Here is a 57,671-nt window from a genome sequence, read left to right on the forward strand (position 1 = left end):
GTGCTGATAATAGCCACCTCTTGGATGTGGGGATAACCCTTGAGGTGGGTAAGGGCGGACTCGATTTTCGCTTCCGGGATACTCAATTTTTCACGAATTTCCACAGGGGCTGTCTTGTGACTCAAGCCCACTACAGCAATATTCATTTATGTTCTCCTACAAATGTTGCTCAGGCTACAAAAATTATTGATAAAGATCAGTGCGTTATGTCTCTAATTGTTGCAATTTAGTCCCAATCGGGATGCAAATAAAAGATGTTTGAAAAAAAACTTTATATATTTTTACCAATGAGGGCGAGGTGAGCCATACCCACCCCACCGGGTCAGAGAATTATCTCAGTTGAATGTATTTGGGTTGGTCGAACAGGTGAACGGTATCGACAAAGCGAGCGGTTTTCGATTGGGTGGAGATAACCAAGCTTTGGGTACGAGCGCCACCGTGGAAGAAGCGTACCCCTTCCATCAGGGTGCCGGGGGTGATCCCACAGGCGGCAAAGAGGACGGTTTCGCCACTGGCTAATTCTTCGCAACCGTAAACGCGATCGGGATTGGTGATCCCCATTTCTTGCAGACGAGCGATATTACCCTCGCGACTTTCACCGATTAAACCGGTTTTGACCACTTCGGGATCATAGATTAATTGTCCCTGGAAGTGACCCCCCAGACAACGCATAGCCGCCGCCGAGATTACCCCTTCCGGAGCGGCACCGATACCCATGAGAGCATGAATATTAGTTCCCGAAAAAGCGCAGGAAATAGCGGCCGATACGTCACCATCGCTGATCAGACGAACTCTCGCCCCAGCGTTGCGGATTTCTTGGATTAATTCCTTGTGACGGGGACGATCCATAACTACTACCACCAGTTCTTCGATCGAACGATTGAGACAATCGGAAAGAACTTTCAGGTTTTCCGTCGCCGATTTATTAATATCCACATGACCTTTAGCTGCTGGGGGAGCCGCTAATTTTTTCATATAAAAGTCAGGGGCAGCGAATAATCCGCCTTTTTCGGAGATCGCTAACACGGCCATAGAACCATTTTGACCGTAGGCAACCAAGTTAGTGCCTTCGCAGGGATCGACGGCGATATCGATTTCGACTAATTCGTCGGGATTACAATATTGTTTGGCATCAACTTGGGTACAGATACCCACTTCTTCGCCAATATAGAGCATGGGAGCCTCGTCTCTTTCCCCTTCTCCGATAACGATGCGACCGCGCATATGGATTTTATTCATCCGTTCGCGCATCGCTTCCACAGCGACGTGATCGGCGGTATTTTTTTCGCCTTTACCCATCCACTTCGAGGAGGCAATGGCAGCCTGTTCGACCACTTCGATAATTTCTAACCCTAGCGTACTTTCCACTCGATGATCCTCCCTACAGCTGATCTATGATTTATCTAGTGAGTTTGTTTCCTTAACAGTCAAAAGTCTATCACCAGACGGGGATCATTCTTAAGTTTTTATGCAGATCAGCTGGAGGAGACTGGTATAGCTAGGGAGTTTTTGCTGGCACTGTCGCCTCCATCTCAGTTATGGAGAGCTTGAGTGCTGATTTCGGCGTTAAACTACGGATAAATTCCAGGGGTAAACCGTCTGTGTCGGCAATAAAGGTGACTTCATAGACAAGATCGCCGATCATCTGTTGTTGGGGTGGCAAAAGAATGTTTAAAGGTTGATATAGATCGGCATCCTCTTGATGAGCTTGCTGAAAGTTATTTGTTAATTTTTCTAACCATTCTGGTAAATTGCTGACATTTTCTGTTAGGTCAAAAGACAAGTGATAATAACCGACATAATGCTGATCACCAAAGGCATCGGGTGCAGGTTTCGGTTGGGGAATTTGGATTAATTCGATGCGTCCGTTTAACCCGGTTAGCCAACAGGCCAAAGTATAACCCGTGGTGAATCTTTCCTCGATGGTAAAACCGAGAAGTTGATAAAAAGCGATCGCCCGATGGATATTAGCCGTCCGAATAGAAGCATGGTGCATTTTCAGTAATCAGTAATCAGTGATCAGTAATCAGTGAGAATTCGGGGTTGACAAGCAATCCTTCATCGATCTGCCTCCCGATTCAGTTTTGAGGTTGTCAGTTTATGTTTCTTCGTTACTTGGTATGATTTGATCGGGTGGTATAAATCGACTAAATCCTTATCTGGCAAGAGACTTAATTGATTACCAAAAACCGCAGCAATGTCTTTCTCTATAATGGTTTCATCCCTTATCACCTCCTCCATTGCATAACAATTCCCGAAGAGCCGAGTTTATTAAGTGAGATTATTCACTGATAACTGATAACTGATAAGTACCTAGGCAAAATTATTTACACATGACGATCATTGCCCCGTAAGGGTTTTAGCTCGATCGGGCAGGTAATTAATTTTGCATGACTACTTAACTGATAACTGATAACTGATAACTGATCACTGATAACTGATAACTGATAACTGATAACTGATAACTGATCACTGATCACTGATAACTGATAACTGATAACTGATAACTGATAACTGATCACTGATAACTGATCACTGATAACTGATAACTGATAACTGATAACTGATAACTGATAACTGATAACTGATCACTGATAACTGATCACTGATAACTGAACTGATAACTGATAACTGATAACTGATAACTGATAACTGATTAATCAAAAAGACGAAAATAGGGATAACGTTTGGGAACCCCCGGTTCTTTTTCCAGATCAAAGTTAATTACATCCCAACAGGGTTGATCGGGGGCATCGGGGCTAAATTCTACTGGTAAACCGTAGAGACGGGGAATAGTGGCTTCACCCAGTTCATTACCGCGCCAAGTGGTGTTACGTTCTAGGTAGGAACTAACTAAATCGCGATAACGGTTGGCAATAATTACTTTAGTCGCTTTAAATCCTTGAGTATAGAGACGATCGAGTGCTTCGTGAATCTCAAAACGAATACCATCCGGGTGAGTGTGTTGACGATACCACTCACCATTCCAGAGTCGCCAATGCCGTCCTGACTGCAAGTGAACCAACTCACCCGTTTTGGGATCGGCTTCAAAAGCTCCATGGCGCGGACACAAATAGGTATCCGTCAAAGTGAGGGCGGGGATTAGCTGCCGACAGTGAGGACAATGGATATCGGGTCCAAAAACAGGGTATTGTAAACTTGCATTGATCATGGGAGAACCTAAACTAAAAATTGTTATCTTTGTACCAATAATCCTACCCATATTATACCCAACCAAATTGGACGGGTATTCTCTTTCGACTTTAGTGCAGATCCTCCCATGTCTTTAGATAACTTAAGATCAACTTCTAATTTCTGGCCGATTGTCGATGTCAGTCAAGCGGCTTTTATCGCCCCTAATGCCACGGTAATGGGCGATATTTCCCTAGCTGTGGGGGTGAGTGTTTGGTATGGGGCGGTATTGCGTGCCGACGTGGAACGCATCGAAATTGGGTCCTATACTAATATCCAAGATGGGGCAATCCTACACGGAGATCCGGGCAAAATTACTATCCTTGAAGATTACGTTACCATCGGGCATCGGGCGGTAATTCACGCAGCCCATATTGAACGCGGTTGTTTAATCGGCATTGGGGCAGTGATTCTCGATGGTGTGCGCGTCGGGGCGGGTAGTATTGTCGGGGCGGGTAGTATTGTGACAAAAGATATACCACCGCGATCTTTAGTGGTGGGTATTCCCGCTAAACGCGTCCGGGAAGTGTCGCCACAGGAGGCTCAAGAGTTGATCGAACACGCCGAGCGCTATGCTAAACTTGCCCTCGTTCATGGGGGAAAAGGTACTGATACCGGATTCCCAAAACGGGCGGATTAGGGTATAAATATAAAATGAGAATCAAGTAACAATCTTTTAAGCACCGCTCGAGGAGAAGGAAATCTATGGACTGGAGAGTGTTAATCGTTTTAACCCCTTTGTTTATTGCTGGTGGCTGGGCTGTCTTCAATATCGGCGCTGCCGCTATTAGACAAGCTCAACAGTTTCTCAGCAAACAAAGTTAATAAAAGTTTATAATTCTTAGTAAAACCGATCACCTAGGGGATCGGTTTTTAATTTTTCCTTATCTGGCGATCGCTGATTGGGGTGTGGGGTGTAGAGTGTGGGGTGTGGGGTGTGGGGTGTAGGGTGTGGGGTGACCACTTCGTGCGCGTTGCGGGGGGAAGTGAGGGAATTATGAATTAAGTAGGTGGGTGGAATTAAATATAAGATGAACGTAGGTTGGGTTGAAGCATGAAACCCAACGCCCGCATGGGTTACGCTACCGCTAACCCATCCTACAAATAATTGTGCCTCCCTACTTATGAATTATGAATTATGAATTGGGGTATGGGGAGAACAAATAAAAATAATCTCCTGTCTCCTGTCTCCTGAATCCTGAATCCTGAATCCTGAATCCTGTCTCCTGAATCCTGTCTCCTGTCTCCTAACCCCACCAATATACCTTTTCAGCAAACCCTACCTAACCATGAAATCTAACTATCAAAATCTCATCCAAGAATTGGCTCATCTAGAAATTATCACCGATCCGGGGCAAGTGGCGAAACTTTCCTTAGATTATTATCATTTTAGTCCCATTTTAGAGGCACAACTGCAAGATAAACGGGCTGATTTAGTCATTCGTCCCCAGAATAGCCAAGAGGTTATTGACATCGCTAAAACCTGCGTTAAATACCAAATTCCTTTAACAGTTAGAGGTGCGGGTACAGGTAATTATGGTCAATGTGTTCCCTTGCGGGGGGGAGTAATTTTAGACACAACGAAACTAACAAAAATTATCTCGATCAAACCGGGTACAGCCCGGGTAGAAGCGGGAGTAAAAATGGCATTTTTTGATAAACAAGCTCGCGCAATCGGTTGGGAATTAAGAATGGCTCCCTCTACCTATCGGACGGCGACAATTGGCGGTTTTATCGGGGGTGGCAGTGTGGGCATGGGTTCAATTAATTATGGACAATTGAAGGATAGAGGCAATCTGCAAGCAGTGCAGTTAGTCACCCTAGAAGCGGAACCAAAAATTATCGAACTACGGGGGGATGAGGTAGAAAAAGTCAATCATGCCTACGGAACAAATGGCATTATTACCGAGTTAGAAATAGCCCTCGCTCCCTGTTATCCTTGGGCAGAATTTATCGTTACTTTTGCCGATTTTATCACCGCCGCTAAATTCGGTCAAGCTCTCAGTGATAGTGATGGCATTGTCAAGAAAATGGTTAGTGTTCACTCTTGGCCAATTCCTGCTTATTTTATCGCTCTTAAGGATTATTTACCCACAGGAAAAGCGGCAGTTTTGTTAATAGTATCGGACAGCGATCGAGTCGCATTAGAATCTTTAATTAAAGAATATAATGGTGAACTTACCTACTATAAAACGCCAGAAGAAACCCAAAAAGGCAACAGTATCTTAGAATTTACTTGGAATCATACCACTCTCCATGCGCGTAGTTTTAACCCCAAAATAACTTATCTACAGGCTTTTTATTTTAATCTAGCCACGGTGGAGAAACTCTATAATTATTTTGGTGAGGAAATAATGATGCACCTAGAATTTTTGAAATTTCAGGGTAAAGTTATTCCCGCCGGTCTTCCCTTGCTAGAATTTACCACAGAAACTCGATTAAATGAGATTATTGCTATCTATGAACAACAGGGGGCAGCTATTGCCAATCCTCACACTTATATCATGGAAGATGGCGGCAGCAGACAGATTAATCCGCTACAACTAGAATTTAAAAAACTCGTCGATCCTTACGGATTGAACAATCCGGGTAAAATGCGAGCATGGGTTGAAGCAAGGGGTAGGGGTTCAATTCAAGCTAAATTAAACAAGATAAGTAGGTAGGCGTTAAAAACTATTAGATGCCCCCCTTATCAAGGGGGATTAAGGGGGATCGGCACCCCCTTATCAAGGGGGGATTAAGGGGGGATCGGCACCCCCCTTATCAAGGGGGGATTAAGGGGGGATCGGCACCCCCCTTATCAAGGGGGGCAGGGGGGATCGAACCTAAAACACTAACCGCTAAAAAGGGAGTGGGGAAAACAAAACTCCCCGCTGCCCCCTGCCTATTCCCGGACTTGCCCCGATCCGATACAATTAAACGGTTGTCTTGGAAGAATTAATAGTGATCGAGCGTTATACTCTCCCTGCGATGGGGAATTTGTGGACGGATAGATATAAATATCAAACATGGCTAGAGGTAGAGATAGCCGTCTGTGAAGCGCAGGCAGAATTAGGCTATATTCCGGGGGATGCAGTAGAAGAAATTAAGGCAAAAGCTAATTTTGATCCCGATCGCATTTTAGAAATAGAAGCAGAAGTGCGCCACGATGTCATCGCCTTTTTAACAAATGTTAACGAATATGTGGGCGAGCCGGGGCGTTATATTCATTTGGGTTTAACCAGTTCCGATGTACTAGATACCGCCCTGTCCTTACAATTAGTCGCCAGTTTAAACCTGATTTTAGAACAATTAGAAGATTTTATCCAAGCCCTGCGTTATCGCGCCCAAGAACACCGTTATACAGTCATGGTAGGACGTTCCCACGGCATTCACGCCGAACCGATCACCTTTGGCTTTAAACTAGCGGGATGGTTAGCGGAAGTGCTGCGAGGACGCGATCGTTTAATTCGCTTGCGCCAAGACATCGCCATCGGTAAAATATCTGGTGCAGTGGGAACCTATGCCAATATTGACCCGAAAATTGAGGCGTTAACCTGTCAGAAGCTAGGATTAGAACCGGATACCGCTTCCACTCAAGTGATCTCCCGCGATCGACACGCCGATTATGTGCAACAATTAGCTTTATTGGCGGCTTCGATCGAACGTTTTGCCGTGGAGATTCGCAACCTGCAAAGAACTGATGTCCTAGAAGTGGAAGAATACTTTTCCAAAGGACAAAAAGGCTCCTCCGCTATGCCCCATAAACGTAATCCCATCCGTTCAGAACGCTTAACGGGAATGGCGAGAATTATCCGTAGTCATAGCGTTTCCGCTTTAGAAAATATCGCCCTCTGGCACGAAAGAGATATTTCCCATAGTTCCGTAGAACGGGTAATGCTGCCAGATGTTTGCATTTTGACCCACTTTATGCTCAAGGAAATCACCGATTTAGTCAAAAATCTGCTGGTGTATCCCGAAAACATGAAGCGAAATATGAATGTTTACGGTGGTGTGATTTTCAGTCAAAGAGTTCTTTTAACTTTGGTGAGTAAGGGAATTAGCCGGGAATCTGCCTATAAAATCGTCCAAGAAAACGCCCATCGCGCTTGGAACACCGATAACGGCAATTTTAAAGCTTTTATCAGCCAAGATGAGCGAGTTACCGGTATTTTATCCCCCGACGAGATCGAAAGTTGCTTTGATCCCCAGCAGCACCTAAATCATCTTAATAGCATCTACCAAAGGTTAGATATTTAAGGAGCTTTCAGTGATCAGCTAACCACTAGCTTGTTGCTTTAGAAAGGTAATGACAGCGTTTTGGATTGTCGGTTGGCGATCGATCTTTTCTCAGAAAGCGATCGCTATTCGTTTCTCGATCAAGGTCGCGTTTGAAGATAAAACTAAAGAATCGGCGCAAGCGAGTACGAATCGGGTAAAATAAGGGTCTGTATTCGGAGTGTTCGTTTTTATGATGAAAATCAAACTCTTGAATTTAGGTAGTATTAAAGAGGCAGAAGTGGATCTTCGGCCTCTAACCGTTATTATTGGCCCGAATAATTCTAATAAAACTTATATCGCCTACTCGATTTATGGGTTATGGATTAATCATCGTGACGGCCTTTTTTTTTCTAGTGAAATTTTAGAAAAAATAGAATTTACAAATCAAGCCGATCATTGGTCTTTAAAAATAGACCGACGTTTTTATGATGTTATATCCGAAATTGTTCAAAAGTCCGCATCTGAATTTAGCGGGATAAAACTACAATCTTTTTTCCAAGATTCTAGCGGCAAGATTTTTGAAAAAACGAAATTCAGTATCGAAATTTCCGAAGATGATATTAAAACAGCTATAGAAAAAGTTTTAGCGCATATAATTGAGTATCGCCAGTCATTAGCTTCATTTGGAATCAAGAAAATCGAGCGAAGCGACAACAATAATGAGATTTTATTTTATCCAGAAAAAGAAGCTGAAATTTATGATTATAAAAACATGGTTCTTCTTGATTTTGTTGCTGGTGTTGTAACATTTTCATTTTCTGACATACTTCCTTTACCCGCCGAAAGAAACGCTTTTATAAATACCTATAAAATGCTGGCCAATAGAAGATATAAGCTACTTAAAGAGAATCAGAGAGAGCGATTGATACGAGGACGTATTAATCGAGAGCCATTGATACAAGGACTTATTAATCGAGATAAGCAGTTAGAGTTACTGAAAGAACAGGGAGATATTCGCTATCCTCAACCAGTAGAGGATTTTTTAGATTTTTTAACTGACATAGAACTAGAAAATAAGCCCGATCCCATTGCCAAAAACAAAAATGATTTTCAAAAATTAGCTGATCAAATTGAAAAGTATATTCAAAATAACAATAAAACAATCTTTAAAAAGACTAAATTCGGAGGCAGAGAAATTAAAGTTTCGGTAAAAAGAAGTTTAGAGATCGATCTTTATAATGCTTCCTCGTCTATTAAACAATTAGCCCCGCTTTTACTCTATTTGCGCTATCGAGCAAAATCGGGGGATTTTCTGGTGATCGATGAGCCTGAAATGAACTTACATCCAGAATCTCAGGTAAAATTGTTAGAATCTTTAGCGATTTTAGTAAATTTAGGAGTTAGAATTTTATTGACGACTCATAGCCCCTATTTGATGGCTCATCTTAACAATATCGTTAATGGTAATCACCAAAATCCAGAACTTTTAGCCGAACAAGCTAAATTGCTTTATCTGCAAGATAGCCGAGGTTTTCTTAAAATGGAACAGGTTAGTGCCTATGAAATAAAAATAATAAATTACTTTCTTTACACGACCCTGAATACGGTATTCGTTGGGATACTCTCAGCGATGTATCAGTTGATATTCAACAAAAGTTTTTTGCAATTTATGAAGCAGGACAACAAAACCAAGAAACCGAAGAAGGATGTTCCTCAGAAGAAGAATAAACTCGATTGGCAAAAATTTAACTTTTTAGAAAATTTGCTTATTTTCTGTACCGTACCCAATCGGATCGCTCCACCCGAAAGCGGTGTCAGCTTTCGGATTACCAAGCCAGAAAAAGATTCCGTTTGTATTTTATTTAAAACTGATCGTCAGAAGGATCCTCTCGTTAGAAATCAAAAGCAGAAAAGACCTGATTATTTATCTCTTTTTATTCAGAATGACTTACTTCTGCTGACAATTATCGAGATGAAGGGAACTAATAAAAATTCCACGAGTACAGGTATCGAACAAATTACAACTTTTAGAGATATTTTAAAACAAGAAATTGCCGATCATGTCACCAGTAAACTCAAATATAAATTACAAGCTATCCTATTAACTCCCTATAATGCCGATATTCCTGAAAAGGAGATCTACAAGGAAGCGGAGAAAGGATTTATTATTTTACCTATCCAGTATGATTCTAAAGCGGAGCTTTATCCTTATGTTTCCAAGACTTACAGGAAAGCGGATTTAAGCAAAATAGGCAAAATAAAGCATAGTCACGACGAGCAACATAAAGAATCCGATTGTTTGTTAATCGAAAACTTGTTGGCTAGACAAGCATCGGACAAACGTAAACAGGATAACTATTATTCATGTAAATTCACTCCCGCCAAAGATAGACAAGGCATCTATATAGATTATCAGGTGTCGAGCGATCAAGACTGGATCACCCTATTAACCGATCCGCAGGGAAAGAAAGTTCAATTGGCTTACTGTAGTGATGATTCTCAAAGTTCAATCGATCAAATTCAGGAAGAGATTAAAAATTTAAACCTATGTCGAATGGTAGAGATGGTAAGTCGCCTAATCAATAGTTAGTATAAAAAAGTGGTGTAGAGAAATCGGCGTTGCTGATTTGAGATATGAATCTTCTTTTCTGGTATTTTTAAAACCTAGAGCCAAACTAACTTTTGCACGGGAACCTGTACAGTTGCCATTCATGCCTTGATTCAGCAATGCCGTTTCTTGCTGCAAATCCGACTAAGCAACTAATCTACGACAGGGAACGCACCTTATGCCATTTTTCTTTATTCGTGGCAGACATTCTACTCCTTTCTCCCTTTTTGGGAGAAGGATTGAGGTTGAAGGCAATTAACCATCTCTGCCATTACTTTAGAAAAATGCTATTAGCAAGGTCCTATTCACGTTTGATCAGGATTATCCTCTATATTGTTGACTTTCGTTAATTGTGGAAAAATATCTCGTACTGCCTTTTCAAATTTTTTGTAGGAAGACAAGGATTCTAATTTCGACAATGGGATTTTTGTACCAAGCGGTGAATATAAATCGTCAATTTTTAGTTTATTTCGATACCGTTTAGTCATACCTTCTCTGGCTTTATTGATGGCATTTTTAATCGTTTCTTTCGGATTGCTAAAAGATTCGGGATCTTTATCGATTGCTAACTCACTATCACTTTTATTTGTACACAATTCTTTTTTTAGTAATTCTTTGTCTGCTAATATCCAAGCTTCAGTCATTTGTATTGGAACGATAGCAACTAAATTTTTGCATAAGTCTCCCTCGTCTGATTTAATAGCATTAAAAGCCGGATCAATTCTTTCCTTAAATGCGTTTTCATCTGTTTTATCATCTGCGTCTGCATGGAAGCACAAAACCATTGCTCCCTTCTCCACCGCTTGAATTGCGTATTTTTTAGCTTTTTCTCGGATATTTTCGCCAGAGATTTGTGGAAGACAAATTGGTTCAAAAATTTCTATTTCTTGTTCATCGTCAAAAGCAACTCTCTCGAAAGTGCGCTGAATAATATTCGGTAAAAATCTATGATCGGAACTGCCTTCTGTAGCTAAGGCAATAATTATTTGTTTGATTTTTTTTGCCATCTTAATTGATTTACGTTAATTGGTTTTGTTGATTTTTAATATTTTTAATCGCACTTTCAGCATCAGCAGTTTTTAGATATTCGACAACTTCCGAGAGAGTTAGCTTGGCCTCATTTTCGGAGAAAAATAAGGTTAATTGCTTTTTATTCTCTTTGATAACAGGGTGAAAATTACTGCTTTTCATCTTAATTCGCTTCCCTTCAATAGTGGATATTATAGTGGTAAGTTGAGAAAGCCAAATGCTGACATTTTCATCATCTTGCCAATTAATTAATTGACTCACCAGAACTGGAGAATGAGTGTTCACTATTACTTGGCGTAAAGGCATTTCAGTATCTTCAAAATCGACAGTTAGCTCTTTTAATAATCTTGCCATTGCTTGAATACGAAAAGGATGGATGCCATTTTCTGGCTCTTCAAAACACAGTAATCCTGTGTGTTGTCGGTCGTATTGCAGGACACATAATGTTAATAAACGTAGGGTTCCTTCGGAAAGCACTCTCGAAGAAAACTCCCGACCATCATCACCTTTTACCTTGATAATAAATTGTCGATTTGCTTTGTCATCATAAACATTAACTTCTGTAAGATTCGGTAGCAGATTATTGAGATCACGGGAAATTGCTGTGAGGGTATATTCATCATCTTGTTTGATGCGAAATAAAGCAGCGGCTAAATTCTTTCCGCTTGCTGTTATTGTATCTCTGATGCCCATATCTTGACGCGTAGGTTCTCGCAGATCTTCGGGATTAAGCTGCATAAACTTCCAACTCAGCATTTCTTGTTTGGCGGCTAATATATGTTTAAAATCTATAGTATTAATGCTGCTTAAAACAGTTTGTGATGCGTTTTTTGCGGGAAATACTTTTTTATTTCCTTGTTGACCGTCTTGAGGTACAACAATGGTAGCAATACCATTAATATCTTCAGTCTTAATATAAGGAATCGCTCTCCTACCCGTTACTACTTTTGGTCGCCAAGTTTCCAATACTGTCTTAGGAATATAATTTTTTACCCAATTATCTTCATTGTGCTTTAAATTTTCTAAACATTCATCAACAATATACAAGTTTTCAAATCCACTTATATTAGACTCTCGTTTAATTTTTAATTGATAGCGCAACCTTGTATATTTAAGATCGACTTCCCCACCCCAATTATCTTTTACCTTGCGATTGACTAACATTTCCACTATAAATTCCATTTCCGTGGCGTAGTCGTCCTCATCATATTGGGTAAAAAGTTCGCTAGGATGTCCTCTTTGCTCGCTAAAAGCCGTCTTCAGATCCACTTCTGCCAACCGCGTCAACAATTGCAAAGCATCAAATAAATTACTCTTACCAGAAGCATTAACCCCAGCAACTACAGTAAGCGGCGTGAATACCATTTCAAAATTATGAAAGGATTTAAAGCCATGAATTTTAATATAAGTAATCATAGTTTTAGGCGATAGGTAATATTAAAACATCAGCGCGACATTTAACCATACTGGACAATCTTCTCAGCTTTCGCCTGATACTGTCCCACTATAATCTAGACATTGGTTTACAGAGGTAGTGCGATGCCGCAGATTTTGTCGGGTGCGTTCCCTGCTGCAACGAGGGGGAACGCACCTTACCGATCGATTCCTGAGAGTATAGGGTCTTAGTCTGAAAAGGCCTATGCACAACAGCTTATCTGGCTGACGGCCGGCGGCTGATGACCGGCGGCTAAAAATTAACATTGCAAGAAAACTTAACAATTGGCCAAGAAACTCGATCGAGTAGGTAGAATAACAAGTAAATCATTTTGTAAACTCCACCCGATTAACTAACTAGAATAGAGATAACCCAGAACGCCTGTGATAGATAAAAGACGCACTACTCGCGATCTCCCCCAAATTAACGAAAGAATCCGCTTTCCTGAAATCCGCGTTATCGATAGCGACGGCTCTCAGCTAGGCATTATTACTCCTGCCGAAGCTTTGCGCGTGGCCGAAGAAAAGGAACTTGATCTCGTCCTCGTCAGTGAAACGGCAAGTCCTCCCGTTTGCCGGATTATGGACTATGGCAAGTACAAGTTTGAACAGGAGAAAAAGGCCCGCGAAGCCAAGAAAAAACAGCATACAGCCGATATAAAAGAAGTTAAAATGCGCTATAAAATTGATGAGCATGACTACAACGTGCGAGTCAACCAAGCGCAACGTTTTTTAAAAGCGGGAGATAAGGTAAAAGCGACGATTACCTTCCGAGGTCGGGAAATTCAACACTCTAACCTAGCGGAAGAATTACTGGCACGCATGGCCAAGGATTTAGAGGATGTGGCTGAGGTACAGCAAGCGCCAAAAAAAGAAGGTCGTAACATGATGATGATGTTATCGCCGAAAAAATAACTAACTAATCTGGAAAAAGGGGCTAAAACCCCTTTTTTGTTTTTCAGAAATCCCCAAAGGAACCCGACCATTTAAAACAAATGTATTAACCAGATTTTGACTCAATTCGCCGAATCGCCACCACTGCTGGCCGGGGAGGTTGATTAACTTGACCACTGGGCCAATTCGATCCTAGTGGTACTTGTCGTATTTGTTCAAATTCCTGCCCATTAGTGGTTTTCAGGGCAAATTTGCGGTTTTCAAAGGCCAAATCCCGACGAATTCCCCCCGCTTCTCCCGGATGTTGTACTGCCAAAAATAACGTCTCTTGGTCGGGAGTAAAGTACAATCCCGTTAATTCCGCATCCATGGGAGCGATAGCAAAAGGATAGGGATGCTCTTGATCCTTGGCAAACACCCAAGCACTATTATTGCCAAAAATCCCCAATAAATCCCGTTGACTAACCGGGACCCCTTGGGGATAACGCGTTTTCATCTCTCGATTTAACCCACCCGTGGAAATATCGCTAACCATCCAGAGATTTCCCTGTTTATCGAAAGCGAGGTTATCGGGATTAGAAAAACCCTCACCTTTCTCTGTCGGTTCCCCTCCATAAGCGACCACATCCCAACGAAAACTTAAGGAAGCAGCATCGTTGTTATCTTCCCTTAAGCTGATAATCCAACCAAATTCGTAGGGTATTTCGCCATTTGGTCCCTTAAATATCTCCTTGTCGGCTCCTCCCTCCGCTGCACTGGGACTACCAGAGGTAAAGGTCATATATAAAGTGCCATTCTCGTCCACTTCCGTATCTTCCGGCCGACCAGTACAAGTGACCCCAACGGCGTTAGCGGCAAAATGAGCATCGATGAGAATTGCCCCCTGTTTTTCCGTCCTATTACCTTCATACAGGTCTGCGAGGGTCTTATATTTAGCTTTGTAGGCTAGAATCTCCTCATCGTCCTTAAATAGCAGTAATTTAGTCTCATTGACTGTTCTTTCGGGATTCGGCAAAGCTACTACCCCATCCCCGCGACTAGCGGCAATTTGACTCGGTAGGACGGGATTTATCTCCGTGTCGGGATTTAAGGGTATCCAATAACCGGTTTTATCGGCGTTGAATTTGGCCCCGTAGAGCATTCCTTTTTCTAGGAGTTTTGAGTTATTTTTCTGCTTAATATCGCTAATTTTGCCCTCCGAAACGAATTTATAGACATGACCGCCTCTGCGATCGCAACCTGAATAAACCGCCAAGGGTTGCCCCGTCCGAGCGAGAAAAGCGACCGCTTCATGGCGAAAACGCCCTAACCAAGTGTGTTTTGTGCCGTAATCGTCGGGATTGGCCGGATCCACCTCCACCATCCAACCGTATTTATTTCCCGCTAACCCGAAGACGTTACCCCGGCCATCCACTTCCCCACTATTGAGAATAAAGGGGGTAGTATCGGGATGCAAAGAGGAACCATCTTTTAACACTACCTCCGTCACTTGGTCTTGAAAGTTTTCCTCGGCACTAAATACGGTTCCCCAGGGAGTTGTTCCCCCGGCGCAATTTTGAAATGTTCCGATAATTTTTGCCCCTAATCCGTCATCGTAGCCAAGTTTATCGGTTTTGGTAAAAATTGCTACAGCAGGACCGGTCGCTTTCAGGTAACGGCCGTCCTTTAGTCCAGAAATACCGGTAATGCGGCGATCGGCTTTACTATAGGTACGTTGCCATTTTCCCGTTTGATCTTTAGCCAGGGAAATTACGCCAATTCCCTGATCAATTAAGCCTTCTAGGGATATTTCCTCGATTTTTGCCTTTAAGCTGGCATCTTGCAGGCGATAGGCGGCAATTTCACCCTTTTCGTTCGTTTTTTCCCGTACTTCCTTGACGGGTAGGGTTTTACCAATCACTTCTTCAAAGGTTTGTAGCCAAGTACGACCACTGATATATTCAAAATTAACGGTTAGATAACCTTGACCCGCACTGGTTTCGATAAAAGATAGATAATCATTGTTATAACCGAAACGGGAATCACCCACTGCATCCCCCCACTGGGCCAGCACATCGTAGGTGAATCCTTGCGGAAGAACGAGATCATCTAGGACTTTATAGGTTTGATAGGCATTTTTTTGGCTTTCATCGCTCATACCGTCAATTTTTAAGGGAATTGGCAGTTTGACTGGAGAAAAGTTTAAGCCAAAACTATTGGTAGCGATCGCAGGACTGCTAATCAGAGAGGAATATTTTTTCTCTTGCAGACTGAAAAAAGAGACACCAGCAGTGGCAGTTAAAAAGGTGAGGAAATTACGGCGAGAAATACTCATATTTTCAGTAATAAAGTCAAAACTGATACTCAGACCTTGATTAGGTTAAATTTTATTACGGACACTTGACATAGGGATTATACAGTATGCAAGTTATGACTAAGTTAACAGCCAGTTAAAAAGCTCTCCTGCAAAAATAAAAAATCTTCCGTTAGGTGAGGAGACTCGCAGACAGGAGGAGAAAAAAGAGGGAAGAAAATCCCATCCCTCCCTCGGACATTAGATCAAATTTTATTTCTTGCTTTAGTTGCTGCCGAACATTGATTTTAAGATCATCTCGGTAAATTCCCTTATCGGAACCAAGCAACTGGGAGAAATGTTATTTTCTCAGGCAAATCTGAGAGGATTATGTAGAAATATCTATATTACATTTCACCCATCGGTATGCTTTACCGAAATACTGGTTAGATGAAAAACAAGCAAGACAAGCTTTATTAAAACGCGGTGAAACAGTAAACAGTGATCAGTAAACAGTGATCAGTAAACAGTAAACAGTTGTAAGCTGATAGCTAGATTGTCAGGTCACGGAAATCGATGCAAAGTTCACTGAAAAGGATCATCATCGGTGCGAGTTTTTTTCTCGCTACGGTAGTCGGAGCAACTATCGGTTATATGGCCTACGGTTGGAGTTTTCTCGATGCCGTTTATATGGTGATTATCACCATATTTGGAGTAGGTTTCGGGGAAGTTAAACCGATTAACACTCCCAGTCTGAGAGCTTTTACCATGTTAGTTATCGTCTGTGGGACCACCTCGGCCGTTTATGTGGTGGGAGGTTTTTTTCAGATGCTCACCGAGGGAGAAATTAACAAAGCTTTTAGCGATCGCCGGATGAATAAAGAGATGGAATCCCTAGAAAATCACGTCATAATCTGCGGTTTTGGGCGCATAGGACGCATCCTAACGACTAAATTGGCAAAAACAGCCCAATCCTTTATTATCGTCGATAATAACCCCGATCGCATCCGATTAGCTCAGGAAAAAGGTTATATAACTCTTAATGGTAACGCCACCGATGAAAGTATTCTCCAGAAAGCTGGTATCGACAAAGCGCGAGTTTTAGCGACGGTGTTGCCCGATGATGCCTTAAATGTCTTCATCACTTTAACCGCAAGAGAACTCAGTCCGCAACTATACATCATCGCCAGGGGAGAATATCCCAGCACCGAGAAAAAATTAAAACTAGCTGGAGCCGATCAAGTGGTTTTACCTGCTACCATTGGAGCAGAGAGAATGGCCCATTTAATCACCCATCCGGCTGCGATTGATTTTTTACAGGAAGATGAAGGTAGGCGCAATCTTAACGAATTATTAGCCGATATCGACCTGCAATTTGAAGAATACTCGATTTTAAGCGCTTCGCCCTTTTTGGGACAACCCATCAGTCAGATGGAAGTGCGGGGACAGGGGGCTTTTATTATCGTTGCTGTCCGTCAATTTGATGGTCGTGTCATCGCCCATCCCGACCATTCCACCATTCTACAGCAAGGCGATACGGTCATTTTATTAGGTCATCGGGGCGATGTTCCCAATTTTGCCCGTCGTTATGCTCTGCGTCGAGAAATGCGCTATCGGGGGTCTTCTTGGTAGGATATTTACCCAGAACAAAGTTTAGCTTTTCTGGAATCAATTTCCCTGCGGATGGAGATATTACTAACTCACTAATTAAGTAGTCATGCAAAATTAATTACCTACCCGATCGAGCTAAAACCCTTACGGGGCAATGATCGTCATGTGTAAATAATTTTGCCTAGGTACTTATCTCCAGAGACAGCTAAGTAGTCATGCAAAATTAATTACCTGCCCGATCGAGCTAAAACCCTTACGGGGCAATGATCGTCATGTGTAAATAATTTTGCCTAGGTACTTATGAAATTAACCTATCGCAGCATTCCTTACGACAAAAATCCCACTGCCACCGTTGCTTCCAGTCCGATGATTTTAAGCTATCGTGGTGTTCCCTATTTAAAAAACCGTGGTGTCGTTCAAACCATTCAGAAACCGGTAGCCGTTACCTATCGCGGTCAAGCCTATCATATCACTCAATCTTTAGCTTCTTTGCCCACGGAAGGACCCTCTTTAAGTTTTTAACTTCTAGTTCATTTTTCAATTAATCTCTTTTAAATATTGTCAATTAAGTAGCTGGTTATAATTAAATTAAAAATAGATTTTAGGTTCGATCCCCCCTGCCCCCCTTGATAAGGGGGGTGCCGATCCCCCTTAATCCCCCCTTGATAAGGGGGGTGTCTGACAACTTTTAACACCTACCTACTTAATGATTTTATTAATTACCTTAAACGGGTTGTATCTCCCCTCTTGCTCCCTCGCTTCAAGGGGGATTTTTTATTTGTTTTACCAACAAGGAATAACTACCTAAGCAAAATTAATTACACATATTTTTCCCTTCCGCAGTTCCGCAGTTCCAGCGTTCCCCCTTTCCGGAGTCTGAATTTAATTTTGTCGAACTGTTGATAGTTATCAGTTTTTTGTAGAATAGGGAGATTGAGAAAACGAACACCTGCCCCTATGACAAGATTCCCTTTGACTGGTCGCTATTCTGGTTTATGCGTCTTGCTCACTTTATTCTGGTTAAGCGGTCAATCTTTACCGGTGCGAGCAGAAAAAATCTATAATCCCGTCCCCCTAATCCTCAATAAAGAAATTAACGATACTCTCACCGACAAAGATATTCCCACGGGGGAGGGGGGTTTGCTAGGGATTATACCGTAGATTTGGACAAGGACGATCAGGTGGCCATCGATCTCAAATCGGAAAACTTTGATGGAGTTTTAATTCTCCTGGCCGACGATGGTTCCACTGTAGCGGAAAATGACGATGGTCCCGATGGTGGCACTAATGCTCTCCTCTTTGCACGCATTACCGAGTCGGGTAAATATATTATTCGGGTGAGAGCTTTCGGAGAAACCGGTGGGGGAAAATTTACCCTGAAATTAACCCGTTTACGGGCCGTGGAGGGCAAAAATTAGCTAATTATTGTCAAAAAAGCCAAGAATAGAGCCTCTGTCCACTCTACCACCGCACCGTAGGTATCGCCGGTATGACCGCGAAGACGACGATATAACCAGTAACCAGTAAGCAGAGCGAGGGCGATTCCGGCACTAATGGCGATTATTCCCCAGCTTAGACCGCCAAATAGGGCGATTAACCCCCAAATTACTCCCCCACAGTCCCAAGGCAGACAAAAAGCCACTTTATGAAAGGCTCCCTTACCGGTGGGTTTGAGGTAGGGATAAAGAGCGATCGCCATTACTTGCCCCCAACGTCCCCAAATTGGTGCTAAAATTAGAGCTAAGGCTCGATTATCGCTTAAATCGGTCAAAGCGGCGATTTTTAGCAGCAAAACCATAGTCACGGCCATGACTCCAAAGGCCCCGGTAACACTATCGGCCATGACCGCTAAACGACGCTGGGGGTCAGTGACAGCTAAACCATCGGCCGTGTCACTAACTCCATCAAGGTGTAGTCCTCCCGTTAGATAAACCCAAACTCCCACAAGGACAACCGCACGAGTTAAGAGTGGCATTCCCAGACCAGCTAGAGTTATATCGAGCAAAACCAGAATTAGACCCAAAAATAAGCCCACTAAGGGAATCCATCGGGCAATTCTGCCAAAATCAGGCCAGGCAATCGGAACGGGAATAATCGTGTAAAAAGCGATCGCACCTAAAAATGAGCGAATTTCTTGACAAATGAAGTTAAATATGGTAATCAATCCCCCCAATTCGCTCCCAGTATGGCATCGTTTCTCATAAAGATGAAGTATAACTTAATTTTGTATCGGCCACCCTCTGGGATTTTCAAAACATCTGAGAACGCCTATAATAATTTAATTCGACATAACACGGTTACTTGTAATTTTATAGGAAAACTTCTTGTGATCGCTATGAGAGTAATATACGGAAAGATTTTTTAAAAAATGTGTATTTGGTGTGAGATATGGAAAGTTTCCATATAACATATAGTTATGCAGTTTTATTTTGTTAGATTCCTGAACTAGAAAGACTTTTAGTCTTAAGATAATATTATGTCGAGATCTATTTAATATGAAGACAGAAGTTGTTGTTGCGTTGATTGCTGGAACACTAGCACTTGCAGGCTCAATACTGACCTTTTACTTAACTAAAATCAGAGAAGACAATACTAAGAGACTTGAACATACAATGGAGCATTATAGAAGCCAGATTGAAGAATTCTATGGACCACTCTTCAATCTCGTGTATCAAATTGATGAGTTATACTATGTAAAAGAAGATATTGTTAGTCCTGCCTCTGGGGTTCATGATACACTAAGTGAAGAGCAAAAGAAGGAAATTGAGTCCTTTTTTAAGAATGAATATTTCTTTGATCTTCATAAAGAAATAGTCAGAATTTTGCGAACCAAGCTTTATCTAGTTGAAGGGGCGGAAATGCCTGCTAGTTTTTCCAATTATCTTCGTCATGCCACTCAAGAACAAGCTCAATTTAGATTGTGGAAGGAAAACAATATAGATACCAAGCATATTGTTGGAGAACCTTTTCCTGACCAGTTCATTAATGACATTAAATTTGATCTGCGAAATGCGATGCAAAGATATAATCAAACTAGGCAGATTTATAAGAGAAATATATTTGGTATTTCATTCATAAAATTGCCTTATTCAAAATCGAATTTGGAAAAGCATAACAACGCCCATGCACACCGAGCGCCGCAGCCGTAGGGTGCGTTCCCTAATGTGGCTCCTACTGCTCCACCGATCAATTTTGGGGAACGCACCATGCACATTGATTGAAGCTGTGGGTTTAGGCGTTGTCAAATTGAAAGATGCTCGGCGTTGCTGACTTTGGGTATGAATCATTGCATCTACATTTTTTAAAACTCAGGCTCAAACTGACTTTTTGATATATGCAAAATTAGCATTCATACCTTGATTAAGCAACGCCGGGGTTTTTTCGTTGAGTTGGCTGGCTCTTATCTTCGGTCGGCCTTTGAGCTTTTTCTGTTCTCTGAGTTGGGCTTCCAGTTGGGTGGTTCGTTACGAGGTTTTGTCAGCTATCTACTTCTTGGCGGAGGGCTTTCTCAATTTTCCTTTGGCTCTCTGTGGCAATCCTCCTATCTGTGTTAAACCAGATTTTCTCCCTCATAGCAACCCCTACACGACCTTGATTTTTGTTCGCGACAGCTTCCAGCAGTTATTGAGAGGTTACATCAGTGGGAAGTGGGAAGTAGGGAACACAGAGCAAAAAGCTGACGGCTGACAGCTGATAGCTCTTTATTGCTAACCGGACTGACGATGATCTATTCTGTATCCTAGCCTGACTCGCCAATCCCCACCGCCAAAAAAGAATAATGTACTGCGATTACCTGGTTCAAATCCTCACCGCACGCGTCTACGATGTCGCCCAAGAAACCCCCTTGGAACTTGCCCCCAATCTCTCCCAACGCTTGCACAATCAGCTTTTACTCAAGCGCGAGGATATGCAGTCGGTTTTCTCTTTTAAACTGCGCGGTGCTTACAACAAAATGGCGCATTTGTCAAGGGATTTGTTACAAAAAGGCGTAATTGCTGCCTCGGCGGGAAATCATGCTCAGGGAGTCGCTTTGGGAGCGCGGCAATTGGGAACCCAAGCGATTATCGTTATGCCTGTCACCACTCCGCAAGTCAAAATCGACGCAGTAAAAGCCCGGGGTGGGATTGTCGTCCTGCACGGTGACACCTACGATGATGCCTACACCTACGCGCGACAATTAGAAGCGGAAAAAGGCTTAACTTTTATCCATCCCTTCGATGATCCGGAGGTAATCGCTGGCCAGGGTACGATCGGTATGGAAATTTTACGACAATATCAGCAACCGATCGAGGCCATTTTTGTCGCTATTGGTGGCGGTGGGCTAATATCAGGTATTGCAGCCTATGTCAAGCGTTTACGCCCAGAAATTAAAATTATCGGGGTGGAACCTGTGGACTCAGACGCGATGAATCAATCCCTAAAAGCCGGTTATCGGGTGCGTTTGTCTCAAGTGGGATTATTTGCCGATGGGGTGGCGGTGCGCGAGGTGGGAGAGGAGACTTTTCGTCTCTGTCAGCAGTATGTGGATGAGATTATCCTCGTGGATACGGACGATATTTGTGCGGCGATTAAGGATGTTTTTCAAGATACACGCTCGATTTTAGAACCTGCGGGGGCGTTGGCGGTAGCAGGAGCGAAAGCTTATGTAGAAAGAGAGGGAATTGAGGATAAAACGCTTGTTGCTGTGGCTTGTGGGGCGAATATGAACTTTGATCGTCTGCGGTTTGTGGCGGAAAGGGCAGAATTAGGGGAACGGCGCGAGGCGTTGTATGCTGTGACTATTCCCGAACAACCGGGCAGTTTACGGCGTTTTTGCGAATGTGTCGGCAAACGCAATTTAACCGAATTTAGTTATCGCATTGCCGATGAAAAAGAAGCACATATTTTTGTCGGCGCCCAGATCGAAAATCGCAGCGATGCCAAGAAATTAGCCGAGAGTTTTGAAGCTTGCGGCTTTAAAACCCTTGATATTAGCGATGATGAATTGACTAAATTGCATCTGCGCCACATGGTGGGAGGGCGATCGCATTTAGCCGATCATGAATTATTTTACCGCTTCGAGTTTCCCGAACGACCGGGGGCTTTAATGAAATTTGTCGCCTCCATGAGTCCCCACTGGAATATCAGCGTTTTCCATTATCGCAATAACGGGGCCGATTACGGGCGCATCGTCGTGGGCATACAAGTCCCCCCCGATGAAATGAATCAATGGCAAGCTTTTCTCGATACTCTCGGCTATCGCTATTGGGATGAAAGTCAAAACCGGGCCTATCAGTTATTTTTAGGTTAAATCGCCATTTTCAGGAAGTGATCAGTACAGATGAATCAAGATTTTACCCATATTTCCGTTTTGAGTCAAGAATTAATCGCCGGTTTAAATATTCAACCTGGGGGGCATTATCTCGATCTTACCCTAGGCGGTGGTGGACACAGCCGCTTGCTTTTAGAAGCCCATCCTGAAACGAAAGTAACCGCCATCGATCGCGATCAAAGCGCCCTAGAAGCCGCTAAAATTAGTCTTGCCCCCTATCTAGATAGCCGTTTAACCCTCTGGTGGGGGAACTTCGCCGATTATAAGGGACAGAATAGCAGTTTTGATGGCATTATCGCCGATTTAGGAGTCAGTTCTCCCCAATTCGATCAGAGCGAGCGCGGCTTTAGTTTTCGCCACACGGCAGCCTTAGATATGCGGATGGATCGCTGTCAATCCCTGACGGCAGCCGATATTATTAATCATTGGCAGGAAAAAGAATTAGCAGCTCTTTTTTATCAATACGGAGAAGAACGTTTATCTCGTCCTATTGCTCGCTCGATCGTCCAAAAACGTCCCTTTACTACCACCACTGAATTAGCGGCTGTCATCGCTAGTTCTGTACCCGCTAGTTACCGTTATGGACGTATTCATCCAGCAACGCGGGTTTTTCAGTCCCTACGCATCGCTGTTAATCAAGAATTAGATTCTCTGCAAAAATTGTTAAATCAAGCCCCCCACTGGCTAAAATCCGGGGGAATTATCGCTATGATCAGTTTTCATAGTCTAGAAGATCGTCTGATCAAGTATGGCTTTCGCGAAGATAATTCCTTGAAAATTATCACGAAAAAGCCGATTATTCCCAGCCGAGAAGAACAGGCTAAAAATCCCCGTTCTCGTTCGGCTAAACTAAGAATAGCCCAAAAGATCGAATCAGAGGTTATCTGATAGCAGTTATCTTAATGGTGAGGTACAAACTCTCTGGTTTTGGGGAGTCGTTTGTCAATACCAAATTAGGGCTTGCTGAATAAATGTGAAATGTAGGCAAGGTAAGGATTTTGTGGCTTTACGAGCGAAACAGGTGCAAGATTTTGAGAGAATCGTGCTTCAAAACCTGGCATCTTGAGCGGCGATTGCGTCCTGTAGGGGCGAAGCATTCGGGCAATAACCTATCGGTGAAACCGTAGATTTTCTATCCGAATGCTTCGCCCGTACTTTTTGCCGCAAACCCAAATTAGGTTACACTTCATCTTGAAGATAAAGGCTGTGGTAAAGTAAAAACCAAGAAAGAAAGCCAGTATTTATTCTTAAAAATCACTGACTAAAATAACGCAATCCCTTTACCAATCTTTCTACTGCCGTTAAAGCTGTTTCTGGAGATAAAGCAGCGTAGGCAAGACGCAAATAACAGCCCTCTGTTATCCCAAAAGTTGAACCGGGTAACACTGCCACCCGCTGCCGCTCAATTAAACTTTTAACTAACTGAAAATCATTCTTGTCTGTGGTAATTTTCAGGAAGAAATAAAAAGCCCCTTCCGCAGTGGCAACATCACAGATATCGCCGATTGATTCTAGAGCATTCAGGCAAATTTCTCTAACTTTACTGATGGTTTTTAACTGTTCTAAAGGATAGCTTTTACCCACCTGTAACGCTCCCAGAGCGGCGTATTGCGACACCACCGGCGGACAAATTAAAATAGTATCCTGAATCTTATTAATCGCCTCAGATAAATGTTCTGGTACTACCATATAACCAATGCGCCAACTGGCAAAACCGTAGGCTTTTGAGAGACTAAATAAGGAAATAGTCCAGGATTCACTGCCAACAATTGCCGCCGGGGAAAAGTGGCGGGCATGGTTATAGGTAAAATACTCATAAGCTTCATCGTGAATGTGATAGATGCCTTTTTTTTGACAGATTCGATTGACTTCTCTCAGGGTATTTTCTGGATAAACTACTCCCGTGGGATTATTAGGAGAAATCGTCACCACTGCCTTAGTTTTTTCCGTGATTGCCTCTTCAATGGCGGCTGGACGCAATTGATAATTTTTGTCTGTGGCAACCAAAATTACTTGACAATCAGCCATTTTTATGGCCATTTCATGATTGAAATAAAAGGGAGTATTGAGAATAATTTCATCCCCCGGGGAAGTAATGGCTAAAATGGCATTCATAAAAGCCATATTACTGCCCGCCGTCACAAAAATTGCCTGTTTATCGCTGATTTCTACCCGATTATCTTCGGCTAGTTTTTGCCGAATTACTGTTAATAAGGGGGGAATTCCCGCCACAGATTGATATTGATGATTTTTGGGATTGGCTAAAAATAAAGATAGAGATTCGATCGCTTCCTGGGGTGGATAATAGGAAACAATCCCTTGACCTAGGGAAATAGTGCCGGGGTTCGCTTTAATTAATTGACCGACCACGGGAATGATCGGTGTTTGTACCCCGTCCATGCGGGAGAGAAGGTCTTTCATTAAAGTAATCAATGGAGCCGAGCAGAGTCGAACTGCTGTCCAAATTAGGTATTGACTGTCCGTTCATTCACAGGTTTAGTTTCGATTACCCTCGAAACGGGGACTGTCACTTATCCCGGACAGTGGGATGCTCTAGTTAAAGCTTAGACGGTTAACTAACTAGAGAAAGTTAAACGTGGCATCCGTTGGGGGTTTATCCATAGTCCTTAACGGAGTCAAACTATGAATGCTCGAGTCGATTAGAGACTATTAGGCAGCTACAGGAGCGGCTTTACGAGCGAAAGGAACGATGTTGTTCGCATTTACTTTTTGTTTGAGCCTTTGATTTACGAGAGGAGACTCACTCTCGACCTGTATCACGGGGGAGCTTTCGCTAACCTGTCGAAACCGTTACGGCCCCTTGTGCTTACATTCTGATTATAGCATATTTTTTGATTAAGCTAATTTCGGCTCAATTGAGGATTTTTCCCTTCCCAGGCGTTAGAGCCTGGCTAGATCGGTAAAAAAGGTTTTTATCGCTGATTTTTGGGAAATTTATCCTATATTTGCGATCCAGCTGCCATGGTTGATGCCGAAGTTGCCTCAACTCTGAACATTTTCTGAAGATGCCCTGGCGTGGACGAGAGTGTAATTAATCCGTAAAGCTTCTACACGGGCGAAATGTTGAATATTACCCGTAACCAGTTCTAGATTAGATTGAATCGCCGTGGATGCGATCTGTAAATCGGCATGGGCGAGAATATTTCCCTGTTGTTCTAGTTGCGCTTGAATTTCTCCGTAAATTTTCGCTGTCAAGCGATCGAATGGCAGGATCGTGAATTCGGGGATAATTCTCGTTTCGATTTTTTCCAGAAAATGATTGCGCTTGGGGGAACGGAACGCACCTTTATATAGTTCGGCGATCGTGATACTGCTAGTATATTGATTTTCTCGATCGAGCGATCGTAACCATTGCAGATAGTCCAGTAGCGGGCGCTTGCGTAACATCTCTGAAATAGCATCGGTATCAAAGAGATAAGCCATCAGGTTCTCTCGTCCAAGATATTATGCAGTTCTTCGGCTAATTCTTCTGAATCTTCCCAATTTTCGCTTAAATTCGCTAACCCTCCCCTCTGACGAGCGCTTCTCAGTCGTTGCAATTGTCGGATATCTTCGTAACTCACTAGGGCAGCCACGGGTTTGCCGTAGCGGGTGATGACAACGTAGCCCTCTTGGAGAGCAAGATCGATCGATTCGGAAAGACGCGCTTTCACTTCGGCTGTCGAGAGGATTTTTGTCATTGATCTTAAGTTGGACATCTTGACCATAATAATTCTAGTATATCGATTTCCACTCATACCAGAGTCGATTCAAGGTTGATGCGCGATCGGCGGCGTTGTCAAGTTTGAAGATGATTGCGTATCGGAGCAGCATTGAAAACGCTTTGAGAGCAGGGCTTTCCTTGTGTCGCCATTCATTCTTCATCGGAAATTTTGGGTCTGAAACCCCGCCGTTCTAGGTTGGCTTTACGTTAGAATTAAAAGGCCAGTCTCGAAAACCAAGTGGACGGCGCAGCACCTTGAAAACTCGGCTTAGGGGGTTCCGACCAGAAAAGCTTGGCCGGGTAAAAAGTCGCGCGCAACAAGTACAAGAAGCTATAGGCGGTCAACGTACCGTGGGACACAAGGAATCGGGCTTCTGAAATGGGGCGAAAGTCTGTGGACTCTGTGTAAGACAGTACATGGTTTTTTAACTGTGGTATGCGACGGTGGTGGAAGCAGAAACTTAAATCGTGAGGTTTAGGAATCGCCGCACTTTTAGGGCGGCGAGGATGTCAAATTCTGTCTGATCTTCTCACTTCCCCTCCCGACCACCGACTCCGTTCGGCGGTTCGGCTGATCTCACCGTCGAAGCCTGAGCTCACGGCCGAAGCCTAACCCCACCAACAAACTTATTCAGCAAGTCCTAATTATTGATTGCCTCGGTTTGAATGGCCACCTATCAACAATCTATCTCCATACCACAATTTAGCCATTTTGTCAAAAAAAATTTGACTTTGCAACAAAACTACACAAAAATTAGATCAACGTTGTTCGGGAAAAAAGGGAGAATTGGCGGAACTGTTTGGTTTTGCCCAAGGGAAAAGTCTAGATTTAGCAAGGGTTTTAAGACAACCCAGATCATTAAAACCCTAAAAATTACAATAAGAGGCATCATAGCATAACGCAAAATTATACCAGAATCGCTGGAAGTATTGCAACCTCGTAAATAAATAATAATTATTCTCAATAAATTCTTAAGTAAAAATAAATATTACCGATTGTAAATTTAAATATTTTTAAGCATTGAAGCTATTTATATATAAAATACTTATCATTTTGCCCTGATTGCCTCTGACTGGAAAGAGGGTGTAGGGTGTGGTGCGTGGGTAGGGTTGATTCATGAATCAACCCTACCTTGAATCAACCCTACCTTGAATCAACCCTAGGGGTGTGGGGAAGGAAACCTCTTTCATCTGTGGGGGTGAAAATTTTTTCATCGGGACTGACTTGAAAGAGGCGGTCGGCAGGGGGCAGGAGGGAAAACTACCACTTTGGGGAGTCAGTCGTCGATAACAAACTAGGCTACACTCTATAGGAGAAACCCGATGACTAAATTGATTATTTCGCAAAAATATGGCTAAAAAGCTCGATTTTGTTATTCCCGCCGTCGGTGGAGTCACAGGAGCCAATTTATCTACTTGTCTGGGAAATATTGGCTTAGTCGGCGGATTTGGCGGTATAAGCGTCGGTTTAGTGGGAATGACGGGGATTGGCATCCTGACAAGTTCGGCAATTTATGCCAGTCTGCAAGGACTAGAAACAAACGATCGCAATGTCGGGTTAGCTTTGGGAATAGGAAGCCTTGGCGGAATCGGTATCTACTCTACCTTTGGGGGTGTGGGAGTCGCGGTTAAAGGTACAGCTTTCGGTGTTGGTGTCGGTTCTATGGCGATCGCTGGTGGCCTAGTCGGGTTAGGAATCTACGGACTGATGAAAATGTTATCTCCCTACTCCAACGATAATTTTTATAGGAATCTAGAATTTTTTGATCGCATTACTAGAGAGTACGAAGAAGCTTTATTTTGGCAAGAAGTTACGGGGAAATATGAAAATCTAGAGGCAGAATTACAGCGACTGTTAGAAGAAGTATCTGTTCAGGAAAATCAACAGTTAGATTCTACAGAAATTACTATTCCAGAGCGTTTATCTTGGCAGTGTTTCCAAACTCTTAAAGGTCATCAGGAAAATATTGGGGCGATCGATGTTAGTCCTGATGGTAAAATTATCGCTAGTGCGGGAGAAGATCAAACCATAAAACTTTGGCAGCGAGAAACGGGTAAATTAATTTATTCCCTTGTGGGAGTTAATGAACCGCTCCAAAGTCTGGCTATAAGTCCTAACGGTAAATCGATCATTGCTGGTGGATTGGATGGCAGAATTAGTCAGTGGCAATTAGACACTAAGCAGTATAAAAGTAGTTTTTTCGCTCGTGTGAATGCTCCCGATAGCCACGATGGTGTAATTTTACAATTAGCTTTTGCTGCCAATGAAAAATTTATTGTTAGTGCTAGTAATGACAAAACTCTGCGAATCTGGGGTTATTATACAGGAGAATTAAAGCGAACTTTAATCGGTCATGAGGATGCAGTTAATACCTGTGCTATTAGTCCCGATAGCCAAATTATTGCTAGTGGTAGTGATGATAAAACTATTAAATTATGGCGATTTGATCATAGTTATGCTTATCAAACTTTTATCGGTGACAGGGCAGCCGTTAACAGTTTAGCTTTTAGTAATGATGGTCAATATCTAGTTAGTGGCTGTAGTGATAAAACGATTAAAATCTGGGATATAAAGACAGGAGAAATTATTAAAAGTTGGCAGGCACACGAGCAGGCAATTATCAGTATTGCTATTAATTCTCATCGCCATCTAATTGCTAGTGCTTCCCGAACAGAAATTAAAATTTGGCAAGGACAAACAGGAGAATTAATTAAAATTTTACGGGGAACTGCTCCCTTAAAATTTAGTCCTGACGGTCAATTTTTAATGACAGGTAGTTATGGAGGTAAGGTAAAAATATGGTCAGAAATTTTGTGGGAATTAGAAATATTACCCTACGATTACGAGGATTGGTGGGAAGTTTTAGAAGTTTCTAAGAATGCTAGTTTTTCAGAAGTTAAACAAAGATATTATCAGCTTGCTCGTCAGTATCACCCCGATCACAATTATTCCACCATGGCGATTAAAATTATGCAAAAAGTTAATCGAGCTTACGAGCAGTTTTTATTTTCTATCTCGCAACAGTAAAAGTGTGACGGTAGGGTAAGTATTTAACTATCTTTCGATTCTCCCTTACTTATGGTGATATATAATTAAATTGAAGATAAATTTTGTCTTTGATCCCCCCTGCCCCCCTTGATAAGGGGGGTGCCGATCCCCCCTGCCCCCCTTGATAAGGGGGTGTCGATCCCCCTTAATTCCCCCTTGATAAGAGAGGTGTCGATCCCCCCTGCCCCCCTTGATAAGGGTAGGGTTGATTCATTTAAATTAAGTACAGCTAATTTTGAGTCAATAAATTTGACTGAAGATTCTCAAGTTTATCTTTTTCTAATCAAAATAGTTAGTCACAATAACTAATCTTTAATCCTCTGCCAAATTTATTATGAATAAATTGATAAAGCTTGTTCCCAAGCCACTAAAAGCCTATCTCTCTTCAAATTTTCTGAGAGTACATCCTGTTAATTTAGCTAATTTTTCTGCTTCTTACGTCGATAAAACTATCAGTTTTTCCCAACGTTCAGCTAACCACCTCTGTCCCTCTGTGATTGAGAGAAAACCCAAACCTCTGAAAAGATTCAATCCTATGGTTGTGAGAATTGACCAATTGCTGGCCGCTTGAAAATCACTAATTTCGCTTTTATCTTCCTCAAAAATTACATCTTTTACCCAATGTAACTGATTTTCTATTTTCCAGTGTCCTCGAATAATTTTAGCAAATACTTCGGCGGATTCGGTTAGGCTACTGATATAGTAAGCTGTTTCTTCATAGGTTTTATCCCCGCGACTACCCCTTCTTTCTACTTTAATAACTCTTCGCAGATTTTCAAACCCTTTTCTTTCATTTTTCCTCACTTTAAAAACTTCTATTTTTCTTGATATTTTTCGTCCATGACTATTATCTTGTTCAAGAAAAAAACTTTCTGGCTTTGAGGAATTACTCAGGTCTTGTATTCGCTGATAAAGATTTTTCTGATTTCCTTTAACGGTGATAACATAGTCATTTTTAGTCTTGGCTATTAAGCTGATTGTTTTCTTCTGACAGTGTAAAGCATCCCCAGTAAAAACTTTATTTTGGAGAGAGCAATCCTCAATTATAGCTTGCCCTTCGTCGATTTCAGACCCTTTTTTGTTTTCGATTCTTTTTAAGTGTAATACCAAGCCACTTTCTTGACTAAACAATGAGATAAACATGATAAAATTTTGTTGTTCATTGTTAGGATTCTTTAGGGTGTTTTTGAGACTTTTTCCATCTATGCCTAGCCAATTTATATCATCTCTTTGTCCATATTCTTGTAATGCCCATTCATTAAACATTTTTAACAAACTCTGCCAGTCAACTCCCATCATTACCCTTCTAATTGTTGAATAGGATGGGACTCTTTCTGGAATTATGTTAAATTCTTTACTCAGCCTGTGCCGATTATTTTTAGCAAACTCTCCTAGTTCTCTATAACCTGAGTATCCTAGCATTGTTCCTAGTATTATTACTACTAATACTATCCATAAAGGGTGTCTTTTTCCTTTATCTTTCCGAAAGTCCTTGACTTGTTTTAGTTTTTCTATTAAGCTCAACATATATTTAAAAAGTTGGCGGTCACTTCTCATTTTACCTGATAGTGATCGCTTTTACTTTTGATATTCTGATGGGAGAATGAAACAGCCCTACCTTGATAAGGGGGGTGCCGATAGGCGGGGGGATCTCCCTTGATAAGGGGGGTATCTGATAATTTTTAACACCTACCTACTTATCTCACCATTAAGATAACTGCTATAATTATTCGCTTCAAGAGCCAAAAGTAAAACCAGAAATATAGAGAGCTTACTAACAAGCTCTCTATAAAGTTTAGGTCTTTTACCACTTATCTTCCAGACTAGGATCTGTTAGCAGTATTCAAGCTACCAACTTGAATATTCAGATTAATTTTTTGTCCTTCCCGGCTAATTTCTACGGGTAAATTATCGCCGATTTGAGTGTTATCAACAATTTCCTGAACCGCATCGGGATCGGTGACATTCTTACCACCTACAGACTTTAACACATCACCCGATCGCAATCCTGCTTCTGCGGCAGGAGAATCTCTCATCACTCGCACTAACAAGACACCAGAATCATCGGGGACATTCCAATTATCAGCCATGGGACTATCGGCTAATTGTTCTTTTACCTCTGGAGTTAACTGCACCATTTGAACACCGAGATAGGGATGTTCCACCTTACCCGTGGCGATTAATTGTTCAGCGATTTTTTGGGCAGTTTTAATCGGAATAGCAAAACCTAAACCCTGGGCATTTTGAATGATAGCAGTGTTAACTCCGATGACTTCTCCCCGAGCATTTAACAAAGGTCCGCCGGAATTTCCGGGGTTAATTGCCGCATCGGTTTGCAGGAAATCCACCCGTTTATCACTAGCACCAATTTGGGAGCCATTGCGTTCCTTGGCACTAATAATCCCCGTGGTGACAGTGTTATCTAATCCCAAAGGATTACCGATAGCGATCGCCCATTCTCCCACCTGTAAACTATCAGAATTACCTAATTTAACCGTGGGTAAATTGCTCGTTTCTACCTGTACCACTGCCACATCAGTTAAAGGATCACTACCTAAAACTTTACCATCAATGGTGCGACCATCTTTGAGGGTGACAGTCACCTTATCTGCTCCCTCGACAACGTGAGCATTGGTGATAATTTTACCGTCATTACTGATAATAAACCCGGAACCTGTACCCCTTTGAACTTGTTTTTCTCCTCGCTCTGGTATTTGAGAACCGAAGAAGCGACGGAAAACAGGATCGTTAGCAAATTCCGAAAAATCACCGCCTCCATTGACTTCCCTAGAAGCATTAATTCTCACCACCGCCGGCCCCACTTCTTGCACCACAGAAGCGACAAAATTGGTAGGAATAACCAAAGACGAGGGAGCGGCTGCCGCTGCTGTGGAGGGGCGAGGATTATTGGTAGCGGTGGCAATATTTTGGGCTAATTCTAGAGGATTTTGACTGTAGGCATAGGTGGCACCGATACCTAACCCAGCACCCAAAACCAGTAAAGAGGAATAGGCAAAAAGTTTTTTCATCGCAGAAGATTTGGAGCGTTTGGGATTGCCTTCGTTGCTCGGGGAAATATTATCGTTAAAAATATTGTGAGTCATAGTTTTTACTGTTTAACCATTTTGAGAAGGGAATAAAAGTCAGTCCTAATAATCGTGGGTGTGAGAGGAGTGTTTCGGAAAACGGCTGAGGACTGACTATCTCTAATTTAGGCAGGGGATATGAACTTACTGTGACGCAGACATGAAGTTTTGATTGCAAGGTCATTATCCTAGTGGATAGACAGGTAGAAAGATAGAGAAAAAGGTCAATGATAGATTTTTCCTGGTTATTAAACCCAGGGTAAGAGCATCTCAATTAGGCTTGACAAAAGGCTCTCAGCACAGCAATCATATATAGCGTTTTTCAGTCTGCTGAGGTACAAAAGTTATGGGTTTTAGGCACTCATGCAAGAGGCAAAAGGCAAAAGGGAAGAAAAATAGGTGTACCTCACTAGCTTAGGAAACGCTATAGTTATTCTAAGTACGGGACAAAAAGCTTGAAAAGTAGAGAGAAAAGGGGTTTCATAGAAAGTAGAAACAACATCCCGAAACTGGTTTGGAGAAATCATTAGTTATTTCGAGCAAAGGACAACGAATGGGGTGGTCGAGGGAATCAATAATAAACTTAAACTAATAAAACGGAGAGGCTATGGCTTGAGAAACTTTCGGAATTTTTGGGTTAGAAGTATGTTATCTTGGCATCTTGTCTGTTGATTTAGCATAAAGAGTAACGAAGAGCCGAAAAAGTCCCTAAATTTCCCCCCCAATCACTCCAAGGGTCGGCGCTTTTTGAGGGAAAAAAAGTCTAAAAATATTATCCAACAAGGTTTTTAGATTTATTCAGCACCCCCTAAATAGAACAGACAAAAAGCCTGTTCTATCCATGAGGAGAAAAAAACTTAAACGGTCATGATATCTTTTTCTTTTGTCGTTAACAAATCCTCGATTTTGGCGATAAATTTATCGGTGGATTTCTGCACTTGATCCTGTAAATCCCTGGATTCATCCTCAGAAATTTCGTGACTTTTCTCCTGTTTACGGATAGCATCGATCGCATCCCGGCGAATATTGCGGATAGCCACCTTTCCTTCTTCGGCCAATTTCGCCGCTAATTTGACCAATTCCTTGCGGCGATCGCTAGTGAGGGGAGGGATATTCAAACGAATGATCTGACCGTCATTACTGGGGGTTAAACCCACGTCCGAGAGAGAAATCGCCTTTTCGATCGCCCCCATACTGGTACGATCGAAGGGTTGAATGGCGATCGTGGTCGCGTCGGGAGTGCTAATGGTCGCCAGGGACTTGAGGGGAGTTTCCATGCCATAATACTCCACCACGATCCGATCTAAAAGAGAAGCATTTGCCCGGCCGGTACGAATCGTATTAAAAGCTCTCTGGGTTGATTCGACGGTTTTCTGCATCTGGTCTTGAACTTCAGCTAACTTCACAGAATCCTCCTACCAATGTTCCAACGGGTTCACCTTTGACAGCGCGAACAATATTACCTGTCACCGACAGATCGAAAACGACTATCGGGATATTATTTTCCTTGCACAGAGCGATCGCAGTTCCGTCCATCACCCGCAGATCATGAGTCAGCACATGACCGTAGGTAAGACTTTGAAAGCGTCGCGCGTTAGGGTTATGGGAGGGATCGGAATCATAAACTCCATCCACTTTCGTCGCTTTAAACACCACTTCCGCGTCGATTTCGGCAGCGCGCAGGGCCGCCGTGGTATCGGTGGTAAAGAAAGGATTACCCGATCCCGCACCAAAAACCACTACCCGACCTTTTTCCAGATGACGGATTGCTCGCCGGCGGATGTAGGGTTCAGCTAATTCCTGCATGGCAATCGCCGTTAATACCCTAGTCGGTACTTGCGCTCGTTCTAGGGCATCCTGCAAGGTCATAGCGTTCATGACTGTTGCTATCATACCAATATAATCGGCCGTGGCCCGATCCATGCCGGCCGAGGCGGCTTTCACCCCCCGAAAAATATTGCCCCCACCGACCACGATCGCCAATTGGATGCCTTGGTCAACCACTTCGGAGATTTCCTGAGCGATAGCGGAAACCACCATCGGGTCGATCCCATAGCCGAGATTGCCCATTAGGGCCTCCCCACTCAGTTTTAATAATACCCGCTTGTACGCCATGCCCTTACTACCACTCGCTAAAACAAGATCTAGATAATTTTTGTCTCCCCATAAGATAGCAGGTTTTGGCCTTGATTTAAGCTGACCAGTTCACTCTCCCCTGGGGCCGACAAGTTAAGATTAATAAATCTTTTCCTTGGGGAATTTGTATTTAGTGATACCTTTGTTATTAAAAGGAGCTTAGTTTTATAGAGAATTAATAACCGTGGTCAGCGATCGATTACTATTGGTCAACAAAAGCAATCAAGGGGCTGCTAACATCGATACCTTTGATTGGGTGTATGGGTTTCAGGATGGAACTCGTCTGATGGGAAAGGTTTGCGGTTACTTAGATCCCGATAGTAATCGTCTTCTCGATCCCGAAAACTGCAGCGCTATCTACCAGAATGCCCAGGGACAAGTCCTTAGTCGTTGGCAAGCTGGAGATTTTATCGCTTTTGAACTAACCACCACCGGGGAAAATCTCCTGCTCGTGGCTTCTAATGATAATTGTGTCAGTAATAGTCTCTGTTTGGTTTCGGGCATTAGTCGCAGCTGCGCCCAAGTTAGCGATGAAGGAAAATCCCTCGTCCGGGAGGTTTTTCAATACCCGGCTTGGTCTTTGCAGGGCGATCATAGCATTTCTAAGCCGGCTTTCAGTTGGAATTGTTCCGTATCTCCCTTTTTCCCCTTTGTTTCCCTGCGTTTTAATCTTCAGTCCACCAGCAGCAAAAAATTCTATCGTTGGACGGTTTCCCCCTATTTTCCCTTTTGTCCCCTCTTAGAAGTGGGAGAATCCCTTGCCTAATTAGCCTTCTCTATTCTTTTGCAAATAATCGACTAATGCCCATAATCCTAGGCGATAACTTTCGGCCCCAAAACCGCTAATCTGTCCGATGGCTATATCGGCAATGTAGGAATGATGACGAAAAGACTCGCGTTTGTAAATATTGCTTAAGTGTACTTCCACACAGGCCATTTTTGTGCCTAATAGTGCGTCGCGGATGGCGATACTGGTGTGAGTATAAGCTCCCGCATTAATCAAAATACCGTGCTGCTGACCCCATGCTTGCTGAATCCAGTCCACTAATTGCCCTTCCTGATTGGACTGATGCGCGGTTAAATTCACCCCTAAACGGGTAGCTTCTTCGCTTAAAAACTGGTTAATCGTCTCTAAATTAACGTTACCGTAGAGATTCGGCTCTCTTTTCCCCAATAGGTTTAAATTCGGCCCGTGTAGAACCAGAATGCTTAGTTTATTCACAAATGTCCTCCCTATCACCACGAGAATTAATCTTATCTCGATCAGGGACTATTGCCGATCAACAAAATTTTTGCCGCTACGGTAATCACTGCACCAATAGTAGCACTGAGCGCACCGACAATGATCGGCAGAATGAGACCTCGGAATCCCTGGAGGTCGGAAATAGCTTTAATCATGGTAGCCTGTTCACTTTCCACCTTTTCGAGTCGTTTATCCATCCCTCCGACTTTCTCGGTTAAAGCAACCAATCCTATCGATTTAACTTGTTCATTTTCCACCTTTTCGAGTCGTTTATCCATCCCTACGACTTTCTCGGTTAAAGTAGCTAATCCTATCTCTACTTTATTTAATCTTTCATCGATTCTGTCAAAGCGCTCATCAATCTTGTCAAATTTTTGATTAACGTCCCTTTGTAGATTGTCTATTTTTCCCTCGATCCTGGTCAGAATAGTTTCTAGGGAATAAGTGACGGTTTCTCCTGACATCCTGGTAAACTCCCCTTAGTTTTATCTTGATCCTCCTCCCATTCTCGCTTTATCCATGGGAGACTACCCTTTATTATCACCCCAAAATATAGTGCCAGTGTTTGTTTCCCCAGCAGATACCGGCATCTGTCCCCTTTTGTCGATTAAATTTGTTAGATTTTGGAGGAGAAATGTTAACTTATTTTAAAATTTATGCTGAGCAGCACTGCTACCTATCCCATCGGGGGAACAGATATCGATCGCTTTGATTGTCGTCAAGTTTGGTATCCTATCTACTACGTCAAAGATTTAGACAAAAAGCAGCCCCAACGCTTTACCCTACTAGAAGAGGATTTAGTGATTTGGTGGGACAAAAATCAGCAAGAATGGCGAGTTTTCGAGGATAAATGTCCCCATCGTCTCGCTCCTCTCTCAGAAGGTCGTCTTAACGAAAGCGGACATCTAGAATGTCCCTATCACGGTTGGTCTTTTTCCGGGGGAGGAAACTGTGAATTTATTCCCCAACAACCGGAAAACAGTCAAGCTAACACCTCTCGACGCGCTTGTGTGCGGTCTTTAGCCACGGCTATCCGTCAGGGATTATTATTCGTTTATGCGGGTAATCCCGAAAATGCTTCCCTGACTGCGATTCCAATTATTGAACCCATGGAGGAGGATGCTGATGCTTGGATTTGTTTGGATACCTTTCGAGATCTACCCTACTCGGCCGTCACTTTAATCGAAAATATTATCGATTCTAGTCATGTTCCCTATACCCATCATCTCACCATCGGTAATCGGGCCAATGCCGCTCCTATGGAATTAGAAATTATCGAGTCCAATCGTCAGGGATTTAAGGGAATTTGGCCCGAAGGACCGCGTAAAGGTCAATTAGGTCAGCAATACAGCAATTTTATCGCCCCCGGATTAATTTACCACGATCTCACCTCGGAAAAGTTCGGACGGACTTTAACCGTAGTCTATGCAACTCCCATCCGTCAGGGAGAATGTCGTCTCTTTGCTCGTTTTCCCTTTAAATTTAACTCTAAACTGCCGAAATTCTTCATTAAGCTTACCCCCACTTGGTATTCCCACATCAATCAAAACGCTATTCTCGAAGATGATCAGATTTTTCTCTACTATCAAGAGCGTTATCTGCAAGCTCAGGGAGGTAGTCAGAATTTTAGTCAAGCTTGTTATCTCCCTACCAAAGCGGATTTATTGGTGTTTGAGTATCGCAATTGGGTTAATCAATACCAAGCTGATCCTTTCGCCGGTCAACCTTTTCCCCCCCTACAATCAAAAGAGATTCTCCTCGAACGCTATCACTCCCATACCAAAAATTGTGCTGTTTGTCAAGGGGCTTTAAAAAATATTAATCGTCTCCAGGGGTTAACATTAGCGATCGCTATTGTTCTTGGTCTATCTTTACCAGTTTTAGCTCTAATTTTCGCTCAATCGGCCCTTGTTCCCGTGACAGTGCTGACAGTATTAACTGCAATTATGGTGGCAGTTTATTGGCGCTTGGGAGAACTGAAAAAACAGTTTTATCAAGGACGGGAATTATTGCCGAGAAATACCGGTAAAAAGCGATAAAGCTGCCGAAAAAGAGCGGAAGTTAGGGAACCTGTTCCTCACTATCGACTTTGGGGGTTTGGTTTTGGGAAGATTGCTGAAGTTCTTGCCAGCGAGTTTCTGCCAGTTGTTTTTGTGCCTGCACTTCTCGGTCATTGGAACGATAACGAAGGGATTCTTGATAAGCTTGAATCGCTCGCTCGTATTGACCGAGTTTAAACCAACTATTGCCTAAACTTTTCCAGGTTTCGGGGTTATCTTTTTGTCTTTGAATCGCCTGTTGATAGGCATTTATAGCTTGGTAATTGTCGCCTAAACGATACCAAGCGTTACCGATACCGATAAAAACTTCGGCTTTTTGGGAAGAAATGCGGCGAGCTTTTTCGTAGGATGCGATCGCTTCTTGAAATCTTTCCATTTGATGAAGTAATGCCCCTTGATGTAACCAGGCTTGATAATAATTAGAATTGGCTTTAGTTGCTTGAGTAAATGCCTCCAAAGCTTCTGGTTTGCGGCCTAATTTTTGCAGAATAATCCCTTGACTATAGTGAGCTTGGGAAAATTGGGGATTAAATTGTCCAGCTTTGCTATAACTTTCTAAAGCCTCATTAATTTTATTTAATTGATACAAACTATTACCTTTTTGATACCAAATTAAGGCATTATCCGATTCGATCGCTAGAGCCTGATCGTAGGCTTTAACTGCCCCTTCATAATCCTCAAGATTTTGTAATGACCAGCCTTTTTTATACCAGGTTTTGGCATCATTTTGCTGAAAAGTTAACAATTTGTCAAGAGCTTTTTGGGCGGCGGAATATTGTTGCAGTTCTAGATAGATATCGGCCTTACCTTGCCAAGCTTGACTAGCGGCAGGATTAAGAGATAAGACCCGCTCAAAACTTTCCAAAGCCTCTTGATTTTTGCCTAACTTATCTAAAGCTTGCCCGCGACCGAGCCAAGCTGGCCAAGCGGAATCTGGGTTAATTTGAATAGCTTTTTCGTAGATAATTAAAGCTTCCGAGTATCTTTGTAAAGCTAATAAAGCATCAGCTTTTCCTTGGAATGCCTCAAGATAATCGGGATTAATTTTTAAGGCTTGATCATAGTAATTGAGGGCATCGGTATAGCGTTTGAGTTGATAAAAAGTCTGACCTTGTTGATAGTAACGAAGAGAATTACGAGAATTTTTCCAATAGTCAAAACCCAGATAAGAACCTGCTATTAAGCCAATTGTCCCACAGACAGATAAGATTTTTTTTAACCAAGATTTCCCTTGACGAGCAACTTGATCTTGAGATTTCACCACCTGGGTAGTTTTCGGAGCGAGATGATGAATTTTCCCTAATTTTCTCAGATCGATTAATGCTTCACTGGCGCTGGTATAACGCTGACGAAAATCATAGCGGATCATGCGCTCGATAACATAACTAAACTCGGCGCTAGTCATGGCCAAATGTTGCCAGAGAATTTCCCCCGTGCGAGCATCCAGTGGAATATCTTCGGGCTCTTTACCGGTTAAAGCTTGTAATCCAATAATACCAGTGGCATAGATATCGCTACTAAAACGCGGATAACCTTGGGCCTGTTCACTGGGGAAATAACCAGGGGTACCAATAGCGATGGTAGAAACGGTTTTACCTTCTTTAACCACTTGAGTGCTAATTTGTTTGACAGCACCAAAATCAATTAAAACCAATTGATGATCTTGGCTGCGACGAATAAGATTGAAGGGATTAACATCGCGATGGATCACCTGTTTCTGATGGACAAATTCGAGAATCGAGAGAATTTCTGTTAATAAAGCCACCACTTTCCCTTCATCTTGCCTATAGACACCGGCAATAATTTCTGTGGCTAAATCTTCCCCTTCAATGTATTCTTGCACGAGAAAAAATTGCCCATTTTCCTCAAAATAGGCAAATAAACGGGGAATATGGCGATGAATGCCCAATTCTTGCAGGATTTTCGCCTCGTTTTCAAAGAGTCGTCTAGCGATGGCTACAGTTTCGGCATCCTGGCACTGGGGTTTAAATTGTTTGATCACACAACGATTTTGATTGGGTAACTGGCGATCGCAGGCCAAGAAAGTCTGTCCGAATCCCCCTTTTCCCAATTGACGGATAATTTGGTAGCGATGACTAAGGATTTTTCCGGCAGCGAGTTCCATAGACGATGGCAATCTAGGGTTTTTTACTATTCTAGGCTTTTCGGCTCTCTTTTGCGGTCGATGGACAAAATGGGGAAATTCTGCCATTCTACTTTTTTCCCTATAGAGAGGGAAAAAATTCCCTGTTGAGGGGACTGACATGACAGACAGAAAAAAATAATCTAGAAACAGAGAAAGTTCACTGTTGTTTTTTGAGAGGATAACCGCTATGTCTATCAATTCTGTTACTAGAGCCAGCACAGCCTTACTGATTACCCTGCTCATGGGTTCCATGTCCGGTACTTTTCCCGTCCTCGCTCAAAGTAATATTAATCGGCAAAGTCTCATCGCTCAACAAATCTCGATTCCAGCCGGAACAGTTATCCCTTTGAATTACGAGAAAGCCGATAAAATTTTAGTTTCTAAAAGTGATGTTATTCCTCTGACTTTAACCGTAGCCAGAGATATTCGTAACCGCAATGGGATTGTGGTGATTGCAGCGGGAAGTGAAGTCAAGGGTACTTTAGAAGCAGCCGGCCGAGGTGTGCGGTTTATTGCCGATGAAATTCGCCTTGATGGGGGCAATCGCACTATTCCCCTCAATGCCACTTCGCGATTAATTACTACCACTGAAACCGTGCGTAAAGGGGCAAAAACTCAAGATATCTTAGCGGGAACCGTCGCCGGTGCGGGGGCAGCCACAGCGATCGCTGCTCTCACGGGCGATCGCAAGATCGAAGTTCTCGATGTCTTAGCGGGGGCAGCCGTGGGAACTCTTGCAGGATGGGGTTTACCGACGGCGGGAATTGTCGGTGGTAGTTCCGTGCAGTTATACTCTGTTAACCCCGATCGAGATTTAAATATTACCCTGCAATCGCCCCTAGTGATCAGAGATTAGTTAGGGTCTGCTGGCGGACTTGGTGTCAACTCATTGGTTTAAGCTGCCCGCGCCTTTAAATTGCTTGTTGAGACGAGACGAGACAAGAGACAAGAGACAAGACCCCCCAACTCTACCCGACATCGGGGGGGCAAGGGGTGGCAAGGGGGGGTCAGCTAATCTAAGGATAGGCGGTTAAGATGCGTCTTAGTTTAATCGGAGCGATCGATTTGTTAGATTTTTAATAGTCGGTCTGTGAACCGATAGACAGAAACAGTCAAAACATCAGAATTCAGAGATCAAAGTATGAAACTTCCTACAGGGTTACGGCGAACTATTACCCATGCTTTGGCAACTTTTCTGGGAGTTATGCTCGGTTTTAGCAGTTTAGCGGCGGTAAATGCTCAAAATCTGCCCACTGCTGCCGCCGATCTGCCCAGAATCCCCCCGGAGATGACGGCGGAAAGTTTTGTCGCTAAAGCAGTGGCGCGCACGGGTGCGGCGGTGGTGCGAATTGACACCGAAGCGATCATTACTCGTCCCAATAGCCCCTTTTTTGATGATCCTTTTTTTCAGGAGTTTTTTGGGGAACAGTTTCGTCTTCCCACCCAACAGCGAGTGGCTGGCCAGGGATCGGGTTTTATTATCGATGGCAGTGGTTTAATCTTAACTAATGCCCATGTGGTCGATAATGCCGATAAGGTAACGGTAACTTTAAAAGATGGTCGTAGCTTCAAAGGAGAAGTGCGCGGTACTGATGAGATCACTGATTTAGCCGTAGTGAAAATTAATCCCCAAGGGGAAAATTTACCTGTAGCCGTCCTCGGCAATTCCTCATCCATACAAGTGGGGGACTGGGCGATCGCAGTAGGCAATCCCGTCGGTCTAGATAATACGGTAACTTTAGGAATTATTAGCACGATCGGGCGCTCGGCGGCTAAGGCGGGTATTCCCGATAAACGCATTGATTTTATCCAAACCGATGCCGCTATTAACCCGGGTAATTCCGGCGGTCCTTTACTCAACGCCCAAGGAGAAGTCATCGGCATCAATACGGCGATTCGTGCCGATGCCATGGGCATCGGTTTTGCCATTCCCATCGACCGGGCCAAGCAGTTACAAGCGACCCTAGAATCAGGTCAAAAGGTGGCCCATCCCTATATCGGTGTGCAGATGGTTAATCTAACTCCCGATTTAGCCCGGGCTAATAATCAAAACCCCAATTCTCCCATGATCGTCCCGGAAGTGTCGGGAATTTTGGTGGTGAAAGTCCTACCCAATACCCCCGCCGAAAAAGCCGGGATCCGTCGCGGGGATGTGATTGTTAAAGCTAATAATCAACCGGTTAGCGATGGCGGTCAGTTACAGGAAATGGTGGAAAAAACTGGAATCGGTCAATCTTTACCCCTCAGAATCAGAAGGGGGGAAAGGGCGATCGATCTCACCGTAATCACCGCCCAAATGTCAAATCAGTAATCGGCAGTCAGTGATCAGTTATCAGATGTGAGTTTTCATCGAAAATTTGGGTCTGAAACCCCGTCGTTCTACGACGGCTTTACTGTTAAATATTAGCGCATTTACACGATATATGCTAGAATGCGAGATATGGAAAAAGCCTATTCGTTTCGATTTTACCCAACACCCGAACAAGAGTCGCTATTGCGGCGCACTTTGGGCTGTGTAAGATTGGTTTACAATAAGGCACTCCATCTCAGAACACAAGCATGGTACGAAAGACAAGAAAGAGTAGGATATACTGAAACTTCTTCAATGCTAACCGATTGGAAAAAACAAGAAGAATTAGAGTTTTTAAACGAAGTTAGCTGTGTACCCTTACAACAAGGGTTAAGACATTTACAAACAGCTTTCACTAATTTCTTTGCTGGTCGTACTAAGTATCCCAACTTTAAGAAAAAACATCAAGGAGGAAGTGCCGAATTTACCAAATCAGCCTTTAAATTTAAAGACAAACAAATCTATTTAGCCAAATGCACGGAACCCTTAGCGATTCGATGGTCAAGACAAATACCAGAAAGCTGTGAACCAAGCACAGTAACAGTCAGATTACATCCCTCAGGACGTTGGCATATCTCAATAAGATTTGATGACCCAACAATTAAGCCATTACCCCCAACCGATAAAGCCATCGGAATTGACTTAGGAATTAGTAGCCTTGTGATTACCAGCGATGGTGACAAAGTATCTAATCCTAAGCACTTTAAAAACCATTATCGGAGACTGCGAAAGGCCCAAAAAAGCCTTTCTAGAAAACAGAAAGGGTCAAAAAATCGGGAAAAAGCAAGAATCAAAGTAGCCAAAATTCACGCTCAAATCACCGATAGCAGGAAAGACCATTTACACAAGCTAACCACTCAATTAGTTCGTGAAAACCAAACGATTGTGGTTGAGAATTTAGCCGTTAAGAATATGGTCAAAAACCCGAAATTATCTCAGGCAATATCTGATGTAAGCTGGGGTGAAATCACTAGACAATTAGCCTACAAATGCCGTTGGTATGGGAGAAATTACATCGAAATAGATAGATGGTTTCCTAGCTCTAAAAGATGTAGTAATTGTGGGCATATTGCTGAGAAAATGCCGTTAAATGTTCGAGAATGGGACTGTCCAGACTGTGGGACTCACCATGACCGAGATATTAACGCAAGTAAAAATATTTTGGCCGCAGGGCTTGCGGTGTCAGTCTGTAGAGCGACCATAAGACCAGAACAGAGTAAATCTGTTAAGGCAGGTGCGAAAAATCCTTCGGGAAAGAAGCAGAAACCTAAATCGTGAGGTTTGGGAATCACCGTCCGTTTACGGCGGTGAGGATGTCAAGCCTTGATTGAGCAGCGACGAAAATCTTTTCAGGACTCGTAGCGCCGATAAAGCCGCTGCAACTTGTCATAGAAACGCTTGCGGACTTTTTCCGGGGAGATCAGCAAGCAATCTTCTCCGTAGGGGAGAATTTCGCGGAAAAACCAGAAGCTACTCGTTACCTGTCGGGTAATCTGCCGGACGAGGGGATCGTTCGAGATCAATTCGTTGGCGATATCGATAGCGGTTTTAGTCCGGTACGATCGAGCTAATCCATCGAATAGCTGAAACTCGGCCGACACACTATCAAGCTGATTGCGCCATTTGCCCCTAGGGATCGGGGTAATTAAGGAATCGCTGGGGATTCGATCGATCCTTAAACTCCAATTATGCTGTAGTTCGGAAATATCTTGATTTCCCTCGGTTTCCTCGCACCAACAATCGAGATATAAGCGATCCTCGTGACGATTGATAGCGGCATGGTAAAGATGGAATTCCCAGATTCGATCGCCGGCATCCTGATAGGATAACTGAAACGGTTGTTGTCGGAGAATGCAGCGATCGAGTTCTAACCGCCATGGTGGGGGAGGATTGTCGAGGCGGCCTTCTAGCTCTTTCCGTAAGGGTCCCGACAGTTCGCTCCGTTCTAATAGTAGTTTAGTTAGTTCTAGGGCGATGGGGATTTGTCCAGCATCGATGAGAGAATCGATCGCCTGTTGGAGCATCTGCAAGCGCTCGGGCTTCCAGTCGTGATTAAGAGCGATTTTAAGCTTATTACGGGCAATTTCTTTGATTAACTTCGATATATTCGGTTTATCTCCCCAAAATAGCCCGAATTCACTGGCAAGGATTTCTAGGGCCTGTTTTTCTTTTTCACTGACCGATAAAGTGATCGATTGTCCTATCCGGCTCATAGTTTATAAATATACGGACACTTTTTCTGTTAAGGTACTTGTCCATCCCTATTATCGTGGTTATTATGGAAGATAGCAAGGAGTTACGGACAGAAATTCATGGTAAATTATCAAGTAACGCTCAGGCCAGTCTATTCCTGTCCCGCAGACGAGATACCAGACGGGATCAAGGTTCCGCAAGGATGGCGGTTATCGTGGCATCAGGTGGAGACGTGGAAAGCACTCAACGATCCCAATGTCGAGGTAATCATCAATTCGGCCATGACGGGGGACGGGAAAAGTCTAGCGGCCTACCTGCGAACTTTGCAAGGATATTTCCCGATTATGGGACTCTACCCAACCAACGAACTAGCGCGGGATCAGCGGGGTCAGATCGAGGCATATATTCAACGATTTCAACCAACGGATCAACCCCGGGTCAATCTTTTAACCGGGCCTGAGTTGGAATTGTACGCCGAACGGGATGGGAAAACGAAAGCGATCGCTCTAGAGACTCGATCGAAACAGTCGGAAATTCTCTTAACTAACCCCGATATTTTCCATTATCTGCATCGGGGGGCCTATTTAACCCCCTACGATAACCCCGATCAGCTATGGAACCGGATCGATAAACATTTCGATCTCTTCCTATTCGATGAATTTCACGTTTTCGGCACGCCACAGGTCGCCAGTATTATCAATACCATGCTTCTAATCCGACGGGCCAATCGTGGGAAACGATACCTGTTTTTGTCCGCAACTCCCGACGAGGGTTTACTAAAACGATTGGATAAAGCGGGGTTTCGCTATCGATCGATCGACCCAGTAAGAGAAGGAAAATACCGGTTTCCCGATACCCCAGAAGAGGCCAATTCCCTCGCTCAACAGGGATGGCGACAAGTAACCTCGGAAATCGAGCTATCTTTTATTCCCTTACCGTCGAGTTTTCAAACTTCGGAAAATTGGTTGAAAGAAAATAAAGAGCGAATTTTAGACTATTTTAAGCGATACCCCGGCAGCAAGGGCGCGATTATTCTCAATTCGATCGCTTCGGTTAAACGTCTGCTGCCGATTTTCCGAGAATTATTGGCGACTATCGGTTTAACAGTGGGGGAAAATACGGGTCTTTCGGGAACGCGGGAGAAGTTGGCATCGTTAAATCGTGATCTGGTGATCGGAACGAGTACCATCGATGTGGGGGTGGACTTCAAGATTAATTTCCTCATTTTCGAGTCGTCGGATGCGGGAAATTTTATTCAACGTTTCGGCCGTTTAGGCCGTCACAGCGGCTACGATCGAAAGGGAACGGCGGTAAAATTTACTAACTTCACAGCGATCGCTCTGGTTCCGAAATTTTTCCTAGAACGGTTATTCGAGAAGAAAGACGCACCGTTACAAGTCGGGGAACGGTATGACCGAATTCAGCTACAGGAGGCCATCAAGAGTAACTACCGTCATATCAATAATTTCGAGGGTTATTACCAACGTTGGGGAGCGGTACAATCATTTCAACTCTGGTGGAATTTAGGTAGTCCGAAGATCAAATCCCAATACGGGGAAAGTCGCCAGAAGTTTCAACAGGAATGCGAGGAGGTTTTCGATACCAGTTTAAAACGGGTCGCCGGTCGGGTGAAAGGATGGGCCGACGAATGGAAGGAGTTATCGGGGAAAAGCGGTAATCCGATTTTCGAGGATGCGTCTAGTTTTCGCGGGTCGAGTCCGTTATTATGCGGGTTATACGATTCGACGGAACTGGAGGAATGCGATCGCTTTAAAACCTACGATTTACCCAGTATTCTCGGTAATCTAGAGGTGGAGGTGTGGAGAAAAGGCGAGTTTAAGCGCCAGATCGAGGCCACGAAAACACCGATCGCGCGCAGACGTTTCGATTATTGTCTCGCGTTTCTGAATTTAAAGGGATATCGAGAGGAACGGTTAAACTGGCGCTTTACCTACGACGGCGATTTAGGCGAGATTGCCTCCGCGTGGAAAGTACAGGTTTTGACGGGAATCGGTGTTTGGCAACCGGATAATCCTTGGCTCGATCGAATTAGTCGGGAGTTACGGGATCTGGCTCTGGTTAGCTTCGTTCTTGCCTATCCCGTCGCTGCAGTTCGCCAACGCTTACAACTGCCGATGCACTTCGGTATTTATCCGATTAGTGACGAGAGTAGTCTTCATTCTCCCCTGTCACCCTATTCTATAGCGATCGGTCAAGCGGCTTTGTTGTTGGATACTCTCGCTCATCGGTTCAAAGGTCAAGGAGGTGAGGTGTGGATCTGTTGAGTGTGCTTGAGGTCACTAAACAACACTTATCGGGAGATCGATAACCATGAATAATCCTAATGCTCGTTCCCACGAGGAACCGATAGACTCGCTCATAATATATAAAAAACGAACGGATATTAGTAATCTCGACCCGGAAGAACGAGATTATCTTGAATCTTACGAACGCGGGGAATGGATTTCCGATTTGACCCCCGAACGAGTTAAGGAATTGCAGGCCTACGCACGAGTGACATTGGAGGAACGAGAAAAAGAAAGGGAAAGTAAAAAAGAGATTATCGATCCCTAATAGGGATTTTGCCCTTTATTTGAAAAAAAACGGAAAAAAGGGTTCATTGAAAAGGTTGCATACGGCTTTTTCAATCCCTAAAAGGGGTTTTTCTAAATTTTCCAGTTTTTTATTCTGTCCTAACTACCCATATCATGTTATATCATAGATATGTGGTCAACTCCCAAGTTATGGATTATTTCTCCCCGATCCTCGCTCCCCTATGCCTTGTAAACAGAATTTAGTGTTATGGAGGGGAGAAGAGAATGTTTTAGTTAGCCGAATGCATCCGTTTATACCTTTATCATGATCCCTATTTTACCTTTGAGCTAGAATAAACCAATAAACCAAACCACTTAAAAATCTATGAACCTGCCTAAATCCCAAGAGCTTACTCTCATCTTTCTCGATCACCCTTTCGAGTACACCCTGAATCATCCGCTCATGGAGGCATTAAACAATGAAAGCAAGCAAACAATTGTACTGGTAATTGGTCAGCAGCAAGAAAAACAAGCCCTTGCTATAGAAATAATCAAAAATTGTTGCGGGACTGACAAAACATCAGAGGAGCTTATCGATATTAAAAATAGACTTGAGGAACTTGAAAACAAATTCGAGGGAATTGAACCTATAGCTCACGAATATCGATATAACAAGGCTCACAACCAGTTTTTAGAAGAACAACTCTCTTTTTACACACCTTCTGAAGATTAGCCATCAAACAAGAGATGAGGGAGTCAAAGTGTACGGACACTTTTTCTGGGATTTAGTTGCTCTTTGCTTCCTCCGCGTTTGATAATAGACATAGACAGACGCTAGGGACATCGATCGATATATCCATCGGATTCTTGCCATTTTTTTTGATAGGGGCTAAATATGAATAGGCTAGTAGAAAAAATTACGGCTATTGTCGAAAAACTACCGAATTTAAAACTATTAATTCTCTTCGGTTCTAGAGCGCGTAGAGAGCATAGACCTGATAGCGATTGGGATTTCGCTGTTTTATACGAGGAAAGAAGCGATCAAAAGGATATTTCGAGTCTGTTGAAAATTTATACACTGCTCGAACAAGCTTTAGAGATTCCCGAGGACAAAATTGATGTGGTTGATTTAAAAGAATGTTCGCCGATCCTCGCTCATTATGTCGCACGGGATGGTCAACTTCTATACGAACGGGAAACGGGACTATTCGAGGGATTTAAAGAAAAATTTCTCATGAATCCTGAAGAATCGAAAGCGTTATACCGTCAATTGCGGAATAATCTGGAGATTTCTCTACGAGAAAAAGGAGTGTAAATGCTATTCAACCTCTGATTGCGATAGACGAATTAAACCTCATGAATCAATACCTCGCCGAACTTAGCGAGTACGGTTCGATCACCTTAGAGGATTATCGTACATTAAGAGAACGTCAATTAGCCATAGAAAGGTTAATTCAGCTTATCGTTCAAACTGGCATCGATATCAATTACCAGATTTTAAAATGTTTAGATATCGAGTCTCCGAATAATGCTCGCGACGCATTATTTCAAATCGTAGAACTGGGAATCTTAGAAGAACACCTAGCCGTTCAACTGGCCGAGTCTATTAAATTAAGAAACTTACTCGTACACTTATACAAGAAAATTGATCCCGATATTGTTCATTCCTCGATCGCTAATATTTTACGAGATTATCCTCGCTACCAACGCTCGATCGTTCAATATCTAGATTCCTTGGAGGCAGAAAATGGTTAAAAATACGAAAGAATTGAAAATTATCAATACAATCAATAGAATAACCACGACTGTGGAAAAAATACCGAATTTAAAACTATTAATTCTCTTCGGTTCTAGAGCGCGCAGAGAGCATAAACCTGATAGCGATTGGGATTTGGCAATTTCATACGATGAAGCAAACAGACAAACACATATTAAGGAAATCAGTAATGATTACTTAACTTCTCTCTCTATCTTGAGTGAATTGTTTGAGATAAACCGTGATTTGATCGATCTAATTGAACTCGATCGCTGTTCTCCATTAATGAAGTATCAAGTCGCACGAGATGGAAAACTTATCTATGAAAAAATACGGGAGACTTTTTAAAATTTCGTGTACGCGCTTGGAAAGAGTACGCCGATACCGCTAAATTCCGAAAGATTCAAAAAGACAGTATCGATCTTTGGCTCAAACAATGGGGGTTTTAAACGATGGAAAGGGAGATAGTCACCGTTAGAATTCGTTTGATGATCAAATATCTTAATCGATTACGGGGGGGCGAAATCATCAGGAATGGGAAATCGTTTAGTGCATCAATACGAGGCGATCGATAATGAACTTGTTTTTAAGGCGATTCCGATCGCTTTATCTCAATTTCCGCTTTATCTCAAACAAATTACCGACTATTTAGACTCTCTAGAGGTGAAAGATGCCTAAAAAACAAAAAAAATTAGAGGAAACGGGACAGTTAAATCTATTCGATAACACTACAGAAATTGACGATGAAGATCTGGATTTTGAGTTCGAGGATATTGATTTAGAATCTCTTGTTTCCGAAGATTTGGGGATTACTGAATCAGTAAGCGATCGCCGAGTCGAAACTGTTCGCCAACTGCTAACCCTAAAACTCCTACGGGAGGCGATTCGAGCGGAAAACCCCGACGATCGAGTTATGGCAGATTTTGCCGAAATGGTATTACCCAATTTACTCCGATTAGCGATCGGTGTCACGGCAAAAGGAGGAAATTTCTTCGAGAAAATCGATCGCCGTCGGGAATTAGAGGGAAAAAGCAAAGTTCGACGGGATAATGCAGGAGATCAATCTCTCAATACTCATTTACTTAATGGATTATTTCCCGCCAATCTCATCGAAAAACGACTAGAAAAACTCAATACTACCGTTCGACGGGTAGTAAAGGAATGCGAGCGCAGGTTGGCGATCGCTGGGTTTATTCTCCACGATTTCGAGAAATTCCGCTACTCGCTTTTTCCCGGGATGCCGGCGAAATATATCGAGATTAACGAGGACTTCGATCGAGATATCCGCAAACTATCACGAGAGGAACATCGAGAGATTTTTCAAGTATTGGTTCCCGAATTAGGATTAGATCGCTTTTTATTTTCCGATCAACCAGAAAAATGGACTGAATATCTTGATGATTTGATATACATCGCTAAAAATGCCCAGCGTCGGAATGATACCGATCGAAATACCTCGGAAGATGGGTTAAATACTCGCTTAAACAATAGCGCTCTCGAAAGTTTAACCGATCTTGCCTGTCTAGCCGATCGCCTCGCATCCATTATTAAACACCCCCACGACGCGGAAAAAGCCTCGTTACAAGACCTTTTATACAGCCTCAGCGATGGGGAACTAAAATTCACTTACCACAGTATCGCCGAAAACCGCGGGGTACTAACGAACGTACTTAATAACGCGGTGATGGAAGCACATCAAGAACTAGACTATCAGCCTTTACTTTACTTGCCTACGGGAGTTGTCTATATCGCCCCCAAAAACGCGCCAGAAGTGTCCCTAGAAACCTTACCGAATCGAGTGGTGGACACGATTAAATCCCTCTGTAGCGGCGAATTACAGCGTAAACAAACGGGATTCGGTAGAGATGGCAAGGGGATGAAATACGCAGATTACTACAGCCAATTTTTCGACGATGCCGGGTTAATGCGCGCTGCCCTCAACGCCACCCTTCGCATCCTCGGTGATAATAAAGCGTCCGTGGCCCGAAGTCGCGGCGAAAACCTGATTAAATTTCAACAACAGGGCGTTTTACCGACGGATTACGATTTTCATTGTGAAGATGATATCCGGATTGATCGCCTAGCGGAATTCGGGGACGTGGTGACGCGGAAAATCTGGGGCGATCGCCTGGAAAAAATCGAACAGGCGCGAAAATTGCAGAAAAACTTACCCGCACCGCCGGATTTAGATTTAATTAGCGAGATCGCGCATTATTGGAATCTAGAAAATTATCTGCCACAAATCCGAGCGATCAAGTGTATTAATGAATCTTTAAAAAAACTCAAACTGAAAGGCAATACGGGAGGGGTTCCCTACGAATGGTATTATCTAGCGGCGCGATACCTGAAACAGCATCCCGGAATCGAGGATATTAGACCGGTTGCAGAAGATTTAATCGCTTTTCTCGCCGCAAAAATCGCCGCCATAGTTGCGGGATATAACTTACCCGATGGTTGGGAGGATTTGCGAGAGTGGGTTAATCAAGTGGTGCAGTTACCCGGTCGGGAATTGGCACACTCGATCGAAATCTTCCAGAAAGAATTAAACCACTACAACGCCGCTAAAAAACAAGGTCGCGGCCGTCAACTTCTCTGTTCGATCTCCCATTCTCCCTATAGTGTCAGCGAACAGATGGAATCGGCGGTTCTTTTCACTCCCCAAGTCTATACTAATAAACAAATGCTGGCAGGCTCGAACGCCAAACGAAATATTTCCAGTATCGCGGGAACGGAAATGATGTTGCGTCAGATTCTTATGAATCAAACCCAAGCGGTAGGAAAACGTTTCGAGGAGGGCAAATATCGCTATCTGTACTTTTACCCGACCTATTATTTTACTCCCGAAACCAATAGTTTTTTACAAAAAGCCTACGCTAACATCGCTCAAACTCGTTTTGATAGCTCGATAAAGTTGCACTTTGTTGATAAGAATCTGGTCGCTAACTTCGATCGAACCCGTTATCAGAGTGTCGATAGTTTCCTGATCAATGAAAAATTAAGGCAGAAAAAGGAAACAATTAACGAGGAGGAAGATGGCAAAAAAGACCGCACTTTTAAACTATCCTATCCCGAAGATAAACCCCTAACCTTTTATTTTATGGCCCTACCTCCGGGCCGCGATCCCACCGATACGGAATCCTGGGTTATGCCGGCATGGTTAGGATTAGCTTTCCCGATGATTCTAGATGTCAAAACGGTGGTTTCTGAGTCTCCTATCCCTCCCTATCGCGACGGTGCGGAATTTGAAGAGACGGTATTTCTCGACAGTGCGCCCCAAGCGATCCGGTCCTTAACTCGACGCGATCGATTCCGTCTCGATCGAGTCTTGAACCCATGGCAAGATAATGACGGAAAAAAATATTCCGCCCCCTTAAATACCCTAACCGCAGCCTATTCTATTCATTTAGACGTAAACTCGAAGCAGGGTAAGACGGGTTATGACCCCAATTGGGGAAAATTAACGGAACTCGCTATCAATTTAGAAACCAGTCCTCTCTATGTTTTTCATTACCTTAAACAGTGGAAACGGGGCAAAGATGCCGATATACCGAGCGCTAATCGAATCGCTCTGTATCTCTACGATTTTTATCCTTGTTTCGATCCCTATGTACAAGTCAACCGAACCAATTTAACTATCGATATGACAACAGAATCGCCCTTAAATCACCCGAAAAACTTAACCGAATTGTATCGTCAATTCTATCGAGCTAATAAACGATATAATCCGAAAGCAAACGCAGTTTTAAAACCGATCGATGTGGCCGCCGATACGATTCTCAAAGGAGGAATGTATCAGGGAGAAGCCCTAGTTTCTGTAGTAGCGGCGGAAGTGGCCAGCTTAATGAATCGGGTTCATGCTTCTACAGCAGAAGGTCGCTGGATTCTATCCGATCGAGAACAGGAAAGACAGAAAATATTGTCTTTTGCTCGTTATTTTGTGATCGATGTGTTCGAGGGTTCTTTTAAGGGCGATCGAGCGCGTCTAGCCGGCAGACAATTAAACCTTATTCGCGATACCTGCGAATTTCTTTACCGTCTTGAACAGGACAGAGAAAATCAAGAGTTAAAAGCCCAGGGTCAACCTGTGGATGAAGATTCTGAAAACAATAATTAATTCAAGGAGTACCTACCATGTCTTTACTGAAAACCCTCGATTCTAAATTCTTTCATAGCGATATTCCCTACAAACCGATGGGAAAATACGTTCACTTTTTGACGATTCGAGTCACAGAATCTTATCCTTTATTTCAAACAGATGGAGAGCTAAATAAAGCTCGTGTTCGTGCGGGAATTGATAGCAAAAAAACGATTAGTCGTTTATCGATGTTTAAACGAAAACAGTCAACTCCAGAACGTTTAGTCGGACGAGAATTACTCCGTAAATACAACATTGTAACTGCGGAAGAGTGCGAGTACAATGTTTCTTTTGGAATGAATAACCCCGACTGTATTATCTACGGGTTCGCCATCGGTGATTCGGGTTCAGAAAAATCGAAAGTAGTAGTAGATACGGCTTTTTCGATCACACCCTTTGATGAATCCCATGAAAGTTTTACTTTAAACGCTCCCTACGAGAATGGTACTATGGCATCGAAGGGAGAAAATAACACAAAAGTAGGAGAAGTGACTAGCCGAATTAACCAACAAGATCACATTCGTCCGCAGGTGTTTTTCCCTAGTATTGTCACCCTAAAAGATCCGACAGAAGCAAGTTTTCTCTACGTTTTTAATAACATCCTGCGTACCCGTCACTACGGCGCGCAAACCACCCGGACGGGACGGGTAAGAAATGAGCTTATCGGTGTTATTTTTGCCGATGGGGAAATTGTTAGTAATTTGCGCTGGACACAGGCAATATATGATCGCCTTCCCGATGAAGTATTACACTCGATCGATCCCTTAGATGAGGATTTAGTTATGGAAAAAGCCACCGAAGCAATACAAGCATTAATGGCGGAAGAATTTATCGTTCATACCGATTTTATCGGGGAAAATTTTCAACCTTTATTAACTGAGGTGAAAACTCTCACGGGTACGGAAGCAGGAATTTTATCGGTTCTAGATCAAGCAAATAAGGAGTCAAAAAAATACTTTGAACAATATATTGAGAAAAAGAAAGCCGAGAAAAAATAGCTAATTTCGTCGGGTGAGTAATTTCTCACCCTAGATCCTCGCAATTTTTAAAGAGTTATGGTACATATTTATTCCTGTCAATTAGAACTGCACGATAGTCTTTATTACGCAACCCGTGAAATCGGCAGACTCTACGAAAGCGAACCCGTAATTCATAATTACGCGCTCTGTTATGCTTTGGGATTGGTAAATAGCGATAGTTATCGTTACTTCTGTTCCGAACAGATTCCACAGTACCAAGAACATTTAAATCCTCTTAACGAAGAGAAAATTTATGTCACTCCCGCACGGGCGATCGCTCATACGGCGGTTCTCAATACTTGGAAATATGCCAATAATAACTATCATGTGGAGATGGAAAAAACCCAGAAAAATATTCCCAGTTTTGGCAGAGCCAAAGAAATCGCTCCCGAAAGTGTTTTTGAATGTTTTATTATTTCCCATCACCCCCTACAACTTCCTAAATGGATTCGTTTGGGAAAATGGATGAGTAAAGCGGAGGTAAAACTGACAGAACTTTCCCTATCAAAACAAAAAGAGGATTTATTTATTTATCCCTATCCTTTAAATCCTCTCGATGTTATGTTTACCCATCAGGTGATTGGCTACGATGTGATTAATATGCCTCCCGTTAGTTTAATCCGTAATGTAAGAATGCGCGGGGAATATTACCAAATAAGCGATCGCCCCGATCTGAAAATTCCCGCTCGATTGTCCTATCGCTTCGGTTGAAAATTGACCATGACTCTTATATCTTCTAAATCCCTCACTTTACCGGAATTTTTCTCACTAACCGCTCCCGATGGCGATATTACCTATGAATTAGTCGATGGAGAAGCGATCCCAAAAATGTCACCGAAATTCTTTCATTCTCGTTTAACTCTGGCTTTATCTTCTATACTCGATCGCTGGAATCAAGGACGGGGAGAAGTGGGAATCGAATGGGCAATTATTCTAAGCAAAAACGATCGAGATTGGTGTCCCCGTTCCCGATCTTCTCTACATTTCCCCGGAAAGGTTAGGAGATATTCCCCTCACCGATGAAGCTTGTCCCGTTCCCCCGGAATTAGTCATCGAAATTATTTCTCCGGAACAATCCTTCAGCAGCCTGAGCGAAAAAGCCGTGGACTACCTAAAAGCGGGAGTCAGTCGCGTCTGGATCGTCGATCCCCGGGCCAAGCAGATCACAATTTTCTATCCCGATGCACCCCCGGCGATTAAAAAAGGCGATGACGAAATTAGCGATATTCTCCTCCCCGATTTAACCCTAACCCCCAGACAAATTTTTGCCAAGGCCCGATTAAGTTAATGCCCTACAGTCTCGTTCTCAATCTCACCCCTCGATCGCCGATCTATCCGAATTTTCTCACCGGACGACACCTTCAGGCGCTATTCCTTACAAAAAGAGGATTTATTTAGGGCTTGCTGAAAAAGTACGGGCGAAGCATTCGGATAGAAAATCTCCGGTTTCACCGATAGGTTATTGCCCGAATGCTTCGCCCCTACAGGACCCGGGCCGATGAAGACGCAAGGTTTTGAACGACGATTCTCTCAAAATCTTGCACCTGTTTCGCTCGTAAAGCCCCAAAACCCTTACTTTGCCTACATTTCACATTTATTCAGCAAGCCCTATTTATCTATCCCTATCCTTTAAATCCTCTCGATGTTATGTTTACCCATCCGGTGATTGGCTACGACGTGATCAATATGCCTCCCGTTAGTTTAATCCGTAATGTACGAATGCGCGGGGAATATTACCAAATAAGCGATCGCCCCGATCTGAAAATTCCCGCTCGATTGTCCTATCGCTTCGGTTGAAAATTGACCATGACTCTTATATCTTCTAAATCCCTCACTTTACCGGAATTTCTCTCGTTAACCGCTCCCGAGGGCGATATTACCTATGAATTAGTCGATGGAGAAGCTATCCAGAAAATGTCACCGAAATTCTTTCATTCTCGTTTAACTGGTGCTTTATTTCTCCTACTCGATCGCTGGAATCAAGGACGGGGAGAAGTGGGAATCGAATGGGCGATCATTCTCAGCAAAAACGATCGAGATTGGTGTCCCGTTCCCGATCTTCTCTACATTTCCCCGGAAAGGTTAGGAGATATTCCCCTCACCGATGAAGCTTGTCCCGTTCCCCCGGAATTAGTCATCGAAATTATTTCTCCTGAACAATCCTTCAGCAGCCTGAGCGAAAAAGCCGTGGACTACCTAAAAGCGGGAGTCAGTCGCGTCTGGATCGTCGATCCCCGGGCCAAGCAGATCACAATTTTCTATCCCGACGCACCCCCGGCGATTAAAAAAGGCGATGACGAAATTAGCGATATTCTCCTCCCCGATTTAACCCTAACCCCCAGACAAATTTTTGCCAAGGCCCGATTAAGTTAAGTAGGCAGGCGTTAAAAATCATCAGATCCCCCCTTATTAAGGGGGGATCGACACCCCCCTTATCAAGGGGGGCAGGGGGATCGAAGCTAAAGTCCATTTTTAATTTAATTATAACCAGCTACTTAATGCCCTACAGTCTCGTTCTCAATCTCACCCCTCGATCGCCGATCTATCCGAATTTTCTCACCGGACGACACCTTCACGCGCTATTCCTTACCCTTGTCAGTAGTGTCGATCAGGAATTAGGGAAAATTCTACACGCAGCCGAGGCAGATAAAGCTTTTACCTTATCGCCACTACAGATGCAATCCGGGGGAAAAACGATAAATTCCCCGCAGTGGCGACACGAACGGGAGATCGCCCCCGCAACTCCCTGCTGGTGGCGGATTTCTCTGCTAGATGACCGATTATTCGGTAAATTAACTTCGCTCTGGTTGAATCTCAATCCAAAACAACCCTGGCATCTCGGTTCCGCCGATCTCGTTATCACTAGCGTCCTCGCCACCCCACAATCGGTTCAACCCTGGGCGAACTCTTGTACTTATCAATACCTGTATGAAAACGCCTCGGAAACGAATCGGGAATTTGATTTCCTTTTCGCTACCCCCGTCACCTTCCGGCAGGGAAAATTCGATAGTGCCTTACCGACGCGGGAACTGGTGTTTAATAGCCTTCTCAATCGTTGGAATCGCTATAGCGGTATCCCCTTCGATTCTATTGCCCTAGAGTCGATTTTCCCCAGTTTCTTCGATATTCAAACGAAATTAGCCGACGAAGCCTATAAAAACCAGTCGTTCGGTTGTGTGGGCGAGATTCACTATCGTCTTTTGGGAGAGGTGGAACCCGCAAAGATTAAAGCGATTAATGTACTGGCGGATTTTGCCCTCTACGCGGGAGTGGGACGGAAAACCACCATGGGAATGGGGATGACTCGCAGAATTGCTAAGGAGAAAAGATAGTTATGGATGAATCTGATTACATACCGATCGCCGCTCTCAACCATTACGCCTACTGTCCCCACCGTTGTTGGAGAATGTTCGTCGCTGGGGAATTTCTCGATAATAGCTACACGATCGAGGGAACAAATTTACACCAACGAGTTCACACCGTCGGGGCGGGAAACCGCGAGGAAATATGGCAAATTCGGGCGATCTGGCTCAAATCAGATAATTACCGTCTCATCGGTAAAGCCGATCTGATCGAGTCCCACGACGGTGAATTTATCCCCGTGGAATACAAACGGGGCAGTAAGGGCGAATGGGATAACGACGAGTTGCAGGTGTGCGCTCAAGCTCTGTGTTTGGAAGAAATGACTG

The 57,671-nt window shown here is 43.2% G+C and carries 53 protein-coding genes, 1 other RNA gene and 6 pseudogenes (2 of these 60 running past the window's edge); 38 read left to right on the forward strand and 22 right to left on the reverse strand.

Annotated elements, in window-relative coordinates:
• From VL20_RS21890 to VL20_RS21910, 6 genes are all read right to left on the reverse strand, one after another.
• Positions 1-146, reverse strand: partial view of a glutamyl-tRNA reductase gene (locus VL20_RS21890; RefSeq protein WP_052277788.1) — the 5' portion only. It extends 1,141 nt beyond the left edge of the window; the window shows 146 of its 1,287 coding nt (coding positions 1-146); it begins with the start codon at positions 144-146; its stop codon lies off the left edge, out of view.
• 184 nt (positions 147-330) lie between these two features.
• A complete protein-coding gene (gene glpX / locus VL20_RS21895) occupies positions 331-1,368 on the reverse strand; it encodes a class II fructose-bisphosphatase (protein ID WP_052277789.1) in 1,038 nt (345 codons plus the stop codon).
• A gap of 130 nt (positions 1,369-1,498) precedes the next feature.
• Entirely contained in the window at positions 1,499-1,996 is a 498-nt protein-coding gene (locus tag VL20_RS21900) for a VOC family protein (RefSeq protein WP_052277790.1), read from the reverse strand.
• Positions 1,997-2,327: 331 nt separating this feature from the next.
• Positions 2,328-2,522, reverse strand: coding sequence for a hypothetical protein (locus VL20_RS29935; RefSeq protein WP_284525885.1), 195 nt, complete (start codon positions 2,520-2,522; stop codon positions 2,328-2,330).
• A 10-nt stretch (positions 2,523-2,532) separates the two neighbouring features.
• Entirely contained in the window at positions 2,533-2,664 is a 132-nt protein-coding gene (locus VL20_RS33165) for a hypothetical protein (RefSeq protein WP_284525886.1), read from the reverse strand.
• Positions 2,657-3,172 (reverse strand): TIGR02652 family protein, encoded by a 516-nt coding sequence (locus VL20_RS21910; protein ID WP_052278543.1) that lies wholly within the window; start codon positions 3,170-3,172, stop codon positions 2,657-2,659. The genes VL20_RS33165 and VL20_RS21910 overlap by 8 nt, the downstream gene beginning before the upstream one ends.
• A gap of 108 nt (positions 3,173-3,280) precedes the next feature.
• Between VL20_RS21910 and VL20_RS21915 the strand changes: the two genes are divergently transcribed.
• The 7 genes and pseudogenes from VL20_RS21915 (at position 3,281) to VL20_RS33890 (ending at position 9,982) form a co-directional block, all read left to right on the forward strand.
• Positions 3,281-3,832: a gamma carbonic anhydrase family protein gene (locus VL20_RS21915; protein WP_052277791.1), complete on the forward strand. Its 552-nt coding sequence runs from the start codon at positions 3,281-3,283 to the stop codon at positions 3,830-3,832.
• A 65-nt stretch (positions 3,833-3,897) separates the two neighbouring features.
• Positions 3,898-4,017 (forward strand): photosystem II protein Y, encoded by a 120-nt coding sequence (locus tag VL20_RS21920; RefSeq protein WP_039900610.1) that lies wholly within the window; start codon positions 3,898-3,900, stop codon positions 4,015-4,017.
• A 464-nt stretch (positions 4,018-4,481) separates the two neighbouring features.
• Positions 4,482-5,855 (forward strand): FAD-binding oxidoreductase, encoded by a 1,374-nt coding sequence (locus tag VL20_RS21925; RefSeq protein WP_052277792.1) that lies wholly within the window; start codon positions 4,482-4,484, stop codon positions 5,853-5,855.
• A 280-nt stretch (positions 5,856-6,135) separates the two neighbouring features.
• Complete coding sequence (gene purB / locus VL20_RS21935) at positions 6,136-7,431, forward strand: adenylosuccinate lyase (protein WP_004268608.1); 1,296 nt, start codon at positions 6,136-6,138, stop codon at positions 7,429-7,431.
• Between the two features lie 49 nt (positions 7,432-7,480).
• Complete coding sequence (locus VL20_RS33170; protein ID WP_256378293.1) at positions 7,481-7,615, forward strand: hypothetical protein; 135 nt, start codon at positions 7,481-7,483, stop codon at positions 7,613-7,615.
• A gap of 27 nt (positions 7,616-7,642) precedes the next feature.
• Positions 7,643-9,120, forward strand: a pseudogene (locus VL20_RS33885) (AAA family ATPase).
• On the forward strand, positions 9,062-9,982 hold the full coding sequence (locus VL20_RS33890; protein WP_052277794.1) for a hypothetical protein: 921 nt from the start codon (positions 9,062-9,064) through the stop codon (positions 9,980-9,982). Before VL20_RS33885 ends, VL20_RS33890 begins: the two are co-directional and overlap by 59 nt.
• 323 nt (positions 9,983-10,305) lie before the next feature.
• On the opposite strand, the gene VL20_RS21950 is transcribed toward VL20_RS33890, so the two are convergent.
• A complete protein-coding gene (locus tag VL20_RS21950; protein ID WP_052277795.1) occupies positions 10,306-11,007 on the reverse strand; it encodes a DUF4276 family protein in 702 nt (233 codons plus the stop codon).
• A 10-nt stretch (positions 11,008-11,017) separates the two neighbouring features.
• A complete protein-coding gene (locus VL20_RS21955) occupies positions 11,018-12,445 on the reverse strand; it encodes an AAA family ATPase (RefSeq protein ID WP_052277796.1) in 1,428 nt (475 codons plus the stop codon).
• Between the two features lie 402 nt (positions 12,446-12,847).
• Between VL20_RS21955 and infC the strand changes: the two genes are divergently transcribed.
• Positions 12,848-13,378 carry a translation initiation factor IF-3 gene (infC, locus tag VL20_RS21960; protein WP_002736104.1) on the forward strand — a complete coding sequence of 177 codons (531 nt, stop codon included), beginning with the start codon at positions 12,848-12,850 and terminating at the stop codon, positions 13,376-13,378.
• A gap of 85 nt (positions 13,379-13,463) precedes the next feature.
• Here the strand turns inward: infC and VL20_RS21965 are convergent, their stop codons facing one another.
• Complete coding sequence (locus VL20_RS21965; RefSeq protein WP_052277797.1) at positions 13,464-15,671, reverse strand: PhoX family protein; 2,208 nt, start codon at positions 15,669-15,671, stop codon at positions 13,464-13,466.
• Between the two features lie 534 nt (positions 15,672-16,205).
• Between VL20_RS21965 and VL20_RS21970 the strand changes: the two genes are divergently transcribed.
• From VL20_RS21970 to VL20_RS21980, 3 genes and pseudogenes are all read left to right on the forward strand, one after another.
• Entirely contained in the window at positions 16,206-17,261 is a 1,056-nt protein-coding gene (locus tag VL20_RS21970) for a potassium channel family protein (protein ID WP_052277798.1), read from the forward strand.
• 279 nt (positions 17,262-17,540) lie between these two features.
• Entirely contained in the window at positions 17,541-17,762 is a 222-nt protein-coding gene (locus tag VL20_RS21975) for a DUF4278 domain-containing protein (protein WP_052277799.1), read from the forward strand.
• A gap of 435 nt (positions 17,763-18,197) precedes the next feature.
• A pseudogene (locus tag VL20_RS21980) lies at positions 18,198-18,658 on the forward strand (PPC domain-containing protein).
• Here the strand turns inward: VL20_RS21980 and cobS are convergent.
• Positions 18,655-19,413 (reverse strand): adenosylcobinamide-GDP ribazoletransferase, encoded by a 759-nt coding sequence (gene cobS / locus VL20_RS21985; protein ID WP_052277800.1) that lies wholly within the window; start codon positions 19,411-19,413, stop codon positions 18,655-18,657. The pseudogene VL20_RS21980 and the gene cobS sit on opposite strands and share 4 nt — an antisense overlap.
• A 322-nt stretch (positions 19,414-19,735) precedes the next feature.
• On the opposite strand from cobS, the gene VL20_RS21990 reads away from it, so the two are divergent.
• The 4 genes from VL20_RS21990 (at position 19,736) to rsmH (ending at position 23,439) form a co-directional block, all read left to right on the forward strand.
• Entirely contained in the window at positions 19,736-20,389 is a 654-nt protein-coding gene (locus VL20_RS21990; RefSeq protein WP_052277801.1) for a hypothetical protein, read from the forward strand.
• A 235-nt stretch (positions 20,390-20,624) separates the two neighbouring features.
• A complete protein-coding gene (locus VL20_RS21995) occupies positions 20,625-20,927 on the forward strand; it encodes a hypothetical protein (RefSeq protein ID WP_002757939.1) in 303 nt (100 codons plus the stop codon).
• A gap of 91 nt (positions 20,928-21,018) precedes the next feature.
• Positions 21,019-22,530 (forward strand): threonine ammonia-lyase, biosynthetic, encoded by a 1,512-nt coding sequence (gene ilvA, locus VL20_RS22000; RefSeq protein ID WP_052277802.1) that lies wholly within the window; start codon positions 21,019-21,021, stop codon positions 22,528-22,530.
• A gap of 30 nt (positions 22,531-22,560) precedes the next feature.
• On the forward strand, positions 22,561-23,439 hold the full coding sequence (gene rsmH / locus VL20_RS22005) for a 16S rRNA (cytosine(1402)-N(4))-methyltransferase RsmH (RefSeq protein ID WP_052277803.1): 879 nt from the start codon (positions 22,561-22,563) through the stop codon (positions 23,437-23,439).
• A gap of 366 nt (positions 23,440-23,805) precedes the next feature.
• Here the strand turns inward: rsmH and VL20_RS22010 are convergent, their stop codons facing one another.
• The 4 genes from VL20_RS22010 to VL20_RS22020 form a co-directional block, all read right to left on the reverse strand.
• Complete coding sequence (locus VL20_RS22010) at positions 23,806-24,972, reverse strand: pyridoxal phosphate-dependent aminotransferase (RefSeq protein WP_052277804.1); 1,167 nt, start codon at positions 24,970-24,972, stop codon at positions 23,806-23,808.
• A gap of 9 nt (positions 24,973-24,981) precedes the next feature.
• Positions 24,982-25,372: a transfer-messenger RNA gene (gene ssrA, locus VL20_RS29955) on the reverse strand.
• A 182-nt stretch (positions 25,373-25,554) separates the two neighbouring features.
• Complete coding sequence (locus tag VL20_RS22015; RefSeq protein WP_002784674.1) at positions 25,555-25,995, reverse strand: type II toxin-antitoxin system VapC family toxin; 441 nt, start codon at positions 25,993-25,995, stop codon at positions 25,555-25,557.
• On the reverse strand, positions 25,995-26,252 hold the full coding sequence (locus VL20_RS22020) for a type II toxin-antitoxin system Phd/YefM family antitoxin (protein WP_052277805.1): 258 nt from the start codon (positions 26,250-26,252) through the stop codon (positions 25,995-25,997). Before VL20_RS22020 ends, VL20_RS22015 begins: the two co-directional genes overlap by 1 nt.
• Positions 26,253-27,626: 1,374 nt before the next feature.
• Between VL20_RS22020 and VL20_RS22025 the strand changes: the two genes are divergently transcribed.
• Positions 27,627-29,303 carry a WD40 domain-containing protein gene (locus VL20_RS22025; protein ID WP_052277806.1) on the forward strand — a complete coding sequence of 559 codons (1,677 nt, stop codon included), beginning with the start codon at positions 27,627-27,629 and terminating at the stop codon, positions 29,301-29,303.
• Between the two features lie 456 nt (positions 29,304-29,759).
• Here VL20_RS22025 and VL20_RS22035 read toward each other — a convergent pair whose 3' ends face one another.
• Together VL20_RS22035 and VL20_RS22040 are read right to left on the reverse strand one after the other, a co-directional pair.
• Entirely contained in the window at positions 29,760-30,851 is a 1,092-nt protein-coding gene (locus VL20_RS22035) for an ISAs1 family transposase (protein ID WP_128575398.1), read from the reverse strand.
• A gap of 296 nt (positions 30,852-31,147) precedes the next feature.
• Entirely contained in the window at positions 31,148-32,428 is a 1,281-nt protein-coding gene (locus VL20_RS22040) for an HhoA/HhoB/HtrA family serine endopeptidase (protein ID WP_052277808.1), read from the reverse strand.
• Positions 32,429-32,908: 480 nt separating this feature from the next.
• Here VL20_RS22040 and VL20_RS29965 point away from each other — a divergent pair.
• Positions 32,909-33,082: pseudogene (locus VL20_RS29965) on the forward strand (transposase); the annotation flags it as partial.
• A 185-nt stretch (positions 33,083-33,267) separates the two neighbouring features.
• Here VL20_RS29965 and frr read toward each other — a convergent pair.
• Together frr and pyrH are read right to left on the reverse strand one after the other, a co-directional pair.
• Positions 33,268-33,789 carry a ribosome recycling factor gene (frr, locus tag VL20_RS22045; RefSeq protein ID WP_221634908.1) on the reverse strand — a complete coding sequence of 174 codons (522 nt, stop codon included), beginning with the start codon at positions 33,787-33,789 and terminating at the stop codon, positions 33,268-33,270.
• A 13-nt stretch (positions 33,790-33,802) separates the two neighbouring features.
• The gene (gene pyrH / locus VL20_RS22050; RefSeq protein ID WP_002762234.1) at positions 33,803-34,525 is read right to left on the reverse strand and encodes a UMP kinase; all 723 of its coding nucleotides are present in this window, start codon (positions 34,523-34,525) and stop codon (positions 33,803-33,805) included.
• Positions 34,526-34,730: 205 nt separating this feature from the next.
• Here pyrH and VL20_RS22055 point away from each other — a divergent pair, with 205 nt between their 5' ends.
• Complete coding sequence (locus VL20_RS22055) at positions 34,731-35,312, forward strand: hypothetical protein (protein WP_052277810.1); 582 nt, start codon at positions 34,731-34,733, stop codon at positions 35,310-35,312.
• On the opposite strand, the gene aroQ is transcribed toward VL20_RS22055, so the two are convergent.
• Positions 35,313-35,768 (reverse strand): type II 3-dehydroquinate dehydratase, encoded by a 456-nt coding sequence (gene aroQ / locus VL20_RS22060; protein ID WP_002781649.1) that lies wholly within the window; start codon positions 35,766-35,768, stop codon positions 35,313-35,315.
• Between the two features lie 41 nt (positions 35,769-35,809).
• Positions 35,810-36,253 (reverse strand): hypothetical protein, encoded by a 444-nt coding sequence (locus tag VL20_RS22065; RefSeq protein WP_052277811.1) that lies wholly within the window; start codon positions 36,251-36,253, stop codon positions 35,810-35,812.
• A 192-nt stretch (positions 36,254-36,445) separates the two neighbouring features.
• Here VL20_RS22065 and VL20_RS22070 point away from each other — a divergent pair, with 192 nt between their 5' ends.
• Positions 36,446-37,828, forward strand: coding sequence for an aromatic ring-hydroxylating dioxygenase subunit alpha (locus VL20_RS22070; RefSeq protein ID WP_052277812.1), 1,383 nt, complete (start codon positions 36,446-36,448; stop codon positions 37,826-37,828).
• Between the two features lie 22 nt (positions 37,829-37,850).
• Here the strand turns inward: VL20_RS22070 and VL20_RS22075 are convergent, their stop codons facing one another.
• The gene (locus tag VL20_RS22075; RefSeq protein WP_052277813.1) at positions 37,851-39,974 is read right to left on the reverse strand and encodes a serine/threonine-protein kinase; all 2,124 of its coding nucleotides are present in this window, start codon (positions 39,972-39,974) and stop codon (positions 37,851-37,853) included.
• A gap of 208 nt (positions 39,975-40,182) precedes the next feature.
• Between VL20_RS22075 and VL20_RS22080 the strand changes: the two genes are divergently transcribed.
• The 3 genes from VL20_RS22080 (at position 40,183) to VL20_RS22090 (ending at position 43,623) form a co-directional block, all read left to right on the forward strand.
• Positions 40,183-40,851 carry a hypothetical protein gene (locus VL20_RS22080; protein ID WP_052277814.1) on the forward strand — a complete coding sequence of 223 codons (669 nt, stop codon included), beginning with the start codon at positions 40,183-40,185 and terminating at the stop codon, positions 40,849-40,851.
• 285 nt (positions 40,852-41,136) lie between these two features.
• Complete coding sequence (locus tag VL20_RS22085; RefSeq protein ID WP_052277815.1) at positions 41,137-42,306, forward strand: HhoA/HhoB/HtrA family serine endopeptidase; 1,170 nt, start codon at positions 41,137-41,139, stop codon at positions 42,304-42,306.
• Between the two features lie 129 nt (positions 42,307-42,435).
• Positions 42,436-43,623, forward strand: coding sequence for an RNA-guided endonuclease InsQ/TnpB family protein (locus VL20_RS22090; protein ID WP_052277816.1), 1,188 nt, complete (start codon positions 42,436-42,438; stop codon positions 43,621-43,623).
• A 71-nt stretch (positions 43,624-43,694) separates the two neighbouring features.
• Here VL20_RS22090 and VL20_RS22095 read toward each other — a convergent pair whose 3' ends face one another.
• Entirely contained in the window at positions 43,695-44,558 is an 864-nt protein-coding gene (locus VL20_RS22095) for a WYL domain-containing protein (protein ID WP_052277817.1), read from the reverse strand.
• Between the two features lie 99 nt (positions 44,559-44,657).
• Here VL20_RS22095 and cas3 point away from each other — a divergent pair, with 99 nt between their 5' ends.
• The 16 genes and pseudogenes from cas3 to cas4 all read left to right on the forward strand — a co-directional run.
• Complete coding sequence (gene cas3, locus VL20_RS22100) at positions 44,658-46,823, forward strand: type I-D CRISPR-associated helicase Cas3' (RefSeq protein WP_052277818.1); 2,166 nt, start codon at positions 44,658-44,660, stop codon at positions 46,821-46,823.
• Between the two features lie 46 nt (positions 46,824-46,869).
• Positions 46,870-47,112 (forward strand): hypothetical protein, encoded by a 243-nt coding sequence (locus VL20_RS22105; RefSeq protein WP_052277819.1) that lies wholly within the window; start codon positions 46,870-46,872, stop codon positions 47,110-47,112.
• Between the two features lie 345 nt (positions 47,113-47,457).
• The gene (locus VL20_RS22110) at positions 47,458-47,805 is read left to right on the forward strand and encodes a hypothetical protein (protein WP_002742891.1); all 348 of its coding nucleotides are present in this window, start codon (positions 47,458-47,460) and stop codon (positions 47,803-47,805) included.
• Between the two features lie 162 nt (positions 47,806-47,967).
• Positions 47,968-48,387, forward strand: coding sequence for a type VII toxin-antitoxin system MntA family adenylyltransferase antitoxin (gene mntA / locus VL20_RS22115; protein ID WP_002742890.1), 420 nt, complete (start codon positions 47,968-47,970; stop codon positions 48,385-48,387).
• Between the two features lie 41 nt (positions 48,388-48,428).
• Positions 48,429-48,827: a type VII toxin-antitoxin system HepT family RNase toxin gene (gene hepT / locus VL20_RS22120; protein WP_002791882.1), complete on the forward strand. Its 399-nt coding sequence runs from the start codon at positions 48,429-48,431 to the stop codon at positions 48,825-48,827.
• On the forward strand, positions 48,820-49,176 hold the full coding sequence (mntA, locus tag VL20_RS22125; RefSeq protein WP_284525888.1) for a type VII toxin-antitoxin system MntA family adenylyltransferase antitoxin: 357 nt from the start codon (positions 48,820-48,822) through the stop codon (positions 49,174-49,176). Before hepT ends, mntA (VL20_RS22125) begins: the two co-directional genes overlap by 8 nt.
• Before the next feature lie 186 nt (positions 49,177-49,362).
• The gene (locus VL20_RS33180; protein ID WP_002742887.1) at positions 49,363-49,506 is read left to right on the forward strand and encodes a HepT-like ribonuclease domain-containing protein; all 144 of its coding nucleotides are present in this window, start codon (positions 49,363-49,365) and stop codon (positions 49,504-49,506) included.
• Positions 49,499-52,942 (forward strand): type I-D CRISPR-associated protein Cas10d/Csc3, encoded by a 3,444-nt coding sequence (gene cas10d / locus VL20_RS22130; protein ID WP_052277820.1) that lies wholly within the window; start codon positions 49,499-49,501, stop codon positions 52,940-52,942. The genes VL20_RS33180 and cas10d overlap by 8 nt, the downstream gene beginning before the upstream one ends.
• 17 nt (positions 52,943-52,959) lie before the next feature.
• Positions 52,960-53,961, forward strand: a complete 1,002-nt coding sequence (gene cas7d / locus VL20_RS22135; RefSeq protein ID WP_052277821.1) for a type I-D CRISPR-associated protein Cas7/Csc2 — start codon at positions 52,960-52,962, stop codon at positions 53,959-53,961.
• 57 nt (positions 53,962-54,018) lie between these two features.
• Complete coding sequence (cas5d, locus tag VL20_RS22140) at positions 54,019-54,693, forward strand: type I-D CRISPR-associated protein Cas5/Csc1 (protein ID WP_052277822.1); 675 nt, start codon at positions 54,019-54,021, stop codon at positions 54,691-54,693.
• A gap of 9 nt (positions 54,694-54,702) precedes the next feature.
• Positions 54,703-55,270, forward strand: a pseudogene (locus VL20_RS22145) (Uma2 family endonuclease).
• A pseudogene (locus tag VL20_RS29980) lies at positions 55,270-55,362 on the forward strand (CRISPR-associated endoribonuclease Cas6); the annotation flags it as partial. The pseudogenes VL20_RS22145 and VL20_RS29980, both read left to right, overlap by 1 nt.
• A 225-nt stretch (positions 55,363-55,587) precedes the next feature.
• Positions 55,588-55,779: pseudogene (gene cas5d / locus VL20_RS29985) on the forward strand (type I-D CRISPR-associated protein Cas5/Csc1); the annotation flags it as partial.
• Between the two features lie 9 nt (positions 55,780-55,788).
• On the forward strand, positions 55,789-56,355 hold the full coding sequence (locus tag VL20_RS22150) for a Uma2 family endonuclease (RefSeq protein ID WP_052277823.1): 567 nt from the start codon (positions 55,789-55,791) through the stop codon (positions 56,353-56,355).
• Between the two features lie 125 nt (positions 56,356-56,480).
• A complete protein-coding gene (gene cas6 / locus VL20_RS22155) occupies positions 56,481-57,314 on the forward strand; it encodes a CRISPR-associated endoribonuclease Cas6 (RefSeq protein WP_052277824.1) in 834 nt (277 codons plus the stop codon).
• 2 nt (positions 57,315-57,316) lie between these two features.
• A protein-coding gene (cas4, locus tag VL20_RS22160) for a CRISPR-associated protein Cas4 (protein ID WP_052277825.1) crosses the window boundary here: on the forward strand, positions 57,317-57,671 show its 5' portion. Its footprint extends 239 nt past the window's final position; only the first 355 of its 594 coding nucleotides appear in the window; the start codon lies at positions 57,317-57,319; its stop codon lies beyond the right edge, outside the window.

Source organism: Microcystis panniformis FACHB-1757, from assembly GCF_001264245.1.
GTDB lineage: Bacteria > Cyanobacteriota > Cyanobacteriia > Cyanobacteriales > Microcystaceae > Microcystis > Microcystis panniformis.

Bases quoted from the DNA above. Each gene is read 5' to 3' on its own strand.
- VL20_RS21900 (WP_052277790.1), bottom strand. From the start codon at position 1,996: ATGCACCATGCTTCTATTCGGACGGCTAATATCCATCGGGCGATCGCT.
- VL20_RS21910 (WP_052278543.1), bottom strand. From the start codon at position 3,172: ATGATCAATGCAAGTTTACAATACCCTGTTTTTGGACCCGATATCCAT.
- VL20_RS21915 (WP_052277791.1), top strand. From the start codon at position 3,281: ATGTCTTTAGATAACTTAAGATCAACTTCTAATTTCTGGCCGATTGTC.
- VL20_RS21920 (WP_039900610.1), top strand. From the start codon at position 3,898: ATGGACTGGAGAGTGTTAATCGTTTTAACCCCTTTGTTTATTGCTGGT.
- VL20_RS21925 (WP_052277792.1), top strand. From the start codon at position 4,482: ATGAAATCTAACTATCAAAATCTCATCCAAGAATTGGCTCATCTAGAA.
- VL20_RS33170 (WP_256378293.1), top strand. From the start codon at position 7,481: ATGACAGCGTTTTGGATTGTCGGTTGGCGATCGATCTTTTCTCAGAAA.
- VL20_RS33890 (WP_052277794.1), top strand. From the start codon at position 9,062: ATGAAGCAGGACAACAAAACCAAGAAACCGAAGAAGGATGTTCCTCAG.
- VL20_RS21950 (WP_052277795.1), bottom strand. From the start codon at position 11,007: ATGGCAAAAAAAATCAAACAAATAATTATTGCCTTAGCTACAGAAGGC.
- VL20_RS21955 (WP_052277796.1), bottom strand. From the start codon at position 12,445: ATGATTACTTATATTAAAATTCATGGCTTTAAATCCTTTCATAATTTT.
- VL20_RS21965 (WP_052277797.1), bottom strand. From the start codon at position 15,671: ATGAGTATTTCTCGCCGTAATTTCCTCACCTTTTTAACTGCCACTGCT.
- VL20_RS21970 (WP_052277798.1), top strand. From the start codon at position 16,206: ATGCAAAGTTCACTGAAAAGGATCATCATCGGTGCGAGTTTTTTTCTC.
- VL20_RS21975 (WP_052277799.1), top strand. From the start codon at position 17,541: ATGAAATTAACCTATCGCAGCATTCCTTACGACAAAAATCCCACTGCC.
- VL20_RS21990 (WP_052277801.1), top strand. From the start codon at position 19,736: ATGAAGACAGAAGTTGTTGTTGCGTTGATTGCTGGAACACTAGCACTT.
- ilvA (WP_052277802.1), top strand. From the start codon at position 21,019: ATGTACTGCGATTACCTGGTTCAAATCCTCACCGCACGCGTCTACGAT.
- rsmH (WP_052277803.1), top strand. From the start codon at position 22,561: ATGAATCAAGATTTTACCCATATTTCCGTTTTGAGTCAAGAATTAATC.
- VL20_RS22010 (WP_052277804.1), bottom strand. From the start codon at position 24,972: ATGAAAGACCTTCTCTCCCGCATGGACGGGGTACAAACACCGATCATT.
- VL20_RS22015 (WP_002784674.1), bottom strand. From the start codon at position 25,995: ATGGCTTATCTCTTTGATACCGATGCTATTTCAGAGATGTTACGCAAG.
- VL20_RS22020 (WP_052277805.1), bottom strand. From the start codon at position 26,252: ATGACAAAAATCCTCTCGACAGCCGAAGTGAAAGCGCGTCTTTCCGAA.
- VL20_RS22025 (WP_052277806.1), top strand. From the start codon at position 27,627: ATGGCTAAAAAGCTCGATTTTGTTATTCCCGCCGTCGGTGGAGTCACA.
- VL20_RS22035 (WP_128575398.1), bottom strand. From the start codon at position 30,851: ATGTTGAGCTTAATAGAAAAACTAAAACAAGTCAAGGACTTTCGGAAA.
- VL20_RS22040 (WP_052277808.1), bottom strand. From the start codon at position 32,428: ATGACTCACAATATTTTTAACGATAATATTTCCCCGAGCAACGAAGGC.
- frr (WP_221634908.1), bottom strand. From the start codon at position 33,789: ATGCAGAAAACCGTCGAATCAACCCAGAGAGCTTTTAATACGATTCGT.
- pyrH (WP_002762234.1), bottom strand. From the start codon at position 34,525: ATGGCGTACAAGCGGGTATTATTAAAACTGAGTGGGGAGGCCCTAATG.
- VL20_RS22065 (WP_052277811.1), bottom strand. From the start codon at position 36,253: ATGTCAGGAGAAACCGTCACTTATTCCCTAGAAACTATTCTGACCAGG.
- VL20_RS22070 (WP_052277812.1), top strand. From the start codon at position 36,446: ATGCTGAGCAGCACTGCTACCTATCCCATCGGGGGAACAGATATCGAT.
- VL20_RS22075 (WP_052277813.1), bottom strand. From the start codon at position 39,974: ATGGAACTCGCTGCCGGAAAAATCCTTAGTCATCGCTACCAAATTATC.
- VL20_RS22080 (WP_052277814.1), top strand. From the start codon at position 40,183: ATGTCTATCAATTCTGTTACTAGAGCCAGCACAGCCTTACTGATTACC.
- VL20_RS22085 (WP_052277815.1), top strand. From the start codon at position 41,137: ATGAAACTTCCTACAGGGTTACGGCGAACTATTACCCATGCTTTGGCA.
- VL20_RS22090 (WP_052277816.1), top strand. From the start codon at position 42,436: ATGGAAAAAGCCTATTCGTTTCGATTTTACCCAACACCCGAACAAGAG.
- VL20_RS22095 (WP_052277817.1), bottom strand. From the start codon at position 44,558: ATGAGCCGGATAGGACAATCGATCACTTTATCGGTCAGTGAAAAAGAA.
- cas3 (WP_052277818.1), top strand. From the start codon at position 44,658: ATGGTAAATTATCAAGTAACGCTCAGGCCAGTCTATTCCTGTCCCGCA.
- VL20_RS22105 (WP_052277819.1), top strand. From the start codon at position 46,870: ATGAATAATCCTAATGCTCGTTCCCACGAGGAACCGATAGACTCGCTC.
- VL20_RS22110 (WP_002742891.1), top strand. From the start codon at position 47,458: ATGAACCTGCCTAAATCCCAAGAGCTTACTCTCATCTTTCTCGATCAC.
- mntA (WP_002742890.1), top strand. From the start codon at position 47,968: ATGAATAGGCTAGTAGAAAAAATTACGGCTATTGTCGAAAAACTACCG.
- hepT (WP_002791882.1), top strand. From the start codon at position 48,429: ATGAATCAATACCTCGCCGAACTTAGCGAGTACGGTTCGATCACCTTA.
- mntA (WP_284525888.1), top strand. From the start codon at position 48,820: ATGGTTAAAAATACGAAAGAATTGAAAATTATCAATACAATCAATAGA.
- VL20_RS33180 (WP_002742887.1), top strand. From the start codon at position 49,363: ATGGGAAATCGTTTAGTGCATCAATACGAGGCGATCGATAATGAACTT.
- cas10d (WP_052277820.1), top strand. From the start codon at position 49,499: ATGCCTAAAAAACAAAAAAAATTAGAGGAAACGGGACAGTTAAATCTA.
- cas7d (WP_052277821.1), top strand. From the start codon at position 52,960: ATGTCTTTACTGAAAACCCTCGATTCTAAATTCTTTCATAGCGATATT.
- cas5d (WP_052277822.1), top strand. From the start codon at position 54,019: ATGGTACATATTTATTCCTGTCAATTAGAACTGCACGATAGTCTTTAT.
- VL20_RS22150 (WP_052277823.1), top strand. From the start codon at position 55,789: ATGACTCTTATATCTTCTAAATCCCTCACTTTACCGGAATTTCTCTCG.
- cas6 (WP_052277824.1), top strand. From the start codon at position 56,481: ATGCCCTACAGTCTCGTTCTCAATCTCACCCCTCGATCGCCGATCTAT.